Annotated in this window: 50 protein-coding genes, 2 tRNA genes and 1 riboswitch; of the genes, 20 read left to right on the forward strand and 32 right to left on the reverse strand. The window is 59.7% G+C overall.

Annotated features, from left to right (window positions below; all coding sequences use genetic code 11):
- Positions 1–2: 2 nt before the first annotated feature.
- The 5 genes from ACQRAX_RS23710 to alaS form a co-directional block, all read right to left on the reverse strand.
- A tRNA-Arg gene (locus ACQRAX_RS23710) sits at positions 3–76 on the reverse strand.
- A 108-nt stretch (positions 77–184) separates the two neighbouring features.
- A tRNA-Ser gene (locus ACQRAX_RS23715) sits at positions 185–275 on the reverse strand.
- A gap of 72 nt (positions 276–347) precedes the next feature.
- Positions 348–536, reverse strand: coding sequence for a carbon storage regulator CsrA (csrA, locus tag ACQRAX_RS23720; protein ID WP_002554426.1), 189 nt, complete (start codon positions 534–536; stop codon positions 348–350).
- Positions 537–719: 183 nt separating this feature from the next.
- Entirely contained in the window at positions 720–1955 is a 1236-nt protein-coding gene (locus tag ACQRAX_RS23725) for an aspartate kinase (RefSeq protein WP_412038150.1), read from the reverse strand.
- Positions 1956–2043: 88 nt separating this feature from the next.
- On the reverse strand, positions 2044–4662 hold the full coding sequence (alaS, locus tag ACQRAX_RS23730; RefSeq protein WP_412038149.1) for an alanine--tRNA ligase: 2619 nt from the start codon (positions 4660–4662) through the stop codon (positions 2044–2046).
- Positions 4663–5023: 361 nt separating this feature from the next.
- Positions 5024–5176, forward strand: a riboswitch (FMN riboswitch).
- A gap of 93 nt (positions 5177–5269) precedes the next feature.
- Here alaS and ACQRAX_RS23735 point away from each other — a divergent pair.
- The gene (locus tag ACQRAX_RS23735; protein ID WP_412038148.1) at positions 5270–5776 is read left to right on the forward strand and encodes a 6,7-dimethyl-8-ribityllumazine synthase; all 507 of its coding nucleotides are present in this window, start codon (positions 5270–5272) and stop codon (positions 5774–5776) included.
- Positions 5777–5844: 68 nt separating this feature from the next.
- Here the strand turns inward: ACQRAX_RS23735 and astE are convergent, their stop codons facing one another.
- The 13 genes from astE to acs all read right to left on the reverse strand — a co-directional run bounded on the left by astE (position 5845) and on the right by acs (position 20485).
- Positions 5845–6852 carry a succinylglutamate desuccinylase gene (gene astE / locus ACQRAX_RS23740; RefSeq protein WP_412038147.1) on the reverse strand — a complete coding sequence of 336 codons (1008 nt, stop codon included), beginning with the start codon at positions 6850–6852 and terminating at the stop codon, positions 5845–5847.
- Between the two features lie 10 nt (positions 6853–6862).
- Positions 6863–7153, reverse strand: a complete 291-nt coding sequence (locus tag ACQRAX_RS23745; protein WP_028944689.1) for a topoisomerase II — start codon at positions 7151–7153, stop codon at positions 6863–6865.
- Positions 7154–7167: 14 nt separating this feature from the next.
- Positions 7168–8517 (reverse strand): N-succinylarginine dihydrolase, encoded by a 1350-nt coding sequence (astB, locus tag ACQRAX_RS23750; RefSeq protein ID WP_412038146.1) that lies wholly within the window; start codon positions 8515–8517, stop codon positions 7168–7170.
- A gap of 24 nt (positions 8518–8541) precedes the next feature.
- Positions 8542–10008, reverse strand: a complete 1467-nt coding sequence (gene astD, locus ACQRAX_RS23755; RefSeq protein ID WP_412038433.1) for a succinylglutamate-semialdehyde dehydrogenase — start codon at positions 10006–10008, stop codon at positions 8542–8544.
- Entirely contained in the window at positions 10005–11033 is a 1029-nt protein-coding gene (astA, locus tag ACQRAX_RS23760; protein ID WP_412038145.1) for an arginine N-succinyltransferase, read from the reverse strand. Before astA ends, astD begins: the two co-directional genes overlap by 4 nt.
- Before the next feature lie 75 nt (positions 11034–11108).
- Positions 11109–12128, reverse strand: a complete 1020-nt coding sequence (gene aruF, locus ACQRAX_RS23765; protein WP_412038144.1) for an arginine/ornithine succinyltransferase subunit alpha — start codon at positions 12126–12128, stop codon at positions 11109–11111.
- 130 nt (positions 12129–12258) lie between these two features.
- Complete coding sequence (locus tag ACQRAX_RS23770) at positions 12259–13479, reverse strand: aspartate aminotransferase family protein (protein WP_412038143.1); 1221 nt, start codon at positions 13477–13479, stop codon at positions 12259–12261.
- Between the two features lie 353 nt (positions 13480–13832).
- Entirely contained in the window at positions 13833–14813 is a 981-nt protein-coding gene (gene argR, locus ACQRAX_RS23775) for a transcriptional regulator ArgR (protein WP_412038142.1), read from the reverse strand.
- Between the two features lie 98 nt (positions 14814–14911).
- The gene (locus ACQRAX_RS23780) at positions 14912–15676 is read right to left on the reverse strand and encodes an ABC transporter ATP-binding protein (RefSeq protein ID WP_412038141.1); all 765 of its coding nucleotides are present in this window, start codon (positions 15674–15676) and stop codon (positions 14912–14914) included.
- A 66-nt stretch (positions 15677–15742) separates the two neighbouring features.
- Positions 15743–16441 carry an ABC transporter permease gene (locus tag ACQRAX_RS23785; protein ID WP_197876239.1) on the reverse strand — a complete coding sequence of 233 codons (699 nt, stop codon included), beginning with the start codon at positions 16439–16441 and terminating at the stop codon, positions 15743–15745.
- Positions 16438–17127, reverse strand: a complete 690-nt coding sequence (locus ACQRAX_RS23790; protein WP_412038140.1) for an ABC transporter permease — start codon at positions 17125–17127, stop codon at positions 16438–16440. The genes ACQRAX_RS23785 and ACQRAX_RS23790 overlap by 4 nt, the downstream gene beginning before the upstream one ends.
- Positions 17128–17217: 90 nt before the next feature.
- Positions 17218–18003 (reverse strand): ABC transporter substrate-binding protein, encoded by a 786-nt coding sequence (locus tag ACQRAX_RS23795; RefSeq protein ID WP_412038139.1) that lies wholly within the window; start codon positions 18001–18003, stop codon positions 17218–17220.
- A gap of 520 nt (positions 18004–18523) precedes the next feature.
- Entirely contained in the window at positions 18524–20485 is a 1962-nt protein-coding gene (gene acs, locus ACQRAX_RS23800) for an acetate--CoA ligase (RefSeq protein WP_412038138.1), read from the reverse strand.
- Positions 20486–20891: 406 nt separating this feature from the next.
- Between acs and ACQRAX_RS23805 the strand changes: the two genes are divergently transcribed.
- The gene (locus ACQRAX_RS23805) at positions 20892–21152 is read left to right on the forward strand and encodes a DUF2790 domain-containing protein (protein WP_412038137.1); all 261 of its coding nucleotides are present in this window, start codon (positions 20892–20894) and stop codon (positions 21150–21152) included.
- Positions 21153–21274: 122 nt separating this feature from the next.
- Here the strand turns inward: ACQRAX_RS23805 and ACQRAX_RS23810 are convergent, their stop codons facing one another.
- Positions 21275–22834, reverse strand: coding sequence for a sigma-54-dependent transcriptional regulator (locus tag ACQRAX_RS23810; protein ID WP_412038136.1), 1560 nt, complete (start codon positions 22832–22834; stop codon positions 21275–21277).
- Between the two features lie 292 nt (positions 22835–23126).
- Between ACQRAX_RS23810 and phhA the strand changes: the two genes are divergently transcribed.
- From phhA to ACQRAX_RS23830, 4 genes are all read left to right on the forward strand, one after another.
- Positions 23127–23915 carry a phenylalanine 4-monooxygenase gene (gene phhA / locus ACQRAX_RS23815; RefSeq protein WP_412038135.1) on the forward strand — a complete coding sequence of 263 codons (789 nt, stop codon included), beginning with the start codon at positions 23127–23129 and terminating at the stop codon, positions 23913–23915.
- A gap of 42 nt (positions 23916–23957) precedes the next feature.
- Positions 23958–24314 carry a 4a-hydroxytetrahydrobiopterin dehydratase gene (locus ACQRAX_RS23820; RefSeq protein ID WP_107025745.1) on the forward strand — a complete coding sequence of 119 codons (357 nt, stop codon included), beginning with the start codon at positions 23958–23960 and terminating at the stop codon, positions 24312–24314.
- A complete protein-coding gene (locus tag ACQRAX_RS23825) occupies positions 24314–25507 on the forward strand; it encodes an amino acid aminotransferase (RefSeq protein ID WP_412038134.1) in 1194 nt (397 codons plus the stop codon). Before ACQRAX_RS23820 ends, ACQRAX_RS23825 begins: the two co-directional genes overlap by 1 nt.
- Positions 25508–25681: 174 nt before the next feature.
- Positions 25682–25810, forward strand: a complete 129-nt coding sequence (locus tag ACQRAX_RS23830) for a hypothetical protein (protein WP_256205418.1) — start codon at positions 25682–25684, stop codon at positions 25808–25810.
- A 126-nt stretch (positions 25811–25936) separates the two neighbouring features.
- Here the strand turns inward: ACQRAX_RS23830 and arfB are convergent, their stop codons facing one another.
- The 7 genes from arfB to ACQRAX_RS23865 form a co-directional block, all read right to left on the reverse strand.
- On the reverse strand, positions 25937–26350 hold the full coding sequence (gene arfB / locus ACQRAX_RS23835; RefSeq protein ID WP_412038133.1) for an alternative ribosome rescue aminoacyl-tRNA hydrolase ArfB: 414 nt from the start codon (positions 26348–26350) through the stop codon (positions 25937–25939).
- 87 nt (positions 26351–26437) lie between these two features.
- Positions 26438–27856: an amino acid permease gene (locus ACQRAX_RS23840; RefSeq protein ID WP_412038132.1), complete on the reverse strand. Its 1419-nt coding sequence runs from the start codon at positions 27854–27856 to the stop codon at positions 26438–26440.
- Between the two features lie 632 nt (positions 27857–28488).
- Positions 28489–29667 (reverse strand): 23S rRNA pseudouridine(2605) synthase RluB, encoded by a 1179-nt coding sequence (gene rluB / locus ACQRAX_RS23845; RefSeq protein ID WP_412038131.1) that lies wholly within the window; start codon positions 29665–29667, stop codon positions 28489–28491.
- A 149-nt stretch (positions 29668–29816) separates the two neighbouring features.
- Positions 29817–30590, reverse strand: a complete 774-nt coding sequence (gene scpB, locus ACQRAX_RS23850) for an SMC-Scp complex subunit ScpB (RefSeq protein WP_412038130.1) — start codon at positions 30588–30590, stop codon at positions 29817–29819.
- A gap of 14 nt (positions 30591–30604) precedes the next feature.
- The gene (locus tag ACQRAX_RS23855; protein WP_412038432.1) at positions 30605–31303 is read right to left on the reverse strand and encodes a segregation and condensation protein A; all 699 of its coding nucleotides are present in this window, start codon (positions 31301–31303) and stop codon (positions 30605–30607) included.
- Between the two features lie 128 nt (positions 31304–31431).
- Positions 31432–32061 (reverse strand): L-threonylcarbamoyladenylate synthase, encoded by a 630-nt coding sequence (locus ACQRAX_RS23860; RefSeq protein ID WP_412038129.1) that lies wholly within the window; start codon positions 32059–32061, stop codon positions 31432–31434.
- A gap of 13 nt (positions 32062–32074) precedes the next feature.
- The gene (locus tag ACQRAX_RS23865; RefSeq protein ID WP_412038128.1) at positions 32075–32938 is read right to left on the reverse strand and encodes a PHP domain-containing protein; all 864 of its coding nucleotides are present in this window, start codon (positions 32936–32938) and stop codon (positions 32075–32077) included.
- 66 nt (positions 32939–33004) lie between these two features.
- On the opposite strand from ACQRAX_RS23865, the gene ACQRAX_RS23870 reads away from it, so the two are divergent.
- The 6 genes from ACQRAX_RS23870 to ACQRAX_RS23895 all read left to right on the forward strand — a co-directional run bounded on the left by ACQRAX_RS23870 (position 33005) and on the right by ACQRAX_RS23895 (position 37057).
- Entirely contained in the window at positions 33005–33613 is a 609-nt protein-coding gene (locus tag ACQRAX_RS23870) for a septation protein A (RefSeq protein WP_412038127.1), read from the forward strand.
- A gap of 1 nt (position 33614) precedes the next feature.
- Positions 33615–33914: a YciI family protein gene (locus ACQRAX_RS23875; protein WP_412038126.1), complete on the forward strand. Its 300-nt coding sequence runs from the start codon at positions 33615–33617 to the stop codon at positions 33912–33914.
- Between the two features lie 120 nt (positions 33915–34034).
- Entirely contained in the window at positions 34035–34439 is a 405-nt protein-coding gene (locus tag ACQRAX_RS23880) for a translation initiation factor 2 (protein ID WP_412038125.1), read from the forward strand.
- Between the two features lie 7 nt (positions 34440–34446).
- Positions 34447–35124: a response regulator transcription factor gene (locus ACQRAX_RS23885; protein WP_412038124.1), complete on the forward strand. Its 678-nt coding sequence runs from the start codon at positions 34447–34449 to the stop codon at positions 35122–35124.
- 119 nt (positions 35125–35243) lie between these two features.
- The gene (locus ACQRAX_RS23890) at positions 35244–35657 is read left to right on the forward strand and encodes an LTXXQ domain protein (protein ID WP_412038123.1); all 414 of its coding nucleotides are present in this window, start codon (positions 35244–35246) and stop codon (positions 35655–35657) included.
- A 65-nt stretch (positions 35658–35722) separates the two neighbouring features.
- Positions 35723–37057: a sensor histidine kinase gene (locus tag ACQRAX_RS23895; protein WP_412038122.1), complete on the forward strand. Its 1335-nt coding sequence runs from the start codon at positions 35723–35725 to the stop codon at positions 37055–37057.
- 95 nt (positions 37058–37152) lie between these two features.
- Here the strand turns inward: ACQRAX_RS23895 and ACQRAX_RS23900 are convergent, their stop codons facing one another.
- Complete coding sequence (locus tag ACQRAX_RS23900) at positions 37153–37710, reverse strand: nitroreductase family protein (RefSeq protein ID WP_412038121.1); 558 nt, start codon at positions 37708–37710, stop codon at positions 37153–37155.
- A gap of 100 nt (positions 37711–37810) precedes the next feature.
- Between ACQRAX_RS23900 and ACQRAX_RS23905 the strand changes: the two genes are divergently transcribed.
- Complete coding sequence (locus ACQRAX_RS23905; protein WP_412038120.1) at positions 37811–39265, forward strand: TrkH family potassium uptake protein; 1455 nt, start codon at positions 37811–37813, stop codon at positions 39263–39265.
- Here ACQRAX_RS23905 and ACQRAX_RS23910 read toward each other — a convergent pair.
- Positions 39222–40307, reverse strand: coding sequence for an AraC family transcriptional regulator (locus ACQRAX_RS23910; RefSeq protein ID WP_412038119.1), 1086 nt, complete (start codon positions 40305–40307; stop codon positions 39222–39224). The genes ACQRAX_RS23905 and ACQRAX_RS23910 overlap by 44 nt on opposite strands.
- A 160-nt stretch (positions 40308–40467) precedes the next feature.
- Here ACQRAX_RS23910 and ACQRAX_RS23915 point away from each other — a divergent pair, with 160 nt between their 5' ends.
- The 4 genes from ACQRAX_RS23915 to ACQRAX_RS23930 all read left to right on the forward strand — a co-directional run bounded on the left by ACQRAX_RS23915 (position 40468) and on the right by ACQRAX_RS23930 (position 43292).
- A complete protein-coding gene (locus tag ACQRAX_RS23915; RefSeq protein ID WP_412038118.1) occupies positions 40468–40779 on the forward strand; it encodes an Mpo1-like protein in 312 nt (103 codons plus the stop codon).
- 96 nt (positions 40780–40875) lie between these two features.
- Positions 40876–41469, forward strand: a complete 594-nt coding sequence (locus tag ACQRAX_RS23920) for an HD domain-containing protein (protein WP_412038117.1) — start codon at positions 40876–40878, stop codon at positions 41467–41469.
- A 96-nt stretch (positions 41470–41565) separates the two neighbouring features.
- Positions 41566–42330: an AraC family transcriptional regulator gene (locus ACQRAX_RS23925; protein WP_412038116.1), complete on the forward strand. Its 765-nt coding sequence runs from the start codon at positions 41566–41568 to the stop codon at positions 42328–42330.
- A 77-nt stretch (positions 42331–42407) separates the two neighbouring features.
- On the forward strand, positions 42408–43292 hold the full coding sequence (locus ACQRAX_RS23930) for a DMT family transporter (protein WP_412038115.1): 885 nt from the start codon (positions 42408–42410) through the stop codon (positions 43290–43292).
- A gap of 6 nt (positions 43293–43298) precedes the next feature.
- Here the strand turns inward: ACQRAX_RS23930 and ACQRAX_RS23935 are convergent, their stop codons facing one another.
- The gene (locus ACQRAX_RS23935) at positions 43299–43583 is read right to left on the reverse strand and encodes a SelT/SelW/SelH family protein (RefSeq protein WP_412038114.1); all 285 of its coding nucleotides are present in this window, start codon (positions 43581–43583) and stop codon (positions 43299–43301) included.
- 70 nt (positions 43584–43653) lie between these two features.
- Between ACQRAX_RS23935 and ACQRAX_RS23940 the strand changes: the two genes are divergently transcribed.
- Entirely contained in the window at positions 43654–45843 is a 2190-nt protein-coding gene (locus ACQRAX_RS23940) for a patatin-like phospholipase family protein (RefSeq protein WP_412038113.1), read from the forward strand.
- A gap of 6 nt (positions 45844–45849) precedes the next feature.
- Here the strand turns inward: ACQRAX_RS23940 and ACQRAX_RS23945 are convergent, their stop codons facing one another.
- Together ACQRAX_RS23945 and recQ are read right to left on the reverse strand one after the other, a co-directional pair.
- Positions 45850–46284: a MarR family transcriptional regulator gene (locus ACQRAX_RS23945; RefSeq protein ID WP_412038112.1), complete on the reverse strand. Its 435-nt coding sequence runs from the start codon at positions 46282–46284 to the stop codon at positions 45850–45852.
- 117 nt (positions 46285–46401) lie between these two features.
- Complete coding sequence (recQ, locus tag ACQRAX_RS23950) at positions 46402–48537, reverse strand: DNA helicase RecQ (RefSeq protein ID WP_412038111.1); 2136 nt, start codon at positions 48535–48537, stop codon at positions 46402–46404.
- A gap of 245 nt (positions 48538–48782) precedes the next feature.
- Here recQ and ACQRAX_RS23955 point away from each other — a divergent pair, with 245 nt between their 5' ends.
- Positions 48783–49376 (forward strand): UPF0149 family protein, encoded by a 594-nt coding sequence (locus tag ACQRAX_RS23955; protein WP_412038110.1) that lies wholly within the window; start codon positions 48783–48785, stop codon positions 49374–49376.
- On the forward strand, positions 49333–49752 hold the full coding sequence (locus ACQRAX_RS23960) for a YbaN family protein (RefSeq protein WP_412038109.1): 420 nt from the start codon (positions 49333–49335) through the stop codon (positions 49750–49752). The genes ACQRAX_RS23955 and ACQRAX_RS23960 overlap by 44 nt, the downstream gene beginning before the upstream one ends.
- A 15-nt stretch (positions 49753–49767) precedes the next feature.
- Here the strand turns inward: ACQRAX_RS23960 and ACQRAX_RS23965 are convergent.
- Positions 49768–52890: type I secretion C-terminal target domain-containing protein (locus ACQRAX_RS23965; protein ID WP_427867760.1), on the reverse strand; the 3123-nt coding region annotated here is incomplete at its 5' end.

A 52890-nucleotide genomic window follows, 5' to 3' on the forward strand; every position in this document is an offset into this window, starting at 1 on the left:
GGTGCACTCAGGAGGATTCGAACCTCCGACCGCTCGGTTCGTAGCCGAGTACTCTATCCAGCTGAGCTATGAGTGCATTTGTTACCGCGCATTATAGGCCGCTAAATCTTTTTGCCAACCACTTTTTCGTTTAATTTCAACGACTTAGGCGATTCAGGCAGATTACAGCGCCCTACATGAATAATGGCGGAGAAGGGGGGATTCGAACCCCCGATACCCTTGTGAGGTATACTCCCTTAGCAGGGGAGCGCCTTCGGCCACTCGGCCACCTCTCCGCAACACGGGGCGTATAATAACCAGACCCTTCCCCGTTTGCAAACTCTTTTTTGAAAAAAACTCGATAAAAATTAATGGCTTGGTTCTTCGTCCTTCTCTTTCTTGATCCGCAGGTAGATTTCCTCGCGGTGGACGGCCACTTCTTTAGGGGCGTTCACACCGATTCGCACCTGGTTTCCTTTGACGCCGAGTACGGTCACGGTGATTTCGCCGTCGCCAATGATCAAGCTCTCGGCGCACCGACGAGTCAGAATCAACATATGTTTCTCCTCACGAAATTCAGTTCAGGGACAACAGTCTGCAAAAAAAAGGGCTTCAGCCTTTAGCCCGTGACGGCTAGCGACCTACGCCTAAGTATTGACTAGCGCGAGTAAAACGACAGATTTCTCACACCAGCCAGAAACAAGAAGGGCGCGGCTAAGCCGCGCCCTTGAGGCACTGCGTTACTCACTCTGTCGGGCGGGGGCGTCCAGCTCGAAGGCGGTGTGCAGGGCGCGTACAGCCAGCTCCAGGTACTTCTCTTCGATCACCACCGAGACCTTGATCTCGGACGTGGAGATCATCTGGATGTTGATGCTCTCCTTGGCCAGGGCTTCGAACATACGGCTGGCAACGCCCGCGTGCGAACGCATACCGACGCCGACAATCGAGACTTTAGCGATGTTGGTATCGCCCACCACTTCGCGGGCATTGAGCTCCAGCGCGGTGGTATCCAGAACCTTGTGCGCCTTGTCGTAGTCGTTGCGGTGAACGGTGAAGGTGAAGTCGGTGGTGTTATCGTGCGAAACGTTTTGCACGATCATATCGACTTCGATGTTCGCGGCACTGATCGGGCCGAGGATCTTGAAAGCAACGCCCGGGGTATCCGGTACGCCACGGATGGTCAGCTTGGCTTCATCGCGATTGAAGGCGATGCCGGAAATGATCGGCTGTTCCATGGATTCCTCTTCATCAATAGTAATGAGGGTACCCGGACCCTCCTGGAAGCTGTGCAGCACGCGCAGCGGAACGTTGTACTTGCCGGCGAACTCGACGGCACGGATTTGCAGAACCTTGGAACCGAGGCTGGCCATTTCCAGCATCTCTTCGAAGGTGATCTTGTCCAGACGCTGCGCCTGAGGCACCACACGCGGATCAGTGGTGTAGACACCATCGACGTCAGTGTAGATCTGGCACTCATCCGCCTTGAGTGCCGCCGCCAGGGCAACACCGGTGGTATCCGAACCACCACGACCGAGGGTGGTGATGTTGCCGTGCTCGTCGACACCCTGGAACCCGGCAACCACAACCACCCGGCCAGCCTTGAGGTCGCCACGGATTTTCTGGTCATCGATCTGCAGGATGCGTGCTTTGTTGTGCGCGCTGTCGGTGAGGATACGCACCTGGTTGCCGGTGTACGACACCGCAGGCACGCCTCGCTTCATCAACGCCATGGCCAACAAGGCAATGGTCACCTGCTCACCGGTGGAGACGATCACATCCAGCTCACGTGGAACTGGCTGATCACTGATCCGCTTGGCCAGGTCGATCAGGCGATTGGTTTCGCCACTCATCGCCGATAGCACAACCACCAGGTCATCGCCGGCCTCGCGGAATTTCTTGACCTTGTCGGCAACCTGCTCGATTCGCTCGACCGTGCCGACCGAAGTGCCGCCAAATTTCTGTACGATCAACGCCATTTCAAAGCCGCCTCAGCCCATGAAGGGCAACCCAATAAACATTCAATCGACACCCTGGCCCGCCACTAGACGACGGGCCAAAGGAGTCTTAAACGCCCTGTTCCACGAATGGCACGGTCAGGGCCAGCGCGCTGTCCAGCGCCGCGGTGTCAACGCCACCACCTTGCGCCATGTCCGGACGACCGCCGCCCTTGCCACCCACCGCAGCAGCGGCTTGTTTCATTAAATCACCGGCTTTGAGTTGGCCAGTCAGGTCTTTGGTTACGCCAGCAACCAGCACAACCTTTTCCTCATGGACACTGCCGAGCAGGATCACTGCGCGGCCGAGTTTGTTCTTCAGTTGATCGACCAGCGCCAGCAGCGCCTTGCCGTCCTGACCATCCAGACGTGCAGCCAGGACCTTGACGCCCTTGACTTCAACAGCCGAGTTGGACAGATCGTCACCCGCAGCGCTAGCCGCTTTGGCTTGTAATTGCTCCAGCTGTTTTTCCAGCTGGCGGTTGCGCTCCAGCACGGCGGATAGCTTGTCGATCAGGTTGTCGCGACTGCCCTTGACCAGTTGCGCGGCCTCCTTGAGCTGCTCTTCGGCAGCATTGAGGTAAGCCAGTGCCGCCTCGCCGGTGACCGCTTCGATACGGCGCACACCGGAGGCAACGCCACCTTCGCTGATGATCTTGAGCAGGCCGATATCACCGGTACGCTTGGCGTGGATACCACCACACAGCTCGACGGAGAAGTCGCCGCCCATGCTCAATACACGCACGTTGTCGCCGTACTTCTCGCCGAACAGCGCCATGGCGCCTTTCTGCTTGGCGGTTTCGATATCGGTCTCTTCGGTTTGCACCTCGGAGTTCTTGCGCACTTCGCGGTTGACGATGTCTTCCAGCGCTTTGAGCTGCTCTGGCTTGACCGCCTCGAAGTGGCTGAAGTCAAAACGCAGACGCTGGCTGTCGACCAGCGAGCCTTTCTGTTGGACGTGATCGCCGAGCACCTGACGCAATGCTGCGTGCAGCAAGTGAGTGGCGGAGTGGTTCAGCGACGTGGCGTGCTGAACATCAGCATCGACCTTGGCCTGAACCTGCGCGCCAACCACCAGGCTACCGCTGGCAACAATACCGTGGTGCAGGAAAGCACCGCCGGTCTTGGTGGTGTCGCGCACATCGAAGCGCACGTTGCCAGCCTGCAGGTAACCGGTATCACCGACCTGGCCGCCGGACTCGGCGTAGAACGGCGTGCGATCGAGGATCACTACGCCCTGCTCGCCTTCCGCCAGCTGCTCAACGACTTTGCCATCTTTATAGAGGGCAACAATATTGGCTGGTCCTTCGGTGTTGGTGTAACCGGTGAACTCGGTGGCCACATCGACCTTGACCAGGGTGTTGTAGTCCAGGCCGAAGGCGCTGGCGGAACGCGCGCGCTCACGCTGCGCTTCCATCTCGCGCTCGAAACCTGCTTCGTCGATGGTCAGCTCGCGCTCGCGAGCGATGTCGGCGGTCAGGTCCATCGGGAAGCCGTAGGTGTCGTAGAGTTTGAACACCACGTCACCCGGAACCACACTGCCCTTGAGCTCAGCCAAGTCCTGCTCGAGGATTTTCAGGCCTTGCTCGAGGGTCTTGGCGAACTGTTCTTCTTCAGCCTTGAGCACACGCTCGATGTTGGCTTGTTGCTGCTTGAGCTCGGGGAAGGCTTCGCCCATCTCGGCAGCCAGCGCCGCAACAATCTTGTAGAAGAAGCTGCCTGTGGCACCCAGCTTGTTGCCATGACGGCAGGCGCGACGAATGATCCGACGCAGCACGTAACCACGGCCTTCGTTGGAGGGCAGCACACCATCGGCAATCAGGAAGCCACAGGAACGGATGTGGTCGGAAACCACTTTGAGCGAAGACTGTTCTTCGTTCTTGCAGCCGATGGCGGCGGCAGAAGCGTCGAGCAGACTGCGGAACAGGTCGATCTCATAGTTCGAGTGCACGTGCTGCATGACCGCACTGATGCGCTCAAGGCCCATGCCGGTATCCACCGACGGTGCTGGCAGCGGGTGCAGCACGCCATCGGCAGTACGGTTGAACTGCATGAAAACGTTGTTCCAGATCTCGATGTAACGGTCGCCGTCTTCTTCTGGCGAGCCGGGCGGGCCACCCCAGATGTCAGGGCCGTGGTCGTAGAAGATCTCGGTGCATGGACCGCACGGGCCAGTATCGCCCATGGTCCAGAAGTTGTCGGACGCGTACGGCGCGCCTTTGTTGTCGCCAATACGCACCATGCGCTCGGCCGGAACGCCGATCTCCTGGGTCCAGATGTCGTAGGCCTCATCGTCGCTGGCGTAGACGGTAACCCAGAGCTTTTCTTCCGGCAGCCCCAGCACCTTGGTCAGGAAGGTCCAGGCGTAGGTGATGGCGTCCTTCTTGAAGTAATCACCGAAGCTGAAGTTACCCAGCATTTCGAAGAAGGTGTGGTGACGGGCGGTGTAGCCGACGTTTTCCAGGTCGCTGTTCTTGCCACCGGCGCGCACGCACTTCTGGCTGCTGGTTGCGCGGGTGTAGGCGCGCTTTTCCTGGCCAAGGAAGCAGTCCTTGAACTGGTTCATCCCCGCGTTGGTGAACAGCAGGGTCGGGTCATTGCCCGGAATCAAGGAGCTGGAGGCAACTCGGGTATGTCCCTGCTCTTCGAAGAAGCGAAGGAAGGCTTCACGGATTTCTGCGCTTTTCATAGGTTCTTCCACGGAAACGGCGGCCCTGGGGCAAATGCTTGCGTCAAATTGACGAAACGACGGCAAAGGGCCGCATTATATCGGGCCTTAGGCTTGGGTGCAGTGTGTTTATGCTATAGAAACCGTCAATTGGACGGCTTGCAACGACATTCACAGACAAAAGCGCTAAAAACCTCCGTCGCCGCACACGCCTGAGCTACCTAGGCCAGGTTTACATGCTGATACGTTATTACTGGGGGCGTATAAAGCAATTGGCAAGGTTTCCCGGATGAAATTTCATTCATCCGGGAAATAATCGTTAGCAGCCTATACGTTGGCCTGACAGGTGTGCTAATAATTCCCCGCCACCGGAATCCGGTGGCAACGTTCTCAGGGCGGGGTGCAATTCCCCACCGGCGGTAATTGCGCCCATTGCGCATAGCCCGCGAGCGCTTGCAGGCGTGTCTTGCAAGGTCAGCAGACCCGGTGTGATTCCGGGGCCGACGGTCATAGTCCGGATAAAGAGAGAACGGGATAGGCACGTCTGCGCCTGTCGTTGCGCACCTGCGTGACGAAGTCCCCTTCGATCCAACTGCCCTGTTTCCCATACAAACAGGAGTCCGTTTCAATGCAACCTACCGCAATCGATAGCAAAAACCCTTCCCACGAGCGCATCGCGTTTATCCAGGCCTGCTGGCACAAGGATATCGTCGACCAGGCACGCAAGGCCTTTGTCGAGGAAATGGGGGTTTTGGGCTATCAGGCCAGTGATATCGATTTCTTTGAAGTCGGTGGCGCCTTCGAAATCCCGTTGCATGCCAAACTGCTGGCCCGTAGCGGCCGCTATGCCGGCATCGTCGCCGCCGGTCTGGTGGTCGATGGTGGCCTGTACCGTCATGAGTTCGTCGCCCAGTCGGTGATCAGCGGCCTGATGCAGGTTCAGCTGGAAACCGAAGTGCCGGTGTTCTCGGTGGTACTGACCCCACACCACTTCCATGCTGGCGATGAACACCAGAATTTCTACTTCGAGCATTTCCTGGTCAAGGGTGCAGAAGCTGCGAAGACTTGCGCCGATACGCTGCAGAAGTTGCGCGCATTGCGTCGCAATGAAATGCCGCATAAACGCGTAGGGTGACAGCAACCCTGTGGGAGCCAGCGAGGCCGGCTCCCACAACATCAATCAATTCCCCCCAGTACTGGCCATCAGGCCAACTGGTCGGGCGTAGTCGGCACGATCAGAATCCCCGCGCGCAAGCCATTTTTGACCTTGGGGTTGGGGAAGATGATGCGAGCGCCCTCCTCCTCGACAATCCAGCGCGTGCTGCTCAAGTCTTCAGCCAGCAGATAGCCCTTGGACAATTCCGAGAAATTCTCGATGTCCGCCGGCAGGTGCAGGTGGAAGCTATCGCTGTGCTTGATGATCTCGCGCGCCACGCTAAACAGCTGCAAGCCATCCAGCGCCTCGGGGACTTCAGGCTCGTCGCCTTCGATGATCTGCTTCAGGCGAGTTTCCAGGCGCTCAAGGTTGACCTGCTCGTTCTGTCCAAAAGGACGCGCTTTACCCAGCTCCAGGGTGAAGGCTTCAGCATCAAGCGTTTCGTAGGTGAAGGCGGTGAAGGTGACGGATGTCTTGCTTTGCAGCAACACCGCTTCCATCCCTGCCGCGTGCAGGCGTGCCAGTTCGCGGCGCGAATGCTGGCGACCTTCCTTGTATGGATACAGGGCGAACTGCTCGATCTTCGAGCCTCGAATGGCGGTGTGCAGGTCGTAGTGCAACCGGGCACGCCCGGGAACACTGAAAAAGGTGCTAGCTAAACGCTCCAGCTCGCAAGCACGCAAGGCCTCCGAGCCACTGGACAGCTCGTGCCGACCGTTGAACAGACGATTGACGTCCTGCTCGATGTAACGCTCACCCTTGCGAATCGCTTCAGGATTGCCGAACAGGAACAGAATCCGCGCTCGCGGCTTGATCTCGCCCCTGGCAATGCCGTGCAGCAGCTCGTCGAGCAACTCGATCGGCGCGGTTTCATTGCCATGGATGCCTGCCGACAACAGCAGGTCCATCCCGTTGTCACGTGCCTCAGGGGGACGCACTTCAAGTGCCCCCTCGCCAAACCAGCGCATGCGCACGCCGTCGACAGTCAACTGGGTCTTCTCTGCCGGTTCACGACCGGCCAGGGTCAGTTCGAGCAGTTTGCCGAGGGCGAGCATGGGCTATTCCTTAGTGATGGTGGCCGCAATCAGGACCATGAACGTGATCATCATCGTCGCCAGCATCAGCGGGTTCCATTTCCAGCTGCAGGCTGACCAGGTTGGTCGCCAGCGGGCGCAGTAACAAGTTGGCGTATTCGGCATCGTCTTCTTCGACATCAACGCCGATCAGCAACTGACCACGGCCATCTTGCTGAATCCATACCTCCTTGCCTTGCCAGACCACGGCGAAGCGGGTGCAGGAAGTTTCCAGCTGGGTACCATCGTCATCTTCAAGGATCAGCTGCAGGGCGTCAGACATAGTCGAATTCTCTTTCAAGGTTGGAGTTGGAACGGATAGACCGAGCCCAGTTTGAGGATCTGGGTCAGTTCATCCAGTGCCGCACGACATTCCTGCAACAGTTGCGGGTCCGCCAGGTCGGTTTCGCTCAGGCGGTCGCGGTAGTGCTTGTCGACCCATTGGATCAAGGTGTCGTACAGCGAAGCCGTCATGATAACCCCTGGATTGACCGCTGCCAGTTCAGTTTCGTTGAGTGCGACGCGCAACCGCAGGCAGGCTGGGCCACCGCCGTTCTGCATGCTCTGCTTGAGGTCGAAGACCTTGACCTCGGCCACCGGGCCGCCTTGACCGGTCAAGGCCGACAAGTAAGCCCAGACCCGCTCGTTGTTGCGGCACTCTTCCGGCACGATCAGCAACATCGAGCCGTCGGCACGGGACAGCAGCTGGCTGTTGAACAGGTACGAACGCACCGCATCCTCTACCGTCACCGCCGAGCGTGGCACACAAATCGCCTTGAAGTTGCCACCCCGTTTAGCCAGTTTAGCTTGCAGTTGGCCAAGCATCGCCTCGGTCTCGAGGAAGGCGTCTTCGTGGTAGAACAGCACCTCGCCGTTACCGACCGAAATCACATCATTGTGAAACACGCCCTGATCGATCACGGCCGGGTTCTGCTGGGCAAACACCACGCCCTCCTCGCTCAGGCCATGCAGCCGGGCAACTGCCTGAGAGGCTTCCAGGGTTTGGCGTGCAGGGTATTTCTGTGGCGCGGGGTATCGGCTGTCGAAGGCACTGCGACCATAAACGAAGAACTCCACCCCAGCCTCACCATAACTGCGGCAGAAGCGCGTGTGGTTGGCGGCGCCTTCATCACCGAACTGCGCCACCGCTGGCAGCGCGGCATGATGAGCGAAGTGCTTGCTGTCAGCGAACATCGCCCCCAGCACCCGGCTGGTGGTCGGGTGCTCAATGCTGCGGTGATACTTGCAATTGAGGTTGGCGGCGGTGAAATGCACGCGACCATCGGCAGTATCAGCACTTGGGCTGACCGTGGCCGCGTTGGCGACCCACATGCTCGACGCCGAGCAGCTGGCGACCAGTAGCGGCATGGCCTCTTTGGCAGCACGCTGGATAACCTCTGCATCGCTGCCGCAGAAGCCCAGACAGCGCAACGCACCCACGTCCGGACGCTCCTGCGGCGCCAGCACGCCTTGCTGAAAGCCCATCTCCATCAACGCCTTCATTTTCGCCAGGCCCTGACGCGCCGCTTCGCGCGGGTTGGAGCCCTGCTGGCTGTTGCTTTGCGAGGCAACGTTGCCGTAGGACAGCCCGCCGTAGTTATGCGTCGGTCCTACCAGACCATCAAAATTCACTTCAAACGATTTCATCGGCAAGGCTCCGTGGACCTTTTGTTATAGGACGACACCTGGCGTCAACGTGGCGGGCAGGGTCAGGCTGGCGGTCTCCAGCGAGGCTACCGGGTAAGCGCAGTAGTCAGCCGCGTAGTAAGCACTGGCGCGGTGGTTGCCGCTTGCACCCACACCACCAAACGGCGCGCTACTGGCAGCACCGGTCAGTTGCTTGTTCCAGTTGACGATGCCCGCACGGCTTTGCAGCCAGAAGTACTGGTAGCGCGCATGGGAGTCGGACAGCAAACCGGCGGCAAGGCCATACTGGGTGTTGTTGGCCTCGGCAATCGCTGCATCAAAGTCGCTATAGCGAATGACCTGCAGCAGCGGGCCGAAGAATTCTTCGTCGGGGCGATTGGCCACGGCGGTGACATCGACGATGCCAGGGGTCAGCAAGGCCGCATTGGCTTGTGGCTGGGTCATGCTCAGCAGCGCCACACCGCCGTTGCCCAGCAATTGTGCCTGGGCGTCGAGCAACGCCTTGGCTGCAGCCAGGGAAATGACCGAACCCATGAACGGTGCCGGCTGCTGATCAAAGGCACCGACAGCGAGGTTTTTGCACACTTCGACCAGACGCTGGAGCAGCGCGTCGCCCCACGCACCTTGCGGTACCAGCAGGCGGCGAGCACAGGTGCAACGCTGGCCAGCGGAAATGAACGCCGACTGGATGATGGTGTAGACCGCAGCCTCCAGGTCCTTGACCTCATCGACCACCAGCGGGTTGTTGCCGCCCATTTCCAACGCCAGGATCTTGTCCGGGCGTCCGGCAAATTGCTGGTGCAAGAGGTTGCCGGTACGGCTGGAGCCGGTAAAGAACAAGCCATCGATGCCCGGATTGGCGGCGAGTGCCACGCCAGTTTCACGTGCTCCCTGGACCAGGTTCAGTACACCAGCCGGCAGGCCGGCCTCGATCCAGCACTTGACCGTCAGCTCTGCAACCTTGGGAGTCAGCTCGCTAGGTTTGAACACCACGGTGTTACCGGCCAGCAAGGCCGGAACGATATGGCCATTCGGCAAGTGACCCGGGAAGTTATAGGGACCAAATACGGCTACCACACCGTGGGGCTTGTGACGCAGCACGGCGGTGGCATCAGCCAGCGGGGCGCTTTTCTCACCGGTACGCTCGCGGTAGCTCTGTACCGAGATGGCGACCTTGTTGACCATGCTGGTCACTTCGGTGGCCGCTTCCCACAGCGGTTTGCCGGTTTCTTCACCGATGCAGTGGGCCAGTTCCTCGGCGTTGGCTTTTAGCGCAGCAGCAAAGGCCTCAAGGACACTGATGCGTGCCTCCAGCGATTGCAGGGCCCAAGCAGCAAATGCCTGGCGCGCAGCCTCGACCGCGCTATCGACTTGCTCGGCGCTGGCACCTTGGCCTTGCCAGATAACTTTTTGGCTGACCGGGTCCAGCGATTGCAGTGCTTCGCCCTGCCCTGCCTGCCAGCTGCCAGCGATAAAGTGAGTCGTCATTATTTGGCCTCCCGGGCAGCAGACAGCGGTACGGCACGCACCTGATCACCGGCACTCAAGCGCAGGCGTTTTGCGGTCAACGGGTCGACCACCAGGGTACCGGCCGCCAGACGCGCGGGCGCTGCAGTGATGCGGCACTCTTCGCGCTTACGGTTATGGATGATGAATGGCGTGGCGTCGTCGCCTGGGGTGCCGACGGCCAACACCAGCGCCTGACTGTCATGCACCGCACGGATCTTGGCGGTTTCACATTCCACTGCCGGGCCCGCGTCGAAGATGTCGACATAGCCCTGGTAGCTGAAACCTTCACTCTTGAGCATCGCCAGGGCTGGCTCGGTATCGGTGTGGACGCGACCAATCACGCCACGCGCCGCCTCGGAGAGGAAGCAGGTGTACAGCGGAAACTTGGGCATCAGCTCGGCGATGAAGGCCTTGTTACCGACACCGGTAAGGTAGTCGGCCTGGCTGAACTCCATTTTGAAGAAGTGCCGCCCCAGGCTTTCCCAGAACGGCGAACGGCCCGCCTCATCAGACATGCCGCGCATCTCGGCAATGATCTTGTTGCCGAACAGTTCGGAAAACTCGGCGATGAACAGCAGGCGCGCCTTGGCCAGCAGGCGGCCATTGAGGCCGCTGCGATAATCGCTGCGCAGGAACAATGAACACAGCTCGGAATTGCCGGTCAGGTCGTTGGCCAGAAACAGCGTCGGAATCTCACGGTAGATATTCAGCTCTTGAGAAGCGCTGACCGTCAGGCCGACCCGGTAGTTGTACCAAGGCTCACGCAAGCCGACGGCACCGGCAATAGCGGAAATACCCACCACCACACCGTCGTCGTTTTCCAACACGAACAGGTAATCGGCATCGCCACGCTCAGCTTCGCCACGGAAGGTCTTCTCGGCCCAGCCGACCCGGTGCGCCAGGCGTTCTTCGTTGGCTGGCAAGGTGGTCAAGCCAGTGGTGCCGGTACTGCGGGCCAATTCGATCAGCGCCGGTAAATCGCTGCTGCGGACGGGACGAACGATCATGCTATCTCCTCGGGCGGCGGCCTTTGGCCTGCCGCGAAACTCGACCTGGGGTGCGCGGTTATCGAACCGCAGGGATCAAACCGCGACCAGGCGCACGCTGGCGCCCTCACCGACGCCCAGGGCTTCGGCGGCTTCAAGACTCAGGGTAACCGGCTTGCCAGGCACCCAATCCAGCTCCAACAGCACAGCACGGTAGTCCTGCAGTTGGCCGTTGCAGACCAGGTACGGACGCCCGCCCTTGACTACAGTACTGTCGAGCTTGACCGGCACCACACGGCTCTGGGCAATCGAGCGGATGCTCGAGACCCGTGCATGCAAGGTCGGGCCACCGTCGAAAATATCGATGTAGTGATCGGTCTCGAAGCCTTCGCGCATGAGGATGTCGAAAGTAATCTGCGCGCGCGGATGAACCTGGCCCATGGCCTCTTGCGCGGCGTCCGGCAGCAGGGGTACATAGATCGGGTAGTGCGGCATCAATTCGGCCAGGAAGGTCCGGCTCTTGAGGCCGCACAGGCGCTCGGCCTCGGCGTAGTTGAGGTCGAAAAAATTGCGCCCGATGGCGTCCCAGAACGGCGAATCACCGTTCTCGTCGCTGTAACCGACAATTTCGGTCACCACCGAATCGGCGAAACGCTCCGGGTGAGCCGCCATGAACAGCAAACGGCCACGGGAGTTAAGCTCCGACCACCCGCTGCCAACCAACTCTGGCAGCACATAGAAGCTGGTCAGCAGGCTATTGCCCGTCAGGTCATGGCACTGCGAAAGCACGTGGATCTTGTTATGGATCTTCAGCTCGCGCGAAGCATGCACAAAGGTCTCGTTACGAAAGCTGTAGAACGGCTCGGAATAGCCGGCCGAAGCAACGATGGCAGAGCAGCCGACCAGCTTGCCAGTGTCACTGTCTTCAAGAACAAAGAAATAGCTTTCTTCGCCGTTGAAACTGACTTCAGCAGCGAAGGAGGTTTCCGAGGCGGTAATCTTGTCGCTGAGGCGACCGGCATCATCCGGCAAGGATGTGACACCAATGGGGCTGTCCGCGGCTAGACGCTGCACTTCACCCAGATCAGCCATTTGCGCGGGGCGCATCACCAGCATGGTGTCACTCCTTTCGGGAAAACAAGCCAGCCACTGCCGGCAGAGAAAAAAAGCATGCGCCCGTGAGCACATACTCTGAAATTCGGTTTCACCGACCCCGCAGGGCCGGTGAAAGAACCTCAGGCGCGAATCAGGCCTGGGTCAGTTTTGCTGCGGCACGCTCGAAACGGTCCAGGCCTTCGTCGATGTCAGCTTCTTCAACCACCAGACTCGGGGCGAAACGCACTACATCGGGACCGGCCTGAAGCACCATCAGGTTTTCTTTCTCGGCGGCGTTCAACACGTCCTTGGCTTTACCTTTCCAGGCATCGGTCAACACACAACCGATCAGCAGACCCACGCCACGAACCTGGCTGAACAAGCCGTATTGCTGACCGATCTTCTCCAGGCGCGCCTTGAAGCGCTCGTGCTTGGCCTTGACGCCAGCCAGCACTTCAGGGGTGTTGACCACATCCAGCACGGCATTGGCCACGGCGCACGCCAGGGGGTTACCGCCGTAGGTGGTACCGTGAGTACCAACGGTCAGGTGCTTGGCCAGCGCTTCGGTGGTCAGCATGGCGCCGATCGGGAAGCCGCCGCCCAGGCTCTTGGCACTGGAGAGGATGTCTGGGGTGACACCGTAATGCATGTAGGCGAACAGCTCGCCGGTACGGCCAACGCCGGTCTGCACTTCGTCAAAGATCAGCAGCGCGTTGTGCTTGTCGCACAGCTCGCGAGCGCCTTGCAGGTAGGCAACATCGGCTGGCACCACGCCGCTTTCGCCCTGGATCGGCTCGATCACCACCGCACAGGTCTTGTCGGAGATCTGCGCCTTCAGCGCTTCCAGATCGTTGTATGGCACATGGCTGATACCGGTGATCTTCGGCCCGAAGCCATCGGAATACTTCGGCTGGCCGCCGACGCTTACGGTGAACAAGGTGCGACCGTGGAAGCTGTTAACGGTGGCGATGATTTCGTGCTTTTCCGGACCGAAACGATCGTGGGCAACACGACGGGCCAGTTTGAACGCCGCTTCGTTGGCTTCGGCGCCGGAGTTGCAGAAGAACGCCCGCTCGGCGAAGGTCGCATCAACCAGCTTGTGCGCCAGCTGCAGGGCGGGTTCGTTGGTGAACACGTTGGACACGTGCCACAGTTTATTGGCCTGCTCGGTCAAGGCGCCAACCAGCGCCGGGTGAGCATGCCCCAAGACGTTCACAGCAATCCCGCCGGCGAAGTCGATCAGCTCGCGGCCCGACTGATCCCAGACTCGGGAGCCCGCACCACGAACGGGGATAAAGGCCGCCGGTGCGTAATTGGGGACCATTACCTGATCAAAATCGGCGCGTTGCACCGGAGCTTGCGGAGCGGACATCGGAGTCTCCTGAAGAGGAACGCCTGCCTGAAGCTGGCGAGCGATGGGGGGATTGTAAGGACAGATTGGCGCCTGACCTTGCCGCCAAGCGACAACTTCTTATAGCGCCAAACCCTGTTTTACCAAGGCTTACGGCAATGCGACAAATAGGGTCGCAAAGGCGCAGTTTAAACGCTGTGCAGATGCGGCGGGGAGATTCTGTACGGACGAGGAATTGACTGGATCAACCGCTGGGCCAGCCCGCCCAACCCGATCTGTGTGGGCGCTGGCCTTGCCAGCGATGCAGACACCGCGCAACACCTCAAACCGCGCCGATTTCGTCGCCAGCAAGGCTGGCCCCTACAATGCGCAGCTCAACCGCGCTCGGCGGGCACCGAGGACAATTCGAACGGACTGCTGCTTCGTCGCTGGTTGCGATCTTCGCGCGGCGTTGCGCCAAAGAAGTTGCGGTATGCGCTGGAAAAGTGCGGCCCCGAGGAAAAGCCACAGGACAAGCCGATCTGAATAATCGATTTGCTGGTCTGCATCAACATCTGCCGCGCCTTGTTCAAGCGCAGTTCCAGGTAGTACTGACTCGGCACTCGGTTGAGGTACTGCTTGAAGATCCGCTCCAACTGCCGCCGCGACACACAGACATGCTGGGCGATTTCATCGGTGGTCAGCGGCTCTTCAATATTGGCCTCCATCAGCAACACGGCCTGGGTCAGTTTTGGATGACTCGAGCCCAGACGATTCTGCAGCGGAATACGCTGACGCTCACCGCCTTCGCGAATCCGCTCGACCACCAATTCCTCGGACACCGCCCCGGCCAACTCAGCACCGTGGTCACGCGCCAGCACCGCCAGCAATAGATCGATCACCGACATCCCGCCACAGGCGGTCAAGCGATCGCGATCCCAGTCGAACAGATGACTGGTGGCAATGACCTTGGGGAAACGCTCGGCAAAATCATCCTGCCAACGCCAGTGCACCGCCGCCCGGTAGCCGTCGAGCAAGCCCAACTGCGCCAAGGGATAAACCCCCGCCGACAAGCCACCGACCACACACCCGGCGCGGGCCAGTTGTTTGAGCGCGCTGGCCAGGTTCGAGGCCACAGCCTGAGGCGGCTCATCAGCCAGCAAAAACAGCTTCTGACAACCCTCCAGACGCCCCGCCCACGGCTCGCCCGGCAAGCGCCAAGCGCCTTCGACGGCGGGCTCAGCCTGCAGGAACGACAATTCGTAAACCACCTCGGGATGAACCTTCTGGGCAACTCGCAAAACCTCTTCGGCCAGCGCCAGGGTCAACGCTTTGGTGCTGGGCCAGATGAGAAAACCGATGCGCTGGGTGGTCATTGAGTGCGGTCCGGAACCTGAGAAGGGTCAACAAGATAGAGCCTGGTCATGCTGCGATGAATTCGCAGCATGACCCATTTTGGTGCGCAACAGCAATTTTACTTCAAGCTGCCCGACAGGAACTGCTGCAGACGTTCGGACTGCGGATTGACCAATACCTCACGCGGGTTGCCGCTCTCTTCCACTAACCCTTTGTGCAGGAATACCAACTGGTTCGAGACCTCACGGGCAAAACCCATTTCGTGGGTGACCACGACCATGGTCCGGCCTTCCTGGGCCAGGGCCTGCATGACTTTTAGCACATCACCGACCAACTCCGGATCGAGTGCCGAAGTCGGCTCGTCGAACAGCATGACTTCCGGCTCCATCGCCAGCGCGCGGGCAATCGCCACACGCTGCTGCTCACCACCCGACATATGCCCAGGATAGGCGTCCTTGCGATGGGACACACCGACCTTGGCCAAGTAATGCTCGGCTTTTTCCAGGGCATCTTTTTTCGACATGCCCAGCACGTGCACCGGCGCCTCGATGATGTTTTCCAGCGCCGTCATGTGCGACCACAGGTTGAAGTGCTGGAACACCATCGACAGGCGCGAACGCATGCGCTGCAACTGCTTGGGATCGGCGGCCTTGAGCGCGCCGTCCTTGTTGGCCACCAGCTTGAGTTCTTCGTTGTTGAGCAGGATCTTGCCCGCGTGCGGCTGCTCAAGCAGGTTGATGCAGCGCAGGAAGGTACTTTTTCCCGAACCGCTGGAACCAATGATACTGATCACGTCGCCGGCCTTGGCTGCCAGGGACACGCCCTTGAGCACTTCGTGACTGCCATAGCGTTTATGCAGATCTTGGATTTCGAGTTTGTACATGCTGTCGATTCTCACAAAGCTGTCAGTCTTGAGCTAACGCTCAGGGCGAAAAAGTTGGCGCAGGCCTCAGTGCTTACGCGGCGCCAGGTAGCCGAGCCAGCGGCGCTCAGCCAGCTTGAACAGGCGCACCAGAATGAAGGTCAGGCACAGGTAGAACACGCCCGCGGTGATGTACGCCTCGAACGGCAGGTAGTACTGGGCATTGACCGTGCGCGCGGCACCGGTGATGTCGATCAGGGTGACGATCGACGCCAGACTGGTGGTCTGCAGCATCATGATCACTTCGTTGCTGTACTGCGGCAGTGCCCGGCGCAGGGCCGATGGCAGCAGGATACGGCGGTACATCTTGACCCGCGACATGCCCATCGCCTTGGCCGCCTCGATCTCGCCATGAGGCGTGGCCTTGAGGCTGCCGGCAATGATTTCTGCGGTATAGGCGCTGGTATTGATGGCAAAGGCCAGGCAGGCACAGAAGGTTGCGCTCGACAGCCATGGCCAGAGGAAACTCTCACGCACTGCTTCGAACTGGGCCAGGCCGTAGTAGATCAGAAACAGCTGCACCAGCATCGGCGTACCACGGATCACGTAGGTGTAGAGCCAGGCGATGAGGTTAACCAACGGCTGCTTGGAAACGCGCATCAACCCCAATGGAATAGCGGTCAGCAAACCAAAGAACAGCGACAGCGCCAGCAGCTTGAGGGTGGTCAGCAAACCGCCCAAGTATAGCGGCAGTGCTTCCCAGATGACGTTGTAGTCGAAAATCATAGTTCAGCCACCTTTACGCCTACCGAGTAGCGCTTCTCGAGGTAACGCAGAGCCAGCAGCGAGACGCTGGTGATCACCAGGTACAGGGCTGCGACCGCCAGGAAGAAGGTGAAAGGCTCACGAGTGGCATCCGCCGCCTGCTTGGCCTTGAACATCATGTCCTGCAGGCCGACCACTGAAATCAAGGCCGTGGCCTTGGTCAGGACCAGCCAGTTGTTGGTAAAGCCTGGAATTGCCAGGCGAATCATCTGCGGCACCATGACCCGGAAGAACACCTGCAGGCTGCTCATGCCGTAGGCCACACCAGCCTCGGCTTGCCCTTTGGGAATCGCCATGAAGGCACCGCGAAAGGTCTCCGAAAGATAGGCACCAAAAATGAAGCCCAGGGTGCCGATACCCGCCACCAGCGGGTTGAGATCAATGTAATCGTCGTAACCGAGCAGCGGCGCCACGCGGTTGAGCAGGTCCTGACCGCCGTAGAAAATCAGCAGGATCAGTACCAGGTCGGGGATCCCGCGGATCACCGTGGAATACAGGTCTCCCAGCCAGGCCAGCCAGCGCACTGGCGACAGGCGCAGGGCCACACCGATAAGGCCGAGTACAATGGCCAGGGCCATGGACGACAAGGCAAGCTGCAGCGTCAGCCACACGCCGTCGAGGATAACTGCCCCGTAGCCTTTCAACATGATGAGGTCCTCGACCTTAGGGATGAAAAAATGGTGCAAACCTCAGAGCCTCTGCTGTTTGCACCATTACACAGGTGAAACGTCGACGATTTACTTGGCTTCAGGGCCGTAGATGTCGAAGTTGAAGTACTTGTCCTGGATCTGCTTGTACTTGCCGCTGGCACGGATGGCCGCAATGGCAGCGTTGAGACGATCGAGGTTGGCCTTGTCGCCCTTGCGCACCGCAATGCCGACGCCGTCACCGAAGTACTTCACGTCGGTGAAGGATGGACCGACAAAGGCGTAGCCCTTGCCCGCGTCAGTTTTCAGGAAGCCATCTTCGAGCAGCGTAGCATCGGCGACGGTGCCATCGAGGCGACCGGCAGCAACGTCCAGGTAGATCTCGTTCTGGGTGCCGTAAGGAACGATGGTGGCGCCTTGCGGAGCCAGGACTTCCTTGGCGAAGCGGTCGTGAATCGAACCACGCTGCACACCGATCTTCTTGTCCTTGAGCTCGGCCAGGCTATCGCTGACGGCGGTACCTTCCTTCATCACCAGACGTGCTGGGGTCAGGTAGTACTTACCGGTGAAGTCCACGGACTTCTTGCGATCTTCAGTGATCGACATGGACGAGAGGATAGCGTCGATCTTGCGCACCTTCAGTGCCGGGATCAGGCCATCGAACTCTTGCTCAACCCAGGTGCACTTGACCTTCATCTCTTCGCACAGGGCGTTGCCGATATCGTAGTCAAAGCCAACGATGCTGCCATCTGGCGCTTTCGAGGCGAACGGTGGGTAGGCGGCCTCGATACCGATTTTCAGCGGTTTCTCATCAGCCAGCGATGCCAGGGAAAACACAGACAGCGCCAGGGCGCCAAGCAGTGCGAGTTTCTTCATCTGGAACTCCATCGGTAAAGGGCAATTCAAGGCAGGGCGTGACAGCTGCCCGATATGCAAATGGGTACAACGCGAGCTGCGCAGGGATCAACGAAACGTCTGACACGCCACGAGCGAGTGATCGGCATTTTAACGACAGCTCCGAAGCCGATATTTCCTCAATGCGACAACTAGTTATAGAAGCGCAGGAACATTGGGACGGAGATATTGACAGCTTTCGCGGAATATGCAAAAGCAAAAGACAAATAACCAATCAATAAAGCAATAAGCGGGCCTATTATTGGCAAAGCCTTCTAATCCGGCAAGCGTAGCGTGCCGACGCGCTACATTCGATACAGAAAATGCCCCGAAAGCGGGCGGTAATGTTTCCCTACGCCTCGTTTACGGGCAAATGCGGTGACAGAAAGGTTACCGATGATTGTCGGCGTAACAGAAAGCACAAAGCCCCACCTGAACACGTCAGGCGGGGCTTTGTGCTTTTTCCAGCGCATGCGGACTAGCTTGCCCGCCGATGCGTTTATCAGGCCGAGGCCTTGCTCATGTCCTTGTGTGTATCAATCAGGTGCTGAACCACACTTGGATCCGCCAGGGTCGAGATATCACCCAAGGCGTCGTACTCGGCGGTTGCAATCTTGCGCAGAATTCGGCGCATGATCTTGCCCGAGCGAGTCTTCGGCAGGCCTGGCGCCCACTGAATGACATCCGGTGAAGCAATCGGACCGATTTCTTTACGCACCCAGTTCTTCAACTCAAGACGCAAGGCTTCGTTCGGCTCCTCGCCACCGTTGAGGGTGACATAGACATAGATGCCCTGCCCCTTGATATCGTGCGGCACACCCACCACTGCAGCCTCGGCCACTTTCGGGTGAGCAACCATCGCGCTCTCGATCTCTGCGGTACCCATGCGATGCCCAGAGACGTTGAGCACGTCATCGACACGTCCGGTGATCCAGTAGTAACCGTCCTCGTCGCGCCGCGCGCCGTCACCGGTGAAATACATGCCGCGGAAGGTTTTGAAGTAGGTGTCGACGAAGCGGTCGTGATCGCCGTACAGCGAGCGCGACTGACCTGGCCACGAATCAAGGATCACCAGATTACCTTCAGCGGCACCATCAATGAGGTTGCCAAGGTTATCCACCAACGCTGGTACCACCCCGAAGAATGGACGCGTGGCCGAACCCGGCTTCAGCGCAGTAGCCCCTGGCAGCGGGCTGATCAGCACACCACCGGTTTCGGTCTGCCACCAGGTGTCGACAATCGGGCAACGCTCTTTGCCGACCGTCTGGTAGTACCAGTTCCAGGCCTCCGGGTTGATCGGCTCACCCACCGAACCGAGCAGACGCAGACTGGAGCCATCAGCGCCCGCCACAGCGGCCTGACCTTCAGCCATCATTGCGCGGATGGCGGTCGGCGCGGTGTAGAGAATATTGACCTTGTGCTTGTCGATGATCTTCGACACACGGGTGATGTCCGGGTAGTTCGGTACACCTTCGAACAACACTGTGGTCGCGCCGTTGGCCAGCGGGCCATAGACGATGTAGCTGTGGCCAGTCACCCAGCCGACGTCGGCGGTGCACCAGTAGACTTCACCCGGACGGTAGTCGAACACCCGCTCGTGAGTCAGCGCGGCATACACCATGTAGCCGCCAGTGGTGTGCAGCACGCCCTTGGGCTTACCGGTGGAGCCAGAGGTATAGAGGATGAACAGCGCTTCCTCGGCGCCCATTTCTTTTGGTGCGCAGTGGCTGGAGGCAACCTTCATCAGGTCTTCGTACCAGATGTCACGATGCTGGTGCCAGGCAATGTCACCACCGGTGCGCTTGCAGACGATGATCTTCTGCACGCTGGCGGTTTCCGGGTTGGTCAAGGCCAGGTCGACATTGGCTTTGAGCGGCGTGCGACGACCACCGCGCAGACCTTCGTCAGCAGTGATTACCACTTTCGACTTGCAGTCGATGATACGCCCGGCCAGCGCCTCAGGGGAGAAGCCACCAAAGACCACCGAGTGAATGGCACCGATACGGGCACAGGCCAGCATCGCCACGACCGCCTCAGGAATCATCGGCATATAGATGGTCACCACGTCACCACGATGCACGTCCTGGCCACGCAGGGCGTTGGCGAATTTGCAGACTTCTTCGTGCAATTCACGGTAGGTAATGTTGCGGTGCTCGGAAGGGTCATCGCCCTCCCAGATGATCGCGACCTGATCACCACGCTCGGCGAGATGGCGGTCCAGGCAGTTGTAGGAGACGTTCAGAGTGCCATCGGCAAACCATTTGATATCGACATGGTGATCGTCAAAGGAGGTCTGCTTGACCTTGGTGAAGGGCTTGATCCAGTCCAGGCGCTGGGCCTGCTCACGCCAAAAGCCGTCCGGGTTGATAACCGACTGCTGGTACATGGCCTTGTAGGTCGCCTCATCAGTCAGCGTAGTGGCCGCAACCTCGGGACGAACGGGATACAGGGGAGCCGCACTCATCTTTATCTACCTCGGTGTAATAGTTGTTTTTGTATGACCTCGTTGTAACTGTACCAGAGCGCATAGGCCATTCGACGTTGGTAGTAACGCCCTGCACTTTTGCACCGCTGCAATTGACCGTCAGCTCAAAACCGGGCACTAGCGCGCAGAAAAATAAAATCCGCCCCGCGCAACCCAGCGATTGTTACAGTTTTTGCCAACAGTGTTTATCAAAACGCCATCTGTTTAAGGCACTCACCCAGCCCTAAAATCCACCTCGCCAGCAACGGCACCGCGATTAACTTCTTGTTACAGCCCCCACGAAGGCCGTTAATCCCGCGATAACCCTGATAGTTGAACTTTAGTTGTACACGCGGCGCCACAAGCGCTGCGTACCCCCTTACGACCTTAGACAGGTAAATAGACAATGAAAGCTTTACTGGTATTGGCACTTGGCAGTGTTTGCAGCGTGGCGATAGCCGACGAAGTTGCAAACGGTGGCGCCGAGCAGATTCCGGTTGAACAGTACAGCTACTCGCAGCACCTGGACATCGCCAAAGTCATCTCCATGAGCGAAGTCCCGAATGTCTGCGAAGTGGTCCCAGCACGCATGACCTACGAGGATTCGCAGGGCCAGCGGCATATCCTTGAGTACCGGGTGATGGGCAACGGTTGCTCCAACGGATAATCGGCAGTTTATCTACTCGCCGCGCCTCGATCATTTGCGACCGAGGCGCGCAGTTAAAATAACTTGCTCAGCATCATTACCCAGACATAACTGTCCGCTGACAATGTTGTAATTTATACCGGCTATTCGACCGACTTGCCGACACCGTGTTCGCGCAACTTGTTGGCAATGGTTGTGTGTGAAACGCCGAGCCGTTTACCCAAGGCACGACTGCTGGGAAACTCACTCATTAGTTGCTCTAATACCGCCTTCTCGAACCGCCCGACAATATCTCCCAGCTCGCCGTCTAGAGAGAATTCTCCCAACGGTTGTCGTGCACCATAGTCTGGCAAACGAATGTGTTCGCTCTTGACCACCCCGCCATCACACAGTGATACCGCCTGAAACAATACATTCTCCAACTGACGCACGTTGCCCGGCCAGTGGTACTGACTCAGACGCTCCATCGCCGCTGGGGCGAGACGTGGCAAGGGGCAACCGATCTGCCGGCTGGCCTGATCGAGAAAGTGCTCGACCAGGGGCGCCAGGCCGTCCAGGCACTCACGCAACGGTGGAATATGCAGTGAAAGCACATTAAGGCGATGGTACAGGTCCTGACGGAACTCGCCGCGAGCGCACAGCTCGGAGAGGTCAACCTGAGTCGCGCAAATCACGCGCACATCCAGATACACCTCTTCATCGCTACCCACCCGACGGAAACAGCCATCCTGCAAAAAGCGCAGTAGCTTGACCTGCAGACGCGGGCTCATTTCACCTACGCCATCCAGAAACAGCGTGCCACCCGCCGTCAACTCCAACAGCCCCAGCTTGCCTTCAGCCCGCGCGCCCTCAAATGCGCCCGGGCCATAGCCGAACAATTCCGTCTCGGCCATCGATTCCGGCAGGCCGGCGCAATTGAGCGCCATCAATGGCGCCTGGCCGCGCGGGCTGGCCAGGTGACAGGCGCGCGCCAGCAATTCTTTGCCAGTACCGGTTTCCCCCTCGATCAACAGCGGCGCGTCCAGCGGCGCCATGCGCCGCGCCTCACGAACCACCGCCGCCATCACCCGCGAACTTTGGAAAATACTGTCGAAGCCGCGCAACTCCTGCTTACGCACGTTGTAGATGCGCTCACCAATTCGGTCAGCGCGGTGCAGCGTCAAGACCGCCCCCGCCAGTGCTTCGCTATCGTCGTGCTCTGACTGTAGCGGCGCGATGTCGGCCAGGAACACATCACCCTTGACCTTGACCCGCAGGCCATTGATCCGCGATTTGTTCGCCCGCACCAACTCCGGCAAATCGAAATCCTCGGCATAGCGCGACAACGGGATCCCCGGCACCTCATCCACACGCACCCCGAGCAGCTGCGCCGCCGCACGGTTGGCGGCAACGATAGAGCCGCCCATGTCGATCGACAACACCGGGAAATCCAGTGCCCCGAGCAAGGCATTGAGCTCCATGTGCCGCCGCTCACTCGGCATCAGACCTACGCGCTTGACGCCAAACACACCCGTGATCGATTCGAACTTGGGCCGCAGGGCCTGAAACTGCAGGTTGATCAGATTAGGACAGTGCAGATAGATGGCATTACCGTGCTCGCCACCGACCTCACCGCGGGCGACGTTGATGCCGTATTCCACCAGCAGGTTAAGGATGTCGCGCAGAATGCCGATGCGGTTCTGGCAATGCACTTTGATACGCATGAGTTGTCCTACCTATAGGCATGGAACGAGCCTTGGTCGCTGCCGGGCGAGCAATTATTTAGCAGCCCGGCAGAATTTCCGTAAAGATTACGTGACAAAAAACCGGTATTCGCTCAACAAAAGCCCTCGAAATATCGGTACCCTGCTAATTCTGTAAAATAATCGTTACAGAAAACCGCACGATTAGCCAGCCCCTCGAGACGCTGGACCGATGCAAAATGCGGCGCTGCGGGTTATCTCTTAAGCAACGGCTTGATCACATAACAAAAAAGGCCCTCAGCAGGAGAGCAGCATGAAACACACGCAATACGTGGCTCGCGAGCCCGATGCGCAAGGGTTTATTGACTACCCGCAGCAGGAACATGCGGTGTGGAACACCCTGATTACTCGCCAACTGAAAGTAATCGAGGGCCGCGCGTGCCAGGAATACCTGGAAGGCATCGAACAATTGGGCCTGCCGCACGACCGCATCCCACAGTTGGGTGAAATCAACAAAGTGCTGGGCGCCACCACCGGCTGGCAAGTTGCTCGTGTGCCGGCGCTGATCCCCTTCCAAACCTTTTTTGAGTTGCTGGCCAGCAAGCGCTTTCCGGTGGCGACCTTCATTCGCACCGAAGAAGAGCTCGACTACCTGCAGGAACCGGATATTTTTCACGAGATCTTCGGCCATTGCCCACTGCTGACCAACCCCTGGTTCGCCGAATTCACCCACACCTACGGCAAACTTGGTCTCAAAGCGACCAAGGAAGAACGTGTCTACCTGGCCCGCTTGTACTGGATGACCATCGAGTTCGGCCTGGTCGATACCCCGCAGGGGCGTAAAATCTACGGTGGCGGCATCCTCTCCTCACCGAAGGAGACCGTCTACAGTTTGTCCGATGAGCCTGAACACCAGGCTTTCGACCCGCTGGAAGCCATGCGCACCCCGTATCGCATCGACATCCTGCAACCAGTGTACTTTGCCCTACCCAACCTCAAACGGCTGTTCGACCTCGCCCACGAAGACATCATGGGCATGGTCCACGCGGCAATGAAGATGGGCCTGCACGCACCGAAATTTCCACCGAAGGCGGCCGCCTGAGCCGCCTCGCAAATCAATAACAAACCACTTGCGGAAAACCTTATGAACGCCTTGAACCAAGCCCACTGCGAAGCCTGCCGAGCCGATGCACCACAGGTCAGCGATGAAGAACTGCCGGTACTGATCAAGCAGATCCCGGATTGGAACATCGAAGTCCGTGACGGCATCATGCAGCTGGAAAAAGTCTTCCTGTTCAAGAATTTCAAACACGCCCTGGCCTTCACCAATGCCGTTGGCGAGATCTCCGAAGCTGAAGGCCATCACCCAGGCCTGCTGACCGAATGGGGCAAAGTTACTGTGACCTGGTGGAGCCACTCGATCAAAGGCCTGCACCGTAACGACTTCATCATGGCTGCGCGCACCGACGAGGTCGCCAACACCGCCGAAGGCCGTAAGTAATGCACTTCAACGCGATTGGGCGCGTACCCGGCGATCCGATTCTGGGGCTGATGGAGGCTTATGCCAACGACAGCAATCCACACAAGTTCGACCTGGGTGTCGGCGTGTTCAAGGACGCCCAGGGCCTGACGCCGATTCCTGCCGCCGTCAAACTTGCTGAACAGCGCCTGCTCGAGCAACAGTCGAGCAAAAGCTATGTCGGCGGTCACGGCGATGCCGAGTTTGCTCGCCTGATCAGCGAACTGGTGCTCGGCAGCGACTCGGCACTGCTGGCCAACAAGCGCGCAGGGGCAACCCAGACGCCTGGTGGCACTGGCGCCCTGCGCCTGGCGGCAGAGTTCATCGAGCATTGCCTGCCCGGCCGCGGCATCTGGCTGAGCGACCCGACGTGGCCGATCCACGAAACCATCTTCGCTGGCGCCGGCCTCAAGGTCAGCCACTACCCCTACGTGGGTGCGGACAACCGTCTGAATGTGAGCGGGATGCTGGCGGCGCTGGAAATGGCGCCCAAGGGCGATGTAGTCCTGCTGCACGCCTGCTGCCACAACCCGACCGGTTTCGACCTATCTCAGGACGACTGGCGCGCCGTACTGGAGGTGGTTCGCCGCCGCGAGCTGCTGCCATTGATCGACTTCGCCTACCAAGGCTTTGGCGACGGCCTGCAAGAGGATGCCTGGGCAGTACGCCTGTTCGCTGCCGAATTGCCTGAATTGCTGATCACCAGCTCCTGCTCGAAAAACTTCGGCCTCTACCGTGATCGCACCGGCGCTCTGTTGGTGTGCAGCCATGATGCCGTGAAGCTGCTGGATGTACGCAGTCAATTGGCACTGTTGGCTCGCAACCTGTGGTCGACACCGCCGGATCATGGCGCTGCCGTGGTGGCGCAGATTCTCGGTGATACGGCGCTCAAGCAGCTGTGGACCGAAGAAGTCGAGGCGATGCGCCAGCGCATTGCCGAGTTGCGCGTCGGCCTGGTCGAGGCGCTTGCCCCGCATGGCCTGAGTGAGCGTTTTGCGCACATTGCCGCGCAACGTGGCATGTTCTCCTACACCGGGTTATCACCGGAGCAGGTCAAACAATTGCGTGAGCGCCATAGCGTGTACATGGTGGGCACGGGCCGCGCGAACATCGCTGGCGCTGACGCGCTGCGCCTAGGCGCCTTGGCTGCCGCCATCGCCGACGTCTGCCGCTAGACACCAGTGGATTCACCGGGGCGGCAGTCCGGCGCCCCGGTGAATCCGCTACACACGCACGCCATCAGGCAGGAAAATTCATACTGTCATTCAGACTCCTGTATCCTGCACGAGCTTTTAACAAGCCAAGCGCGCCTTGCGCAGCCTTTCCACACACTTGCGAGGAACGACGAGATGCATGAAATCCCGAACTTTCCCTTCCCAAGCCTGAACCCAGAAGAGCAGACACCTGCCACTCACAGCGCCGAACCAGCTCAGGCTGACCACGACGGCGACGAAACTCCCAGCGCCGACCAGGAATAACCGCGCAGATCAGACTGTGTGAAAACGGCTGATGCAGGGTCCACCCCCGTTAACACGTTTTCACACCGTCAAGAATTCCCTCTGGTGAAACCCGCTCACACCCACCACCTGCCACCGGCCCGACCTTCAGTAGTCGATCTTGCCGCGCCCGGCTTTGATCGCCCCACGCTTGCTTTTAGTGTCCAGACGCCGGGTTTTCGAACCCAGAGTCGGCCGGGTCGGACGTCGCGCCTTGTCCACCTTGACCGCCGCCAGGATCAGCTCACGCAAGCGCTCCAGCGCATCTGTGCGATTCTGCTCCTGGGTTCGGTATTGCTGAGCCTTGATGACGATCACCCCGTCGCGGGTAATGCGGCTGTCGCGCAACTCCAGTAAGCGCTCTTTGTAGAACGGCGGCAAGGACGAGGCTTGCGTATCGAATCGCAGGTGCACAGCACTGGAAACCTTGTTGACGTTCTGCCCGCCCGCCCCCTGGGCGCGGATAGCCGTCAGTTCGATCTCATGGTCGGGAATCTGCACGGAATTGGAAATGATCAACATAAGTCACAGGCCTGATAAGGCCCCAAGGATACCGCATAAAACAAAAAGCCCGGCACAAGGCCGGGCTTCTTCAACACAGGCTACACCTTACTTGACCGCTGTATTTGCCTCGGAGAGGCGACGGGCCTGGCGATTTCCCTTGAGGCCATAGCAAGCAAACATCACCACCAGCCACACCGGAATCGCATACACCGACATCTGAATACCCGGAATCTGCAGCATGATGCCCAGGATCAGCACCACGAAGGCCAGGCACAGGTAGTTGCCGTAGGGGTACCACAACGCCTTGAACAACGGCTTCTGGCCGGTTTTGTTCATGTGCTGGCGGAATTTCAGGTGCGAGTAGCTGATCATTGCCCAGTTGATCACCAGGGCCGCCACTACCAACGACATCAGCAACTCCAGGGCGTGCTGCGGGATGAAGTAGTTGAGCAACACTGCTACCAGGGTCACCGCTGCCGACGCCAGGATCGAACGCACCGGTACGCCGCGCTTGTCGATCTTCGCCAGGCCTGCCGGGGCATCGCCCTGCGCGGCCATGCCGTAGAGCATACGGGCGTTGCAGTAAGTGCCGCTGTTGTACACCGACAGCGCCGCCGTCAGCACCACAAAGTTGAGGATGTGCGCTGCGGTATCGCTACCGAGCAGCGAGAACACCTGAACGAACGGGCTGGCGCCATAGGTGCCACCGGAAGCATCGAGGCTGGTCACCAGGCTGTCCCACGGGGTCAGCGACAGCAGCACCACCAGGGCACCGATGTAGAAGATCAGGATGCGGTAGATCACCTGATTGATCGCTTTCGGGATCACCGTTTTCGGCTTGTCGGCTTCAGCAGCGGTAAAACCGAGCATTTCCAGGCCGCCGAAGGAGAACATGATGATCGCCAGGGCCATGACCAAGCCGCTAACGCCATTAGGGAAGAACCCGCCGTGCTCCCACAGGTTACTTACCGATGCCTGAGGACCGCCGCTACCGCTGACCAGCATGTAGCTGCCCAAGGCAATCATGCCGACGATGGCCAAGACCTTGATGATCGCAAACCAGAACTCGGCTTCGCCGAATACTTTGACGTTAGCCAGGTTGATCGCGTTGATCAGCACGAAGAAAGCTGCTGCCGAGGCCCAAGTCGGGATCTCCGGCCACCAGTAGTGCACATATTTGCCAACCGCAGTCAGCTCCGACATGCCAACCAGGATGTACAGGACCCAACAGTTCCAACCCGACAGGAAGCCGGCGAAACCACCCCAGTACTTGTGGGCAAAATGGCTGAACGAACCGGCCACCGGCTCTTCGACGATCATCTCACCCAATTGGCGCATGATCATGAAGGCGATGAAGCCACAGATCGCATAACCGAGAATCATCGACGGGCCGGCCGATTTCATCACGCCAGCCGAGCCAAGGAAAAGCCCGGTGCCAATTGCACCACCGAGGGCAATCAACTGGATATGGCGATTTTTCAGGCCGCGTTTCAGCTCACCTGAATGCGTGTTTTGTCCACTCATGAACGAAGTCACCTGCTTGTTTTTATCTGTGACGGAATCGGACCCACCGCGCTCGTGGCGCAGCGGAATTAACAAGGTGGTTACCTTGAGGATCTTGGACAACTGCTGCCCATCCAGGGCAAAAGCCGTGGGAAATCAGCCGGGTGTCAGCAAGAGTGCGCGGTACGCATTGGGGTCACAGGTAAAACGCGGCGCATTGTATACCCCTGCAGACGCGCAGGGGTCAACACGTTGCGTCAATGTCTGATGACAAAACGCAGCGTTCCTGAGGAAAGAAACTCGCCTGGGGAGGTAATCGGCGTACATGGCGCCTCCATTTGTTCTTATTGAATGCCAGGCTCTCCGGCCCGGCTTTGCACACGGCAATGACGCACATCTCACCGTTCCCAAGGGCTGCGGGCAAGCACTTGACGTGCACGTAAATCCCTCAGGCCCGGGGTTTTCGGCAAGTTCTGTTTACAGCACCGACAAATCACGGAAACCTCAACACCTGATGCATTGCTTTGTAACGATTTATTTACATGGCGGTTCAAAAACGTTCCAATGCTTCCTGGGGTGACGCTAACCCTAGGAAAAATCAGGCAAAAAAAAGCCAACCCGAAGGTTGGCTTGTTTCCTGACCCGCAGTGCCTTTATGGGCGAGGCTTGTTGCGGGTGCTTCCTGGACGCTTCGGTGCTGGCTTGCCACGCTTGTTCATCTCGCTTGGGCGCTCGGCCACAGCGCTACGGCCACTGCGCCCGCCATCCTTGCGCGGCGCTTCACCACGCGGCTGGCGAGCTGGACGCTCAGCTTCAGTACCCCGTGGTTGGCGGGCCGGACGCTCAGCTTCAGTACCCCGTGGTTGACGGGCCGGACGCTCAGCTTCACCACCACGTGGTTGGCGGGCCGGGCGTTCAGCAGCTGCGGCGCCGTCCTGCGCTGGACGCAGGGTACGCACACGCTCACCACGCCCCAGCGGACGCGTGGATTTGCGCTGCAGGCGCTCTAGCTTGTCCTTGCTCTTGTGGTTCAAGGTTGGCATCGCCACAGGGGTGAGACCCACTTCAGCGGCGAGGATGTCGACTTCCTGCTGACTCATTTCGCGCCAGCGACCCATCGGCAGGTCGGAGTTGAGAAACACCGGTCCGAAACGCACACGCTTGAGGCGGCTGACCACCAGCCCCTGAGACTCCCACAGGCGACGTACTTCGCGGTTGCGACCTTCCATCACCACGCAGTGGTACCAGTGGTTGAAGCCTTCGCCACCCGGCGCTTCCTGAATGTCGGTAAACCGCGCCGGACCGTCTTCGAGCACAACACCAGCCTTGAGGCGGGCAATCATGTCTTCGTCGACTTCACCACGAACCCGTACCGCGTACTCACGGTCCATTTCGTAGGAAGGGTGCATCAAACGGTTGGCCAGCTCACCGTCGGTGGTGAACATCAGCAGGCCAGTGGTGTTGATGTCGAGTCGACCGATGTTGATCCAACGGCCTTCTTTGGGCCGTGGCAGGCGGTCGAATACCGTCGGACGGCCTTCTGGGTCGTCTCGCGTGCAGATCTCGCCATCAGGTTTGTTGTACATGATTACCCGGCGCACGGTCTCGGCAGACTCTTCACGCTTGATCAGGCGGCCATCTACGGAAATCGCGTCATGCAGATCGACGCGCTGACCCAAGGTAGCGTTGACGCCATTGACCTTGATCCGACCCTGGCTGATCCAGGCCTCGACGTCACGGCGCGAACCCACGCCGATACGTGCGAGAACTTTTTGCAGTTTCTCGCCTGACGGCGGCAATGGCTGGGTTTCTTGCAGGTCTTTATCACTCATCTGGGCACCTCCCGGTGTAAGAATTGAAAACTGTTTTAGGCGAACAAGCGCCAAAAAGGTCGCGAATCATACGCTGATCACGCCCCGAGCGCACCTGAGACTAGTTGAAATTCTTCAATCGGGCGGTTATTTCTGCCCGAAGGGCCGAGTTACTGGCGTGGCGTTTCGGGTTGCGAATCAAGCGCCTCAGCGTCTTCAGCCGCAGGCTGCTCCTCGAGCAAGTCGTCGAAGTCGGTCTTGAGACCTTCCTCCATGGAATCGAGTTCGACCAGCAGGCTGCGAAAACTGGTCTCTTCCCGAGGCGCCTCAGGTTCGGCGCTTTCATCGGCAAGGGCCTGCAGGTGGGCCGGTACCGGCGCATCATCGAGCGCCAGGATCGGCTCTGGCTCCATCTCACGCAGGTCGGCCAAAGCTGGCAGGTCATCGAGGTTCTTCAGGTTGAAGTGATCGAGAAAGGCCTTGGTGGTGGCGAACATCGCCGGTTTGCCCGGTACCTCCCGGTAGCCAACGATACGGATCCACTCACGTTCAAGCAGGGTCTTGACGATGTTGCTGTTGACCGCCACACCACGCACGTCTTCAATCTCGCCACGGGTGATGGGCTGGCGGTAGGCGATCAGCGCCATGGTCTCCAGCAATGCACGCGAATAGCGCTGCGGTCGCTCCTCCCACAACCGTCCCACCCAAGGGGCATAGTCTTCTCGGATTTGCAGGCGATAACCGGAAGCGACTTCCTTGAGCTCGAAGGCGCGCCCGTTGCAGGACTTGCGCAGCACCTCCAGGGCCTTCTTGAATACTGCAGGTTCGGGGCGTTCAGCCTCTTCAAAGAGCTCGAACAGCCGTTCCAGTGATTGCGGTTTTCCCGAGGCCAGTAAAAAGGCTTCAAGCAATGGCGCCAGGTCGCGCGGATCGTTCAGGTTCATGGCGTTGCTCGTGGTCACTCAGCCCGGGCGCGGACGTGGATCGGCGCAAAAGGCTCATTCTGCACCAGTTCGATCAAGGATTCCTTAACCAGTTCCAGAATGGCCATGAAGGTCACCACCACGCCCAACTTACCTTCCTCGGCCGTAAACAGTTCGACGAAGGGTACGAAACCACCGCCCTTGAGGCGCTCGAGCACCTCGCTCATGCGCTCACGGGTCGACAATGCCTCACGGCTGACCTGGTGACTTTCGAACAAATCACCGCGCCGCAACACTTCGGCCATCGACATCAGCAGTTCTTCCAGGCTGACTTCCGGCAACAATTTGCGCACCTTGGCCTGCGGCGCATCCAGGCGCGGCACAATGATCTCGCGGCCGACCCGACTGAGGCCATCGATGCCCTCGGCCGCAGCCTTGAAGCGCTCGTACTCCTGCAGACGGCGAATCAGCTCGGCGCGCGGATCGCCTTCTTCCTCTTCGATCTCGATCGAGCGTGGCAAGAGCATGCGCGACTTGATCTCCGCCAGCATTGCCGCCATCACCAAGTACTCGGCCGCCAGTTCCAGGCGCACGGTCTTCATCAACTCGACGTAGCCCATGTACTGGCGGGTAATTTCCGCCACGGGAATATCGAGGATGTCGACGTTCTGCTTGCGGATCAGATAGAGCAACAGGTCCAACGGGCCTTCGAATGCTTCGAGGAATACTTCCAGGGCGTCCGGCGGGATGTACAGGTCCACCGGCATCTCGGTCATGGCCTCGCCATACACCAACACCAGCGCCAGCTCCTGCTGGGCGCCTGCTTGCGGGTCGATACGCGGCTCGCAGGTGGGCGCCTGACTCACGCTTCGACCATGAACGGTGCCGGGTCACCGCAGCCGACGCGGATAACTTCAGGTTCATCGCCCGCCAGGTTGATCACCGTAGAGGCTTTGAGGTCGCCGAAACCACCGTCGATAATCAGATCAACGTGATGTTCCAGGGTCTGGCGAATTTCATAGGGATCGGTCAACGGCTCGTCTTCGCCAGGCATGATCAGACTGACGCTCATCAACGGCTCGCCCAGCTCTTCCAACAGCGCCAAGGCGATTGGATTGGAGGGTACGCGCAAGCCGATGGTACGACGTTTCTCGTGCAGCAACAGGCGCGGCACTTCGCGGGTAGCGTTGAGAATGAAGGTATAAGGCCCTGGCACATGGGCCTTGAGCAAGCGAAAGTTCGAGGTGTCGATCTTGGCGAACAGGCCCATTTGCGATAGATCGCAGCAGATCAGGGTAAAGTTGTGGTTCTTGTCCAACTGGCGCAGGCGGCGGACCCGTTCGATGGCATTTTTGTCACCGATCTGGCAGCCCATTGCATAGGATGAGTCGGTTGGATAGATCACCACCCCACCCTTGCGGATAATTTCGACGGCCTGTTTGATCAGGCGCGGTTGCGGGTTTTCCGCATGAATCTGGAAAAACTGACTCACATTCTCTTCCTGTTCAGACGGCCGCGATAGGCTGCTCATATTTGAATCGACGCCACAGTGGTGGCAGGTCCTCTGGCAATGGCCGGTAGACACCGATCTCGCCCCAGGTGCCAGGGCCATGGAAGTCACTGCCGGCACTTGCCAGCAGACCGAACTCACGGGCCAGAATGGACATGGTGCCCACCTGTTCGGCCGGCATCATGCCGTTGACCACTTCCAGTGCCTGGCCGCCTGCTTGAATATAGTCGGCAATCAGCCGGCGGCGCTTGCTGCGTGTTAATTCGTAGTGCATCGGGTGCGCCAGGCTGACCCAGGCTCCGGACTTGCGCAGCGTTTCCACGGTCTCTTCGAGGGTCGGCCAGTGCAACTTGACGTCGCCCAGCTTGCCGGCGCCCAACCACTTGCGAAAGGCTTCAGCACGGTCTTTGACGTGACCTGCACGCACCAGATACTCGGCAAAATGCGGGCGTGCCGGGGCATTGCCGCTGTCCCCCAGCTCTTGCTGGATCGCCCGTGCACCGTCCAGGGCACCCGGCATATGCTTGAGCGCCAACCGTCGGTCGATTTCTTCGGCGCGCAACCAACGCCCGCGGTGCAGCGATTCGACGGCCTCCAGCAATGGCGCGGCGTCCAGAGCAAAGTTGTAGCCCAGGACATGGATGGTCGCTCCACCCCAGGTGCACGACAGCTCGATCCCACTGACCCACTGCATGCCCAAGGCCTGGGTGGCCGCACGAGCCTCCAGTTGGCCATCGAGGGTGTCATGGTCGGTCAGCGAGAGCATCCGCACGCCGTGCTCATGGGCCCGGGCGACCAGAACCGTCGGCGTCAAGGCGCCGTCGGAGGCCGTACTGTGGCAGTGCAGATCAACATTCATAGGTGGCGCTTTCGCTGTCATTGATGTTTGTTATTATGCCGTCACATCCTGCTTCTGGCTGCCACTGTGAAACAATTCATCGATTTCATCCCGCTGCTCCTGTTTTTCATCGTCTTCAAGCTCGAACCACGCGTCGTCGAATTCGCCGGCCACAGCTTCGAACTTGGCGGCATCTTCAGCGCCACGGCCATGCTGATCCTCAGCTCCGTGGTGGTCTATGGCGCGCTGTTCATTCGCCAACGCAAGCTGGAAAAAGGCCAATGGCTGACCTTGGTCGCCTGCCTGGTGTTCGGCGGCCTGACCTTGGCCTTCCACAGCGAAACGTTCCTGAAATGGAAGGCACCGGTGGTCAACTGGCTGTTCGCCGTGGCCTTTGCCGGTAGCCACTTCATCGGTGACCGCGTGCTGATCAAGCGCATCATGGGCCATGCCATCACCTTGCCGGACACCGTCTGGACGCGTCTGAACCTGGCCTGGATCGTGTTTTTCCTGTTTTGCGGCGCAGCCAACCTGTTTGTCGCCTTCACCTTTCAGGAGATCTGGGTTGACTTCAAGGTGTTCGGCAGCCTGGGCATGACCGTACTGTTCCTGGTGGGCCAGGGTGTCTACCTGTCGCGCCATCTGCACGACAACGACCCCAGCACCCCGCCTTCCACCCCGAAGCACGAGGATTGACATGCTCTACGCCATTATCGCCAGTGACGTCACCGACTCCCTGGAAAAGCGTCTGGCCGCCCGCCCGGCGCATATCGAACGCCTGCAGCAGCTCAAGGAACAAGGCCGCATTGTGCTGGCGGGGCCACACCCGGCCATCGACAGCAATGACCCAGGTGCCGCCGGTTTCACTGGCAGCCTGATCGTCGCCGAGTTCGACTCACTGGCCGCTGCACAGGCCTGGGCCGACGCTGACCCGTACATCGCCGCTGGCGTGTATGCAGAGGTCATCGTCAAGCCGTTCAAGCAAGTCCTGCCGTAATCTGCTGCATGCGGTGCGCCCTGGCGCGCACCGCACTCCCCGCCTTTTACCGACGCCACTGCTCATTATTCTTGTGTGCCAGCCGACAACCTGCTGAATCGACAAGAATCAGGAGTTCCAATGCGTCAAGGTCCGTTGTCCCTGCTGCTGTGCCTGTTGTTGCTGAGCCCTTTCGCCCAGGCTGAAGAGCCGACGGCCGCCAGCACGCCGCTGTCGCTTAGTGCTGGCAGCCAGATCACTGAATTGCAACAGCGTCTGGCGCAAAGCGAGCGCCAGCGCGAAGCGCTGACCCAACAACTGCACAATGCCGACAGCGAACGCGAAAGCGCCCAGCTCACCCGCCTACGCCAAGAGAACCAGCGCCTCAAGCTGGCCCTCAAGGAACTCCAGGCCAGCGCCCCGCAACGCCTGCTCAGTGACCAGCAACAATGGTTCGTGATTGGTGGCGCAGTTGCCCTCTTGGCGGCACTCTGCGGTATCTTTGCCAGTGGCGGACACAGAAAGCGTCGGCAATGGTTGAATTGAGTGAGTCATGAGCGAGCTGTTACTGATTGATGATGACCAGGAACTCTGCGAGCTGCTCGGCAGCTGGCTGACCCAAGAAGGTTTTGCGGTACGCGCCTGTCACGATGGCACAAGTGCCCGCAAGGCCCTGGCCGAACAGGCGCCGGCAGCCGTGGTGCTGGACGTGATGTTGCCCGACGGCAGCGGCCTGGAGCTGCTCAAGCAACTGCGCAGCGAACATGCCGAGTTGCCGGTATTGATGCTCTCGGCCCGGGGCGAGCCGCTGGATCGGATTCTCGGCCTGGAACTGGGCGCCGACGACTACCTGGCCAAGCCCTGCGACCCCCGCGAGCTCACCGCCCGCCTGCGGGCCGTGCTGCGCCGTAGCCACCCCAACACGACGCCAAGCCAGATCGAAGTCGGCGATCTGTGCTTCAGTCCAGCCCGTGGCGTGGTCAGCATCGATGAACAAGAACTGACTTTGACCCTGTCCGAGAGCCGCATTCTCGAAGCCTTGCTGCGCCAGCCTGGCGAACCACTGGACAAGCAGGAACTGGCGCAAATTGCCCTGGGCCGCAAGTTGACCCTGTACGATCGCAGCCTGGACATGCATGTCAGTAACCTGCGCAAAAAAGTTGGCCCACACCCCGACGGCCGCCCGCGTATCGTTGCCCTGCGCAGTCGTGGTTACTACTACAGCCTGTAATGTCAGTACGGCGTGCGGTCATCTTTACTCAAGCTTTACCCTTGCTTGACCGCTGTTGACCTTGATCTCCCTAAACTGGGCTCATCCGGTAATCACCGGCCCTAGAAAGGAGAGACACCATGCGCAAGACCCTTATCGCCCTGATGTTCGCTGCCGCTCTGCCGACCGTTGCCATGGCCATGCCTGAAGACGGTATGCGCCACGGCGATCACCACCGCGGTGGAGCGCCTTTCGCCCAGCTGGACCTGAGCCGCGAGCAGCGCCAGCAGATCGGCAAACTGATGGGCGAGCAAATGAAGAGCCGTCAGGAAATCACCAAGCGCTACCTGGAAAAACTCCCGGCAGCCGACCAGAAAGCCCTGAAAGACGAGCTGCAAGCCAAGAAAGACAAAACCCACGCCGAGATCCGCGCCCTGCTCAAGCCTGATCAGCAGAAAAAATTCGATGAGCTGAAGAAAGACCAGGACCAGCGCCGCGCCGAATGGACCGAGTTCAAAGCCTGGAAGGCTGAAAAAGCCAGCAAGGCCCAGTAAGCTGTCTGCCACCCGCCCGGCCTGCCTTGCGCAGGCCGGGCTTTTTGCCGTTGAAGGAGTCTCCCTTGCGTTCATTGTTCTGGCGCATCCTGGCCAGCTTTTGGCTAGCCATTGCCCTGGTCGCTGGCCTGTCGATCCTGCTTGGGCACATGTTGAACCAGGACGCCTGGATCCTCAGCAGGCATCCGGGCCTCAACACCCTGGCGCAGAAATGGACCCAGCGCTACGAGCAGCAAGGCGCGGACTCGGCGCAACATTTCCTGGAGCGACGCAAGCGTCATTACAACATTGACGTTCAGGTGCTCAACGACAGTGGCGAGGCAGTGGTACCCGGGACCTTCCCGCGCCGCGCCGCGGCCTTTGAGGCGCGGCGCCACAACGACGAACGACGCCTGCCCTGGCGGCGCCTGACCGAGGAATACACCAGCCCTGACAGCGGTGAAACCTATCTGCTGATCTATCGCATCCCCCATCCGGAGCTGGACGCCTGGCATCGGGACAGCCTGTTGTGGCCGCTCAGTGCCTTGGGGATCGCCCTGGTGGTACTGACCTTGTTCAGCCTGCTGGTGACCCTTTCCATCACCCGCCCGCTGAGCCGATTGCGCGGTGCAGTACATGACCTGGGGCAGACCACTTACCAACAGAACAGCCTGGCGCGGCTGGCCAACCGTCGCGACGAATTCGGTGTGCTGGCCACTGACTTCAACCGCATGGGCTCGCGCCTGCAGAGTCTGATCGGCAGCCAGCGCCAATTATTGCGAGACGTCTCGCATGAACTGCGCTCGCCATTGGCGCGCTTGCGCATCGCCCTGGCCTTGGCCGAGCGCGCCGAACCGGAGCAACGCCGGGCGTTATGGCCGCGTCTGACCCGCGAATGCGACCGCCTGGAAGCGTTAATCAGCGAAATTCTGGTGTTGGCCCGAGTCGATGCCGAACAGGCGCGGGCTGAGCCGGTGGACCTTGATGCGATTTTGCAAAGCGTGCACAAGGACACCCAGCTCAATGCGCCTGAGCAAAACATACAGCTACACCACGAAAGCGGTTTGAGCCTGCAAGGCTGGCCGACCCTGCTCGAACGGGCGCTGGACAATTTGCTGCGCAATGCCCTGCGCTTTAACCCGCCAGGGCAACCCATCGAGGTCACTGCAGTACGTGACAATGAACGCATCGTACTGAGCGTGCGCGACCATGGGCCGGGTGTCGCCGAAGAACACCTGGGGCAATTGGGCGAGCCATTCTTTCGGGCACCAGGGCAAAGTGCGGCAGGCCATGGCTTGGGCCTGGCGATTGCGCGCAAGGCGGCGGAACGCCATGGCGGTGGCCTGACGCTGGAGAACCATCCTCAAGGAGGGTTTGTCGCGCGCCTGGAGTTGCCACTGGCCGGGCCTGGCAGCGTCTGACCTTAGCAAGACCAGCGCCTACAGTATTGATGCCCATAGGTCCACTGTAGGAACCGGTCTTGCCGGCGATAGCACCGGCACGGCACTAGAGAACGTTACTGCTCCCAGGCGCTGACAAAATCAGCGCTCGCCAGTACCGGCGCGGTGCGTGGCTCATTCAGCGGTGTGCCAAGATACAGGAAGGCAATGATTTCCTCATTGTCAGCCAACCCCAGGCTCTTGGCCACGTGCTTGCTGTAGGACAACTCGCCGGTACGCCAGACCGCACCGATACCCTGGGCATGAGCGGCAAGCAGAATCCCGTGTGCCGCACACCCCGCCGCCAGACGTTGCTCCGACTGCGGAACCTTGAAATGGTCCTGCAAACGCGCAATCACCACCACCAGCAACGGCGCTCGCAATGGCATGGCGCGCGCTTTATCCAGAGCCGCCTCGCTGGCTTCACCGTCCAGCTTCACTGCTTCGGCCAGCAGTTCGCCGAGCTTTTCGCGCGCCTGCCCCTCGACGGTCAGAAAGCGCCAAGGCCGCAGTTGGCCATGGTCCGGCGCCCGCAACGCGGCCTGAAACAGGGCCTCACGCTGCGCTGCATTGGGCGCGGGCCCCACCAGGCGTGGTACGGAAACACGGTTGAGCAATGCGTCGAGAGCCTCCATCGGCTACCCCCTGAAAAGAAATGTGCAGCTATTCTAGCGTTTACTTAAAAAGGTCCATAGGTAGAATGGCGCCCTTCCGTTACGAGTCAGAGCAGATCACATGGCGTTGCCGACCTTAAGGATCATTGGTTTTATCATCGGCATCTTCCTGATCACCCTGGCGATCAGCATGGTCGTGCCCATGGCCACCCTGGTGATCTTCGATCGTACCAGCGATCTGCCGTCGTTTCTGTGGGCGAGCATGATCACCTTCGTCGCCGGACTTGCCATGGTGCTCCAGGGACGTCCCGAACATGTGCACCTGCGCCCGCGGGACATGTACCTGCTGACGGTCAGCAGTTGGCTGGTGGTGTGCATCTTTGCCGCCCTGCCGTTTCTGCTGACCCAGCACATCAGCTACACCGATGCCTTCTTCGAAAGCATGTCCGGCATCACCGCCACTGGCGCCACCGTGCTCAGCGGCCTGGACAGCATGTCGCCAGGTATTTTGATGTGGCGCTCACTGCTGCACTGGCTCGGCGGTATCGGCTTTATCGCCATGGCCGTGGCGATTCTGCCGCTGCTGCGCATTGGTGGCATGCGCCTGTTCCAGACCGAATCATCGGACCGCTCGGAAAAGGTCATGCCGCGCTCACACATGGTCGCCAAGTCGATCGTCGCGGTGTACGTCGGCATCACCGCTCTGGGCGGCCTGGCGTTCTGGCTGGCGGGGATGAACGTTTTCGATGCCATCAACCATGCCATGTCGGCAATTTCCACTGGCGGTTTCTCCACTTCCGACCAATCCCTGGCCAAATGGGACCAGCCGGCCGTGCATTGGGTGGCGGTGGTGGTGATGATCCTCGGCAGCTTACCCTTTGCCCTTTACGTCGCCACCCTGCGTGGTAACCGTAAGGCACTGATCAAAGACCAGCAGGTCCAGGGCCTGCTGGCCATGCTACTGATGACCTGGCTGGTGCTCGGTACCTGGTACTGGGCCACCACCGACCTGCATTGGCTGGATGCGCTGCGCCACGTCGCCCTGAACGTCACCTCAGTGGTAACCACCACCGGCTTTGCCTTGGGTGACTACAGCCTGTGGGGCAATTTCTCGCTGATGCTGTTCTTCTATCTGGGCTTCGTTGGTGGCTGTTCTGGCTCAACCGCCGGCGGGATCAAGATTTTCCGCTTCCAGGTTGCCTACATCCTGCTCAAGGCCAACCTCAACCAACTGATTCACCCACGAGCGGTGATCAAACAGAAATACAACGGCCACCGTCTCGACGAAGAAATTGTCCGTTCGATTCTGACTTTCTCGTTCTTCTTCGCCATCACCATCTGCGTGATCGCCCTGTTGCTGTCGCTGCTTGGGGTCGATTGGATGACCGCTCTGACCGGTGCCGCCAGTACCGTTTCCGGTGTTGGCCCAGGGCTAGGGGAAACCATTGGCCCGGCCGGCAACTTTGCCACTCTACCGGATGCCGCCAAGTGGATCCTGGCGTTCGGCATGCTGCTTGGGCGCCTGGAGATTATTACGGTGCTGGTGCTGTGTATGCCGGCGTTCTGGCGTCATTGACCGGGTTTTCGCTGCCCGCCTCAGGCACGGCGGCGGATGCCCCCATCCGGGCCCGATATTCACCCGGTGTAGCATCGAACCAGCGACGAAACGCCCGAAAGAAATTGCTCGGGTCTGCAAAACCCAGCAAGTAGGCGGTCTCCAGCAGGGTCATGTTCGGCTGGGCCAGGTACTGCTCGGCAAGCTCGCGACGGGTGTCATCGAGCAAGGTCTGGAAGCTGGTGCCCTCTTCCTGAAGGCGCCGCTGCAAGGTGCGCTGGGACAAATGCAGGGCCTGGGCCACGGTCTCGCGCTTGGGTTCACCTTGCGGCAACACCCGACACAACACCTGGCGGGCACGATGGGTCACCCGGCTTTCGGAAAAACGCGCCAGGTACTCACCGGCAAAGCGATCATGCAAGGTGGCCATGGCTTCATTGGCTGTCGGCAGCGGCGCCTCCATGTCGGCACGCTCGAAAACCAGCGCATCATGGGCAGCACCAAACACCAAGGGTGAATGAAAGGCCGTTTTGTAGGGCGTCACATCCACAGGCTGAGGCCCCTGGATCAACACCCGTCGGGGTTGAATCACCCGCCCGCTCAACCAGCTGCACAACGACAGCGCACATGCCAGAGAGGCTTCGGCACTGTGCCGGGTGGGCGGAAGGTGGTCGCCATGAACGGTGAGAATCAGTGCATAACCGTCCGGCTCCAGGCGAAAACTCAAGTCGGAGCTTTCGGCAATGATGCGCTGATAACGCACCAGACGCTCGAAGCCTTCGGCCAGGGTGCGGCTCGACATCAATGCGTATCCGACCACATGAAATGACGCCGGACGCACCACCCGGGCCATGTTCAGGCCAATGGCCTGATTGCCGGAAAGATCGACTGCCAGTTGCCACAGACGGGTCATGGAGTCTTGGGTAAAACGTGCGTCGGGGTCATCCAGCGCGGCAAAGTCCAGGCCGAGTTGTTTGAACATGGCACGACAATCAAGCCCTTCGAGCTCGAGTGCCTTGACGATCCCTGATGCCCAGCTTGCTGACGTGGTTCTCTCGCTCATGGCTGGCTTCTTATGTTCGAACTGACCGCTCCTGCGGTGAACTCAAAGGATACTCAATTGGCGCCTATTGTCACTGTCCGATGATTTTACTCACTCTAGACTCAGTTCAGGCTCCACGCCGTGTATCTTCAACAGTGTCGAGAGTTTCAGGAGCTGCGTCGTGAACAGTCCACAGCAATTTCGCAGTTTTGCCGAGTTTTATCCGTACTATCTACAAGAACATAGCAACCCCACCTGCCGACGCCTGCACTTCGTCGGAACATCACTGGTCATTGCCCTGTTCGCCTACACCCTGGGCAGTGGCAAGTGGATCCTGCTGTTGCTGGTACCGTTGGCCGGCTATGGGTTTGCCTGGGTCGGGCACTTCTTTTTCGAGAAAAACCGCCCCGCCACCTTCAAGCACCCGCTCTACAGTCTGATCGGCGATTTCGCCATGTACCGTGACATGCTGCGCGGAAAAGTGTCCTTCTGATTTAGGCTCACAAGGCCAGAATCGCGTCTTCAACGGCCACTGCTGCGACGAACGGTCAAGGTAGAGTGGTTTAATCGCCCATCGCCTGGAACGCCGATGAACCAGCAAGCCCGCTTCACGCATATGCAAGATGGCACCCAGCAGGACTGGGCGATCATCGCCAGTGATTTCCGGGCTTATGCCGCGCAACTTTCCGAACGGATCCTGACCCACCTGCGCCTGCTTGATGGTGATTTTGGCGGTTTTCCCATTGATCGCCTCAGCCATTCCCTGCAGACCGCCAGCCGCGCCTGGCGTGACGGGCGCGATGAGGAATACGTGATCTGCGCCTTGCTTCACGACATTGGCGACACCCTGGGCAGCTACAACCATCCCGACATTGCCGCCGCCATCCTCAAGCCGTTTGTCAGCCCGGAGAACCTCTGGATGGTGGAAAAGCACGGGATCTTCCAGGGCTACTATTTCTTCCATCACCTGGGGATGGATCGGCACCTGCGCGAACAATTTCAAGACCACCCGCAGTACCAGCAGACCATCGAATTCTGCGCCCACTACGATGCCGCCGCCTTCGATCCGGGCTATGACAGCCTGCCGCTGAGCTTCTTCGAGCCGATGCTCAAGCGCCTGTTCGCCCAGCCACGCCAGTCGATCTACCAGGCTGCACTGCAATCGATGGACGAGAACGCCTGAACAGCACTGAAGCAGACCTCGCGCGCCCATCATTCAGGTGATATGAGCGCCCTGCCCGACCCTGTACACTGCTGCCACTGCCTGGAGGACTGCGCAATGAGCGGCAGCTCGATCCTTTCCCTGCGTCACTACAGTGACGACCTGATCGCCCACAGCCACGAACACCCGCAGCTGGTGTTCGGCTTGCGCGGCCAACTGGACTTCGAACTTGACGGTCGCGGCGCGCGCATCGAACGCCAAGGCCTGATCGTGGTGCCGAGCGGCACCCACCATACCTGTGGCAGCATCGCCGGCAGCCATTGCCTGGTCCTCGATGTACCTGGGCAGGACTGGCTGGCAAGCCGCTTGGGCGAGCATGCTGGGGCCAGCCAGCGTCTGCTCGAGCATCGTGGCGCATTGCCCTTGGACAATCGCCAGCAACAACTGGTCGACTGGTTGGCGGCAAGCCCGGTGACCGACCCGCTGATCGCACAACAAGGTGCGGTGTTACTGCTGGCCAGCCTCAACAGCCCAGCAGCACCAGCCACCGCGCCCAAGCAACTGCCGTTCGCCAGCTTCGATGCGCATATCGAGCAACACGCCGCCTACCCACTACAGGTTGCCGACCTGGCGCGCCTGGCCGGGCTTTCCAGCGCTCGCCTACATGCCCGTTTCATCGCCGAAGCGTCGATAACCCCAATGGACTACATCCGCCAACGGCGACTGTTGCAAGCGCGCCGTTTGCTGACCGAGACCGACCTGGCCATCGGCGAAGTCGCCCATCGGGTCGGCTACAACTCGCAAAGTGCCTTTTCCGCCGCCATGCTCAAAACCTTCGGCCGTAGCCCTCGCGATCTTCGCCGCGAGCCTGGCGACAACTGACGCTAGGATCGCGACAGACAGCCGCAGCCCAGGCTTCGTACACTAATGCGGCTGTCCTGCTTCCAACAAGGATCACCATGAACCATCGCACCGCCCTCGGCGCCCTGCACATCGGCGCGTTATTTTTCGGCTTGACTGGCGTCTTCGGCAAATTGGCTCTGGCGGCGCCGTCGGTCATCGTCTTCGGCCGAGCCATATTCGCCGTTCTGGCGCTGGGTATCTTCGCCCGCCTGGCAGAAAAAGCCTGGCAGCCCCTGCAAACTCAGGACTGGCGGCGTCTGGTGTTGGGCGGCGTACTGCTGGCCGGGCATTGGGTGAGCTTCTTCATCGCCGTCAAAGTCGCCGGCGTGGCGATTGCCACCCTAGGCTTTGCCAGCTTCCCGGCCTTTACCGTGATCCTTGAGGGATTGCTGTTTCGCGAGCGCATTCGACGCAACGAAATCATCCTGGTGGTGCTGGTGAGCATCGGCTTGATTTTGGTCACCCCAGACTTCGACCTGGCCAGCCAGGCCACCGGCGGGCTGCTCTGGTCGTTGCTGTCAGGCTTGTTGTTCTCGTTGCTGTCGTTGACCAACCGGGCATCCAGTGGGCGTATTCCGGCCGTTCAGGCAGCGTTGTGCCAAAACGCCGTAGTCGGACTGTGCCTGCTACCGGCTGCCGCTCCGGCCTTGGCTGAGGTCTCGGCAATGGACTGGCTGTGGATCGGCTTACTGGGGGTATTTTGCACCGGCGTCGCCCACAGCCTGTTTGTCGCCAGCCTGGCGGTGATCAAGGCACGCACCGCAGCGGTGGTGTTCGCTCTGGAGCCGGTGTACGGCATTGCCCTGGCCTGGCTTATTTTCGCCGAAGCACCGACCCTGCGCATGCTCTTGGGGGGAGCGCTGATCATCCTTGCCATTATCATCTCCAGTCGCCTGGCGGCCAGCAACCAACCCCCCAAGGTGCTGGCTGTCGAAGGCTGATGGCAATCACGGACGGTCGCTGTGCCCCAGGTCGCGCTGGGGGTCAATCTGGTCGCGCACCCGCTGCTTAAGCACCTTCGCCTCCGGGAAACCACCGTCGGCTTTGCGCTCCCAGATCTGCACACTGTCACAGGTGATGCGAAAGGTACCGCCGGTGGCGGGTTCGAGGGCAACACGGGCCAGGTCATCGCTGAACGTGCTGAGCAGTTCCTGGGCGAGCCAGGCGGCACGCAGCAGCCATTGGCACTGGGTGCAGTAGGTAATGACAACTTCGGCTTTGTGCGCATTCATGGGGTAACCGTCTCCTGACAGGCGGGCGCGCTTATACTAGCGGTCTTTGCCCCTAGCTCCGAGAGCCATGATGCACCGCTTGCTGTTTAGTCTGTTGCTGATCGTCGTTTCCTTCCCACTCCTGGCTGCCGAACCACCACGCCCGAAAATCGGCCTGGTGCTGTCCGGTGGTGCCGCCCGTGGCCTTGCCCATATCGGTGTGCTCAAGGCCCTGGAAGAGCAAGGCATCAAGATTGACGCCATTGCCGGCACCAGCATGGGTGCGGTGGTTGGTGGTCTGTATGCCTCCGGCTACAAAGTCGAGGAGCTGGAAAAGCTGGCCCTGGGTATCGACTGGCAAGAAGCACTCTCAGACGCGCCACCACGCAAGGACGTACCGTTTCGTCGCAAGCAGGATGACCGCGACTTTCTGGTCCAACAGAAGCTGAGCTTTCGCGACGACGGCAGCCTTGGCTTGCCGCTTGGGGTGATTCAAGGGCAAAACCTGGCCCTGTTGCTGGAAAGCATGCTCGCCCATACCAGCGACACCCGCGATTTCGACAAGTTACCGATCCCCTTCCGCGCGGTGGCCACCGATATTGCCAGCGGTGAGAAAGTGGTGTTCCGTCGTGGTCACCTGCCTCAGGTGATTCGCGCCAGTATGTCGATCCCGGCGGTGTTTGCCCCCGTCGAATTGGATGGGCGGTTGCTGGTCGATGGTGGCATGGTCGACAACATTCCCCTGGATGTTGCCCGCGAGATGGGTGTGGACATGGCGATTGTGGTCGACATCGGCACCCCGCTGCGCAGCCGCAAAGAAATGACAACCGTGGTCGATGTCCTCAATCAGTCAATTACCTTGATGACCCGGCGCAACTCCGAAGAGCAACTGGCGTCGTTGCACCGTGATGACATCCTGATCCAGCCACCGCTGGCCAGCTTCGGCGTTACCGATTTTGGTCGCGCCAAGGAAATGATCGACGCCGGATATCGCGCTGCCCGCGCCCTCGACCCACGCCTGGCCGCGCTCAAGCGCCCGGACACCGAAGATACCGAATTGAATGTCGCCCGCTCGCCAAGCCAGCGTACGCCAGTGATCACGGCAATCAGGATCGAGAACGACTCGAAAGTCAGCGACGATGTAATCCGCTTCTATATCCGCCAGCCGATCGGTGAACCCCTGGAGCTGGGCCGCTTGCAGACCGACATGGGCACCCTCTACGGCCTCGATTATTTCGACCGGGTGCAGTATCGGGTGGTCCACAAAGGCAGCGATAACACCTTGGTGATCAATGCCCGCGGCCGCCGTGGCGGTACCGATTACCTGCGCTTGGGCCTGAACCTCTCGGATGACATGCGTGGCGACAGCGCCTTTAACATCGGCGCCAGCTATCGGGTCAACGGCATCAACGAACTGGGTGCCGAGTGGCTGACCCGGGCGCAGATTGGTGATCAGCAGGAGCTATACAGTGAGTTCTATCAACCGCTGGATGCCGGTTCCCGCTACTTCGTCGCGCCCTATCTGGACCTGGGCTCGCAGAACGTCGAAGCCACGCTCGATGACGACCCGATTGCCGAGTACCGTCTGGAGCGCTACGGCTTCGGTCTGAACCTGGGGCGCCAGATCGGCAATAGCGGTGAAGTGCGCTTCGGCGTCGGTCAGGCCTGGGGCAAGGCCGATGTGCGCATAGGTGATCAGGACCTGCCGCACTTCAGCTTCAACGAAGGCTTCTACGAGCTGAAGTACTCGTTCGACACCCTGGACAATGTCTATTTCCCGCACACCGGTGAAGACATAAGCCTGACCCTGCGCCAATTCGATCCTGACCTGGGCTCGGATGAACGCTACCGGCAGTGGAACTTCAAACTGGACAAAGCCCTGAGTAGTGGCCCCAACTCCTGGGTGCTGGGGGCTCAGTACGGGCGGACCCTGGACCAGGCCGAGGTGGTCACTTCAAGCTTTATATTGGGTGGTGCCAGGCAGCTGTCAGGCTTTCGCCAGGACTCGGTGTCGGGGCAGAACATGAGCCTGATGCGCATGGTCTACTACCGTCGCTTGACGCCACGAGCCTACCTGCCACTGGATTTTCCACTGTACCTCGGTGGCTCACTGGAGCGTGGCAGGGCCTGGAACAATGACAATGAATTCGACAGCGGCTATATCAACGCCGCCAGCATCTTCGTCGGCTTCGAAACGCCGTTGGGCCCGCTGAACTTCAGCTACGGGGCCAACAGCGAGAATGAGAAGGCGTTGTACCTCAACCTCGGTCACACTTTCTAGGCAAGGTCAGGACTTTTCAAGATTGGCGAGGATTCGCGCGTGGACCTTCATGCACACGCGCATCTCTTCTTCGTCAACACCGGTGAACAGTTCGGCGCGCAAGGCATTGGCGATGGTTTCGATCTGGTCGATCAGAGGCTTGGCCGGCGGGCACAAGTGAATTTTTTTCGCCCGTCGGTCTTCCAGCACCGCTTGGCGCCGTACCAGCCCCTGCGCTTCCAGGCTGTCGAGCAAGCGCGCCAGGGTTGGGCCTTCGACGCCAACGCTCTGGGCTAGCTCACGCTGGGTAGGCGCATCATCAAAACGGGCCAGGTGCAACAGCACCAGCCAGCGAGCCTGGGAGAGATTGAGCCCGGCCAGGCGGCGATCCAGTTCGGCACGCCAGCCCCGCGACATCTGGGCCAGCTGCATTCCGAAACGGTGTTGGTCGGTCAACGGCATAGAAAACTCATCATCAGAACTAATTATTAGCCAGCTAACCATGCTCCTGCGCAACAGGCAAGGCTCATTAAGGCTCTAGCTGTCTGACAATCGTTATAAAAGATGACAATGCCGGGATTACATCTCGAATTCAGCCGCTAACGCCGCTCGCACGCAGTACAGCACCCCTTCCGGTACGCGGGTGCCAAACTGTTCGGCAATGGCCGAAACTGGCGGCAATTCGCCCTCACCGTCGAGGAATGCGTCCTGCACTTCGGCCAGCAAGTCTTCGGGCAGGTCCAAGGCCTGCTCCAGCGACAACTGCTGACGGCCAATGGCTTCGGCGAGCATGCTGTAGACGTTCTTTTCACTGCAGTTCAACTGCCCGGCGATTTGTGCCGGGGTCATGCCAGCCCGCGCCAGGCTGGTCAATTCGTGGCGCAGGTCAGCGACTTGAGGCGGCGCCTCGGCGGCTCCGCCGAGCACGTCGAGGAACGCTGCACCATAGCGCTCCAGCTTGCGTGCGCCGACACCGCTGACCTGGGCCATTTCGCTGAGGCTCGCCGGTTGGCTGCGCAACATCTCCAGCAGGGTCGAATCGGGGAAGATGACGTACGGCGGCACACCGTGCTCTTCAGCCAGCTTGCGCCGTAGCGCTCGCAGGGCTTCCCATTGCTCGCGCTCGTCGCCACGTACCAGTTGACTGGCCGGACTACCGCCGCTGCTACTGCCTTTGCTGCTGGTCTGCGGCTTAAGGTCGCGGCGCAATTCCAGGCTGACTTCGCCACGCAACAACGGGCGGCAGCTGTCGGACAGGCGCAAGCCGCCATAACCTTCCAGATCGATATCGGCCAGACCACGTGCCACCAGTTGGCGAAATAGTGAGCGCCAATCGCCTTCGGAGCGGGCCTTGCCAACGCCATACACGGCCAGTTTATCATGACCGAAGTTACGGATCTTCTCGTTGTCCTTACCCAGCAGCACATCGACCAAGTGGCCGACGCCATAACGCTGGCCGGTGCGGTACACCGCGGACAGGGCTTGGCGTGCTGGCTCGGTGGCGTCCCAGGTCTGCACACCATCGATGCAGTTGTCGCAATGCCCACAAGGCTGGGGCAGTTCTTCATCAAAATAGTTGAGCAGGATCTGGCGGCGGCAACGGGTTTCTTCACAAAGCGCAAGCATGGCGTCGAGTTTGTGTTGCTCGATGCGTTTGTGCCGCTCGTCTCCCTCGGAGTTCTGCAGCATCTGCTTGAGCATCACCATGTCCTGCAAGCCATAGGCCATCCAGGCATCAGCTGGCAGCCCATCACGGCCGGCGCGGCCGGTTTCCTGATAGTAGGCTTCCAGCGACTTGGGCAAGTCCAGGTGGGCAACAAAACGCACGTTGGGTTTGTCGATGCCCATGCCGAAGGCGATGGTCGCAACCATGATCAGGCCTTCCTCGTTGAGGAAGCGGCGCTGGTTCGAGGCGCGGGTCTCGGCTGGCAGGCCGGCGTGATAAGGCAGCGCCGGAAAGCCCTGGTCACAAAGGTAGGCGGCAACATCGTCGACCTTCTTGCGCGACAGGCAGTAGACAATGCCGGCGTTACCGCGTCGCTCGCCAAGGAATGCCAACAACTGTTTGCGCGGCTGCTCCTTGGGCACGATACGGTAGAAGATGTTCGGCCGGTCGAAGCTCGACAGGAAGCGCTCGGCATTCTGCAGATGCAGGCGCGTAACGATCTCTTCGCGGGTACGCATGTCCGCCGTGGCGGTCAGGGCAATACGTGGCACATTGGGGAACAGCTCGGCCAGTTGCCCCAGTTGCAGGTATTCGGGGCGGAAGTCATGCCCCCATTGCGAAACGCAGTGGGCCTCGTCAATAGCGAACAGGGCAATATCCAGGGTGCGTAGAAAATCCAGCATGCGCGGCTGCACCAGGCGCTCCGGCGCCAGGTAGAGCATCTTTACTTCGCCACGGCGAATGCGCCCGGCAAGCTCACGTTGCTGCTCGGCACTCAGGGTGGAGTTCAGCGAAGCGGCAGCGACGCCCAGCTCGTCGAGGGTCGCCACCTGGTCTTCCATCAACGCGATCAGCGGCGACACCACCACCGCCAGGCCCGGACGCAACAGTGCCGGCACCTGAAAACACAGGGACTTACCGCCCCCGGTGGGCATCAACACCAGCGCATCGCCACCTTTGGCTACGCATTCGATGATCGCCCCCTGGCGCCCTCGAAAGCTGTCGTAGCCGAAGATGTCCTTGAGGACGCGCTGAGCCTGTTCGAGCATAAAAACTCCATAAATCGCAGAACCATCCTGGCCACAGGCTGGATGAAAATCTTCCCCGCTACACCTGAAAATGCGTAAGCGGCTTTTACCTGACCGGCCATTACCGCGCGTCCAGGTACAAAAGCCGGGCATTATACCCGAGCACTGCGGTGCACAGGGTGCTCTGCGATAGGCGTCAACTTTGCCTCGCAAGGGCCGCAAGATGCTAGAATTCGTTCATCGTTTATTCCCAAGGTAGCCCTGTAATGTCCTTCGCCGAGCAATTGAACCGCCTGCAAGCCTTCCTCGACGCCGACGAGCTGCACGAAGAAGCGCTGGACTACGTTGCCGCTCACGGCTACCTGACGGCATTGTCGATCGGTACCGAGAACGTTCCCGAGCGCGAATGGATCGACGCCCTGTTCGCCGAAGAGCCGCACTACAAGGATGATGCCCAGCGTGAAGAGATCGAAGCCACGCTGATCCAGCTCAAGGCGCACATCGCCCGCCAACTGGCCAGCGACGAGGAATTCGAGCTGCCGTGCGATCTGGACCTGGGCGACGAGCCGGACGACTCCGACCTGCGCGGCTGGTGCATCGGCTTCATGGAAGGCGTATTCATGCGTGAAGAAGCCTGGTTCGAGACCGCCGAAGAAGAAGTCAGCGAAATGCTGCTGCCGATCATGGTCGGTTCCGGCCTGTTCGACGAACAACCTGAGTTCGCCGACATCGCCAGCGATGCCAACCTGATGGACGACATGGTCGTGCAGATCCCAGAGGCACTGACTGCGCTGTACCTGCTGCAACATGCGCCGGATGAAAAGCCTGCACCTGCATTGCTCAAGCCACGCCACCACTGAGTTCGCGTACATGCGCTACCTGCTGCTGGCCATCGGCTGGCTCAGCGTCGCGCTGGGTGTGATCGGCATCTTCCTGCCGGTATTGCCGACCACGCCCTTTCTGCTTCTCGCAGCGGCGTGCTTTGCGCGCAGCTCGCCGCGCTTTCACCACTGGCTGGTCAACCACCCGCGGCTGGGCCCGTGGATCCGTGATTACCTCAGTGGTGAAGGCATCCCGCTCAAAGGTAAAGTCTATGCAATCGGCTTGATGTGGCTGAGCATCGGCCTGTCCTGCTACCTGGTGCCCCTGCCGTGGGCACGTGGGTTCATGCTGACCAGTGCGGTGCTGGTCAGCATTTACATCTTACGGCAGAAGACCTTGCGTAGACCTTCGTAACGCCGCGCCCGCCTACTACACCGTATCCACCTTCAACGAATGATCATTGAGCATGCCATTGATAATGGTCGCAGTATCCTGCCCGGCCGCAATCACCCCACCCGCCCCCGCCGTCACCCCGTAATGCTGAGCCAGATTGACCCCCGCCAGGTCAATGGTCTGCGTCGGCGCCGCGCCCGCCACAGCACTGACTTCAATGGTCGAGACCACCCCGGAGCCACTGCCAGTGACCTTGAAGTGCAGGTAGTCATCCAGTGACGCTGTCGTCGCATTTTCCCCCTGGAGCAATTGCGACAGGTCGAGGCGATCAGTACCGGGAGTGAAGTCCGTCACCCTGTCATGCCCGCTGTTGCCCTGTTGCCAGAGGAAGATGTCGTTGCCGTCGCCGCCGGTCAGAACGTTGTTTCCCGGCCCGCCGATCAGGACATCATTACCGCCACCACCGACCAGCGTGTCATTGCCCAGCCCACCCTGGAGCAGGTTGGCGGTGCCATTACCTGTCAGGTTGTCGTTGTAGTCCGAACCGATCAGGTTCTCGATGCCGGTCAAAGTATCGTTACCTGCCCCCCCGGTGTTCTGCGCCAACGAACTCGCCAGGGTAACCGTTACCGCACCGTTGGCACTGGCATAGCTGGCGGTATCGATACCGGCATCGCCATTGAGCTGGTCATTACCCGCGCCGCCGATCAACAGATCATTGCCATCGCCCGCGTTGAGGATGTCATTACCGTCACCGCCAATCAGCACATCATTGCCCGTCCCGGCGTTGAGGGTGTCGTTGCCCGAGCCGCCAAGCAAGGTGTCGTGACCATCGGTACCGGTCAAGGTGCTGCCTTGCTGGTAAGTGATATCGACATTGCCGGTGCCGGTGCCGCCGTGCCCATCACTGACCGTATACGTGCCGTTATAGGTTTGGTTCTGGGCATTGGCGTAGTCGACCGTCATGGTCAACGCGTAGTTTTCTGAACCGTTGACATTGTTCCCCGTGGGGTTGGTCTGGTTGATCACATGGATGCTGTACACCCCGTCATGACTGGCGGTAAAGCTGGCACCATCGGCAATGCTCTGATAGACGCCATGCTCGTCTTTCCACTCCATGAGGATGTTGCCGGCAGGCCGATCATGATCGAGTTTGAGCGACTCGCCTTGTTTCAAGGTGACGGTGAGCACGTCTTCGGCATTGGCGTTGCTGGAGAGTGCTCCCAGGTAGCCACTGACGATCAACGCTGCGGTAGTGGTATTCGATGCACCGCGGAATGAGCTGCGCGCCAGGTCCTTCAGTTGGTTGACAGTTTTGTCAGCGCTGCCGAGGAAATTGACCGTCGGAGTACCGTTGCCAACCGAGAAGCCAGCCCCCTTGGCCGCCCAGCCAGTATCGAACGTGATCGGCGCTGCGCTGAGTCTATCGTTGTTGGCATCGCTGTCATTGGCCAACAACGCCTCCGCCGGGACGGTGATGGTGCTGGAGAGAATGTTGGTGATGATAGGGTCGGCACCGGCCACTGGCGCGACATTGGTATGGACAGTAACCACCAGATTGGCGCTGCTCAAGTCACCATCATTGTCACTGGCAGTGAAACCGACATTCTCGGTCACCGTCGTGCCGTTATCTTTTGGCGGCGTATAGGTGAACGCCCCGGTATCCATGTCGACCAACAAGGTACCGCCCTTGATGGTCTTGATGTTGAAGGTGTTGGTTGCCGTGTCGAAAGAACCTCGATCAGTACCGTTGGCGCTGTAGCTACCTTGTCCGTTCAAGGCTTTGGGGTCATAGGTATAGGTAGTGCCGTCAACCAGCAATGCTTTGATAAAGCCGCCGTCGGCGCCGAACATACCACCGCTCATCAGGCTGCCAGTGATTGGCGCAGCTTGCACCGTGCCGGACAACACCTGATTCAATACATTGAGATCGGTGACCACCACCGAATTGGTGTTGGTATGGCTACTGCCGTCATAGGCCAGAGGGTCGAGATTGCTGGCGTTGACGCCGTTGCCCAGACCAATGGCATACGACTTGATGCCGTTGCTGTCGAGGAACGACTTCCAGGCGGTCTCGTCATCCGAGCCGATGCCTTGAGAGGTCGTAGACGGGTTGCCATCAGAGAAGAAATAGCCGACGTTCTGTGCCCCGATCAGGCTGCCGCCATTGGCGAACGCCGACTTGGCTTCAGCGACTGCGTCATCGTAGTTGGTCCCACCACCCGCCGACAGGCCCGCAACGATCTGCTTGGCTTGAGCGACCGACACCCAGGTGGTCGACTCCTGCGAAGCTGATGAATTGAAGGTAACGATCTGCACTTTGACGTCGCCCATCTCGTCGTACTTGTCGAGCAAGGCGCTGATGGCATCCTTGGCCAACTGCAGTCGCGTCTTGCCGTCGACTCCCGATTGGACTTGCATACTGCCGGACACATCGATGATCAGCAGCAGGTTGGAGTCGACCTGCCCTGGCGTCACCGAGCGCTCTGCGCCCGCGACTGCAGACACATCGTCAACGATGGTTACATCCAGCGTGGCATGGTCAGTGCTGCCATCTTTATCGGTTGCGGTGACCGTGATGGGCTCGTTGAGATTGTTGATGCCGTTGCCACCTGGGTGGTTTTCAGCGTCCTGCAAGGTGTAGGAATAGGTCACTACCCCAGTGCTCGGATTGTAACCGGTGATGGTCAGCGAGTTACCCAACGGGGTAGTCCCTGTTTGCGGAAAGCCAACCGCGTTACCACCGCTGACCACGGTGATGCCCCCTACGGTCAGGGTTTGCAGACCATCTGGCGCCGACACGGTGAAGCTGCCCGTTTGGGTCAACGGTGGGTTGTCTGGGCTGCTGCCGTCGCTGAGGTTTTTTTCATAGACCATCAACTCGCCGCCATCCACGTCCAGGCCATTAATGACGACCGGATGATTCAGGTTACTGACGTTGATCTTCAGCGTTGCGGTGCTGCTATCGCCGTCAGCGTCCTTGAGGGTGTAGGTGAAGGTTTCGACGCCGGTGCCGGTGCGGTTGATGAAGTCCGGGTCGGCGGTGTTCAGGGTGTAGGTGTAGGAGCCGTCGGCGGCCAACACCAGCTTGCCGTAGGTGCCCTCGATGGACTGCGGTGTGATCGGTCCACTGGCGATGCGGTCGGCGCCTTGGGTGTC

The organism is Pseudomonas sp. UM16 (assembly GCF_050312595.1).
Taxonomy (GTDB): domain Bacteria; phylum Pseudomonadota; class Gammaproteobacteria; order Pseudomonadales; family Pseudomonadaceae; genus Aquipseudomonas.

Excerpts from the sequence above, each read along its gene's own strand:
- recQ (WP_412038111.1), bottom strand. The coding sequence starts at position 48,537 with ATGCTCGAACAGGCTCAGCGCGTCCTCAAGGACATCTTCGGCTACGAC.
- ACQRAX_RS23960 (WP_412038109.1), top strand. The coding sequence starts at position 49,333 with ATGAAAAGCCTGCACCTGCATTGCTCAAGCCACGCCACCACTGAGTTC.
- astA (WP_412038145.1), bottom strand. The coding sequence starts at position 11,033 with ATGATCGTTCGTCCCGTCCGCAGCAGCGATTTACCGGCGCTGATCGAA.
- ACQRAX_RS23955 (WP_412038110.1), top strand. The coding sequence starts at position 48,783 with ATGTCCTTCGCCGAGCAATTGAACCGCCTGCAAGCCTTCCTCGACGCC.
- ACQRAX_RS23745 (WP_028944689.1), bottom strand. The coding sequence starts at position 7,153 with ATGTCTGACGCCCTGCAGCTGATCCTTGAAGATGACGATGGTACCCAG.
- ACQRAX_RS23890 (WP_412038123.1), top strand. The coding sequence starts at position 35,244 with ATGCGCAAGACCCTTATCGCCCTGATGTTCGCTGCCGCTCTGCCGACC.
- ACQRAX_RS23790 (WP_412038140.1), bottom strand. The coding sequence starts at position 17,127 with ATGTTGAAAGGCTACGGGGCAGTTATCCTCGACGGCGTGTGGCTGACG.
- ACQRAX_RS23735 (WP_412038148.1), top strand. The coding sequence starts at position 5,270 with ATGCAACCTACCGCAATCGATAGCAAAAACCCTTCCCACGAGCGCATC.
- scpB (WP_412038130.1), bottom strand. The coding sequence starts at position 30,590 with ATGAACCTGAACGATCCGCGCGACCTGGCGCCATTGCTTGAAGCCTTT.
- ACQRAX_RS23810 (WP_412038136.1), bottom strand. The coding sequence starts at position 22,834 with ATGCGTATCAAAGTGCATTGCCAGAACCGCATCGGCATTCTGCGCGAC.
- ACQRAX_RS23875 (WP_412038126.1), top strand. The coding sequence starts at position 33,615 with ATGCTCTACGCCATTATCGCCAGTGACGTCACCGACTCCCTGGAAAAG.
- ACQRAX_RS23880 (WP_412038125.1), top strand. The coding sequence starts at position 34,035 with ATGCGTCAAGGTCCGTTGTCCCTGCTGCTGTGCCTGTTGTTGCTGAGC.
- ACQRAX_RS23940 (WP_412038113.1), top strand. The coding sequence starts at position 43,654 with ATGCACCGCTTGCTGTTTAGTCTGTTGCTGATCGTCGTTTCCTTCCCA.
- ACQRAX_RS23780 (WP_412038141.1), bottom strand. The coding sequence starts at position 15,676 with ATGTACAAACTCGAAATCCAAGATCTGCATAAACGCTATGGCAGTCAC.
- ACQRAX_RS23885 (WP_412038124.1), top strand. The coding sequence starts at position 34,447 with ATGAGCGAGCTGTTACTGATTGATGATGACCAGGAACTCTGCGAGCTG.
- aruF (WP_412038144.1), bottom strand. The coding sequence starts at position 12,128 with ATGCTGGTGATGCGCCCCGCGCAAATGGCTGATCTGGGTGAAGTGCAG.
- ACQRAX_RS23935 (WP_412038114.1), bottom strand. The coding sequence starts at position 43,583 with ATGAATGCGCACAAAGCCGAAGTTGTCATTACCTACTGCACCCAGTGC.
- arfB (WP_412038133.1), bottom strand. The coding sequence starts at position 26,350 with ATGTTGATCATTTCCAATTCCGTGCAGATTCCCGACCATGAGATCGAA.
- ACQRAX_RS23920 (WP_412038117.1), top strand. The coding sequence starts at position 40,876 with ATGAACCAGCAAGCCCGCTTCACGCATATGCAAGATGGCACCCAGCAG.
- ACQRAX_RS23795 (WP_412038139.1), bottom strand. The coding sequence starts at position 18,003 with ATGAAGAAACTCGCACTGCTTGGCGCCCTGGCGCTGTCTGTGTTTTCC.
- ACQRAX_RS23905 (WP_412038120.1), top strand. The coding sequence starts at position 37,811 with ATGGCGTTGCCGACCTTAAGGATCATTGGTTTTATCATCGGCATCTTC.
- ACQRAX_RS23945 (WP_412038112.1), bottom strand. The coding sequence starts at position 46,284 with ATGCCGTTGACCGACCAACACCGTTTCGGAATGCAGCTGGCCCAGATG.
- ACQRAX_RS23805 (WP_412038137.1), top strand. The coding sequence starts at position 20,892 with ATGAAAGCTTTACTGGTATTGGCACTTGGCAGTGTTTGCAGCGTGGCG.
- ACQRAX_RS23830 (WP_256205418.1), top strand. The coding sequence starts at position 25,682 with ATGCATGAAATCCCGAACTTTCCCTTCCCAAGCCTGAACCCAGAAGAG.
- ACQRAX_RS23910 (WP_412038119.1), bottom strand. The coding sequence starts at position 40,307 with ATGAGCGAGAGAACCACGTCAGCAAGCTGGGCATCAGGGATCGTCAAG.
- phhA (WP_412038135.1), top strand. The coding sequence starts at position 23,127 with ATGAAACACACGCAATACGTGGCTCGCGAGCCCGATGCGCAAGGGTTT.
- astE (WP_412038147.1), bottom strand. The coding sequence starts at position 6,852 with ATGCTCGCCCTCGGCAAACTGCTCGAACTGACCCTGGCCGGTCGTGAA.
- ACQRAX_RS23930 (WP_412038115.1), top strand. The coding sequence starts at position 42,408 with ATGAACCATCGCACCGCCCTCGGCGCCCTGCACATCGGCGCGTTATTT.
- acs (WP_412038138.1), bottom strand. The coding sequence starts at position 20,485 with ATGAGTGCGGCTCCCCTGTATCCCGTTCGTCCCGAGGTTGCGGCCACT.
- rluB (WP_412038131.1), bottom strand. The coding sequence starts at position 29,667 with ATGAGTGATAAAGACCTGCAAGAAACCCAGCCATTGCCGCCGTCAGGC.
- argR (WP_412038142.1), bottom strand. The coding sequence starts at position 14,813 with ATGACCACCCAGCGCATCGGTTTTCTCATCTGGCCCAGCACCAAAGCG.
- ACQRAX_RS23925 (WP_412038116.1), top strand. The coding sequence starts at position 41,566 with ATGAGCGGCAGCTCGATCCTTTCCCTGCGTCACTACAGTGACGACCTG.
- alaS (WP_412038149.1), bottom strand. The coding sequence starts at position 4,662 with ATGAAAAGCGCAGAAATCCGTGAAGCCTTCCTTCGCTTCTTCGAAGAG.
- ACQRAX_RS23785 (WP_197876239.1), bottom strand. The coding sequence starts at position 16,441 with ATGATTTTCGACTACAACGTCATCTGGGAAGCACTGCCGCTATACTTG.
- astB (WP_412038146.1), bottom strand. The coding sequence starts at position 8,517 with ATGAAATCGTTTGAAGTGAATTTTGATGGTCTGGTAGGACCGACGCAT.
- ACQRAX_RS23820 (WP_107025745.1), top strand. The coding sequence starts at position 23,958 with ATGAACGCCTTGAACCAAGCCCACTGCGAAGCCTGCCGAGCCGATGCA.
- ACQRAX_RS23825 (WP_412038134.1), top strand. The coding sequence starts at position 24,314 with ATGCACTTCAACGCGATTGGGCGCGTACCCGGCGATCCGATTCTGGGG.
- ACQRAX_RS23865 (WP_412038128.1), bottom strand. The coding sequence starts at position 32,938 with ATGAATGTTGATCTGCACTGCCACAGTACGGCCTCCGACGGCGCCTTG.
- ACQRAX_RS23770 (WP_412038143.1), bottom strand. The coding sequence starts at position 13,479 with ATGTCCGCTCCGCAAGCTCCGGTGCAACGCGCCGATTTTGATCAGGTA.
- ACQRAX_RS23840 (WP_412038132.1), bottom strand. The coding sequence starts at position 27,856 with ATGAGTGGACAAAACACGCATTCAGGTGAGCTGAAACGCGGCCTGAAA.
- ACQRAX_RS23725 (WP_412038150.1), bottom strand. The coding sequence starts at position 1,955 with ATGGCGTTGATCGTACAGAAATTTGGCGGCACTTCGGTCGGCACGGTC.
- csrA (WP_002554426.1), bottom strand. The coding sequence starts at position 536 with ATGTTGATTCTGACTCGTCGGTGCGCCGAGAGCTTGATCATTGGCGAC.
- ACQRAX_RS23900 (WP_412038121.1), bottom strand. The coding sequence starts at position 37,710 with ATGGAGGCTCTCGACGCATTGCTCAACCGTGTTTCCGTACCACGCCTG.